This window comes from Pseudomonas sp. PSE1(2024), from assembly GCF_050990555.1.
Taxonomy (GTDB): Bacteria; Pseudomonadota; Gammaproteobacteria; order Pseudomonadales; family Pseudomonadaceae; genus Aquipseudomonas; species Aquipseudomonas aphyarum.
This window is the reverse complement of sequence record NZ_CP158967.1, coordinates 6,344,263-6,400,039: the sequence shown is the minus strand read 5'-3', so window position 1 is coordinate 6,400,039 and position 55,777 is coordinate 6,344,263. Positions and strand designations below refer to the sequence as shown.

The window sequence follows — 55,777 nt, the reverse complement described above, 5'->3', positions numbered from 1 at the left end:
CCCGAAAAAGGCTTCGAAAGCCGCTGCAATTTTGGCTACGAGTCGGCGTATCTGGTCGAAAACATTGAGGCCTTCGGTTCCCCTTTTTCCAAGGCAGTGAGTGCGCTGTTTCCCCTTGATTGGGAAGGCCGGCGATCCATCACGCCTGCATTCGTGCATGACATCGCGCCGGCAGGCGCCGCTAAAAGGTTTCTTCTTGCACGTCTGGGGCAGGAGAAACCTGCAGGCATCAGTGCCGATCTTTATCTGCTCGGTCGCTGCACTCCGGCTCCGATCGGCAACATGCGGATAAAAGAATCGGCCGAGGCTGTCGACGAGCGCAAGCCCATCGGTTTTCAGCGTCAGGAGGTCGTCAGTCGTGACCACCGGTTTCTTGAATATGCCTATGAAATGGGGGCTGCGATTGGTGGGGCGACAGGGGCCGGAGGTGAAGCGCCCAAGATTCTCCTGGCGGAGGATCGTGCCGGTCTTCTGTACCCCGATGCTGTGCTGGATGATGAAAACGTCCATCAGCACTGGTTTGTGAAGTTCGCCCGGAATAAAGGAAGTCAAACCGATCAAGACATCCTGCGCAGCGAATTCCACTACTACCAGGCGCTTCAGGCACTGGGTATCGAAACCGTCGCCGCAGAAGGTCTGGCATTAGAGGAAGCGAACAAACCCAGCTTGTGGATGCAGCGTTTTGATCGCCAGGTGACGAGCCGTGGGGTAGAGCGTTTTGCCGTGGAGTCGATTTATTCGCTGGCCGAAGTGACGACGCCGGGAAGTGCGATGAACCATATGGATGTCATTCGCATGCTCGCCGAACTCTGGCGCAATGCGGGGCAAGCGGATCAGATTCCGGCACTGGTGGCGGACTATTTACGTCGGGACCTGATCAACAAAATCCTTGGTAACTCGGATAACCACGGTCGCAATACCGCAATCATTCGTGATGTGGATTCGTATCGTCTGGCTCCCATTTATGATCTGGCCCCCATGGTCATGGATGACGAAGGGGTAACTCGCACGACCAAATGGCCAAAAGAGCTGGAGAGGGCGGGAGATGTCGATTGGCGAGGGGTTTGTCGCGCATTGGCGGATATTTCCGATCCGGATGATCCATTGGCAGGGTTGTCCGACGCGCCGGAGTCTTTCGAGCGCCTGCGTGAAGATGCGCAGTGCCTGGCCGAGTTGCCGGATATTTTGAGCGCCAGCGGTTTGCCTGACCGGACAATGAATCATCCGGGCGTCCACCTGAAAAACCTGGAGCAACGATTGAAAGAGTGGGATCTGAAATGAGCATGACCGTCGCCGAGCGCACCGTGCTCATCGAAAGCATTCAAGAAGCGCTGGCTGAAGGAACCGTAGAAATCGGTGAAGCCGTTCGCCGTTTACGCGTGGAGGTGACCGGGCTGCATCAGACCCAGTTCGCGAAGATGTGCAAGATTTCGGTACGCACGCTGGTGCACATCGAACACGGCGAGGGTAATCAGACACTGAAATCCCTGAATGCCGTGTTCCGCCCGTTCGGGTTGAAAATGGGCGTGGTACGGGTTCGGCGAAACAACAGCTGAACCCGCAACCCGCTTAGTGTCGATCGAGTTTCAAGCGCGGCACTCGGCTAAGCCTTTCACCTGCCCATCCGCCGTCTGATTCTCATCACTCAACCAGCGTTCGAACCCCGCCGCAATCGCCGGCCATTCCGAGTCCAGGATCGAGTACCACGCGGTGTCGCGGTTCTGGCCTTTGACCACCATGTGCTGGCGAAACACACCTTCGAAGCTGAAGCCCAACCGCTCGGCCGCATATTTGGAGCGGGCGTTGCCGTTGTTGCATTTCCATTCGAGGCGACGGTAGCCGAGGGCGAAGGATTCTTTGGCCAGCAGGTAGACCGCCTCAGTGCTTTTCGGCGAGCGCTGCATCGGGGCGCCGAAGGTGACGTGGCCGATTTCGATGCGGCCCTGAGCCGGGACGATCGACATCAGGCTGAGGATGCCTTGCACCTGACCGCTGGCGCGGTCGATGACGCTGAAGAAATACGGATCGTTGTGGGCGGCATGGTTGTTCAGCCAGTCATTGAAGGCGCTGCGCTCCGGAAACGGGCCGTAGGGCAAGTAATCCCAGAGTTTCGGGTCGGCGCCGGGGCCTTGCAGGGCGTTGAACAGGTCGTCGCCGTGGCGCGCCGGGTCGAGCTTTTCCAAGCGGATGAAGCGGCCTTCGATCAGGGTGGTGGAGGGTGGCGGCACGCCTTTCCAGTCAGCGAGAGAAATCGTCATGCGCGTGGCTCCTTAAATGGCTTTGCGAAACTGGATGAAACCCGGGCGCTCGGCGATGCGCTCGTAGAGCTGGATCGCCGTGGCATTGGTTTCGTGGGTCAGCCAGTGCACCTTGCAGCAACCGTCGGCCTTGGCCGTGGCGTACACGTGTTCGATCAGCAGGCGACCGACGCCGGTGCCACGGGTTTGCGGCTCCACCAGCAGGTCTTGCAGGTAGCAGGAGTTTTCGATGCTCCAGTTCGAACGATGGTAGATGAAATGCACCATGCCCACCGCTTTGCCGTCGGCCCAGGCGAGGGCGGCGTGGGTCGGTTCGTTCGGGTCGAGAAAACGCTGCCAGGTGCTTTGGCTGACGGCGTCCGGCAACTCGGTGTTGTAGAAGCGCAGGTAGGCCTGCCACAGCGGCAGCCAGGCCGCGTGATCGGCGGCGCTGACCGGGCGGATATCGATCTGACTCATGGTGATTTCCTTAACGCATCAAGTGAGCGAGGGTTTGATCGTTGATCTCGGGGCTGGCGGCCAGGCCGTCGCGCACGCCGGCGATATCTTCGGCGCTGCGGTTCTGGCTGAGCTTGCGCTTGCCTTCGAGCCGGTCAATCGGAATGGCAAACCCGACGATGGCCTTGAGCATGCCGTCGATGTAATCGGCCGGGGCATCGTCAACCGACCAGGGCTGGGCGCGGCCGGCCTCATGGCGATTGGTGAGGGTGCTGACGATGTCCAGCAGGCGACCACCGTCGCTGAAGGTTTCGGCGTGACCGTAGGCATGCACGGCAACGTAATTCCAGGTCGGCACGACTTTGCCGTGCTCGGCCTTGCTCGGGTAAAAGCCCGGGCTGACGTAGGCATCGGCACCGGGGAAGATCAGCATGGCCTCGGCGCCGTCGCGCAGGTCTTTCCATTGCGGATTGGCCTTGGCCAGGTGCCCGTACAGCGTGCCGTTCGGACCTTGTTCGCGATGCAGCAACACCGGCACATGACTGGCTTGCAAGCCTTGTTCACCGTGGGTCACCAGGATGGCGAGGCGGGTGGCGAGGATCAGTTCGTGCAGTTGGGACAGGTCGTCGATGGCAAAGGCGCGGGGCGTGTACATGGAGAAAATTTCCTTGGCGAATGGCTGCATCGTAGGCAGGCTATTGGTCTGTTGTAAGAGCCATTGATGACCAATTTCATAGGTCCATTGTCATGCCCGATTCGACCACGCTGTCGCTGCCGTTCAACCCTGCGGGTATCGAGCTCGACCGCCGCAAAGGCCTGAGCCGTCAGCTCTACCAGGCCTTGCGCCTGCGGGTGCTCGACGGACGTCTGGCCAGCGGCACGCGCCTGCCGGCCAGTCGCGATCTGGCGGCAGCGTTGGGGATTTCCCGCAACAGCGTGGTGCGCGCCTACGATCAGCTGTATGCCGAAGGTTTCATCGAAGGCCGGGTCGGGGACGGCACTTATGTGGCGCAGTTGCCGCAATCGGTAACGCCCGCGAAAAAATTATCCACAAAAGTATCCACAGGGTTTTCAACAGGCTTACCCACAGCCTTATCCACAATTTTGGCCAATTCCACTGGGAATTTATCCAGCAAAGTTATCCACAGCGGTGCATTGCAGCGGCTTGAGCAGAACCATTTACCGACGCCACCGAGCGGTCCGCCGCGAGCATTCCGGGTCGGTGTTCCGGCATTCGATCTGTTCCCGTTCGACGTCTGGGCCAAGCTGAACGCGGCGTTCTGGCGCAAACCCGATTTGCAGCAACTGTGCTACGGCGACCCGGCGGGCGATGCGCGCCTGCGCGGTCTGATTGCCGCTTATTTACGCAGTTCGCGCGGCATGCAGTGCTCGGCTGAGCAAATTGTGATCACCAGTGGCGCGCAACAGGGAATCAGCCTTTGTGCACAGTTGCTGGTGGAGCCGGGCGCCGGCGTGGGCATCGAGAATCCCGGCTATCGCGCAGCGGGTCATGCGTTCGCCTTGGCCGGCGGTCGATTGCGCGGCATTGCCGTGGACGAAGAGGGCATCGACTGCGCGGCACTGGCGGCCGCCGAAGATTGTCGGGTGGCTTATGTCACGCCGTCTCATCAATACCCGACCGGGGTGGTGATGAGCCTGGCGCGACGCCTCGAACTGCTGGCCTGGGCCGAGCGCACCGGCGGCTGGATCGTCGAGGACGACTACGACGGCGAGTATCGGTACACCGGCGCGCCCCTGGCTCCGCTGGCTGCGCTCGACCGCCAGGGTCGCGTGTTGTACGTCGGCACTTTCGGCAAAGTTGCGTTCCCGGCGCTGCGCCTGGGTTATCTGGTGTTGCCGCCGGGACTGGTGGAAGCCTTTGCCCAGCGGCGCGCGGTGGATGTCCGGCATTCCGAAGTGAGTACTCAAGCGGTGATGGCCGAATTCATGGCGGCCGGGCACTTCCAGCGGCACATCCGGCGGATGCGCCGGGCAGCCCTGAGCCGGCGTAACGCCCTGATCAACGGATGGCCACAAGGATTGGCGGGTGTGGGTGAACTGCCGGCGGTGTCGGCCGGACTGCATCTCACCGTGGCGGTCGACAGCGTGGCCCGTGAGCAGCAATTGATCGAACAGGCCGCCAGCTTGGAAGTGGAAGTCCACGGCTTGAGCAAGTATTGGCTGCCGGACTCAACGACCCCAATCGATCAGCGCGCCGGTCTGGTGCTGGGGTTTGCGGCGGTGCCGGAGCCGGCGATCGAGTCGGCTCTGGCCCGTTTGCGTGAGGTCTGGTGCCGTTAATGGTCTTTCGGTCGCTCCTCTGGCTCTGGTTTGAGGAACAGATCGCGCACCTGCGGATCGACGATGCGCCGTAGTGCATTGCCGACGGCATCGTAGGTGTTGAGTGTCTGCCGGGTCTTGTCATCAAGCGTCTGCAGATAGGCATCGGAAAATTTCAGGTGGGCGATGGTGTACAGCTCATCCGCATCCTTGAGCTGGTCATAGTGAAAGTGCGCCACCCACAGCGGCTTGTCGGCGTTGGTCTTGTCGAGAATCCGGTACTCCTGAAAAAAGTCCCCGCGATGTCGGGTGCGGATACGGCCGCGCGGATCCTTGATCACCTCGACCTGCGCATTGTCGTGCAGCCAGTGGAAATAGGTTTCCCGGGGTTTGCGTTGTTTCAGCATGGCCGCGTAGGTCTCGATTCCTTCAGCGCGGGTGCGGGTTGCGCCTTCGCGCAGATTGGCGCTGAGGGAGGCGACGGGCCATGGATCCTTCTTCGCGCTTTTTCTTCGGACAATCGCCTCGTCGACGTCGCTGGCCGCTTGCTTGAGTCGTTCGACTTGCTGCTCGAACATGTCGCGGATGTCTGCGGGAATGCGCCCTGGCCGCTTGGCGTCTTCGCGGGTCTTTCTGTTGAAGCTGTAAATGTTCGCTTCAAGTTGCATGGCCGATGAAAGGAGGTCCTCGTCATTCGTGGGCACCTTCGGTTCGGGCCGTTGCGTGGAAAGTTTGACGAATGCGGCCTCTGTGCCGGAGTCGCTGTCCGGTGCAGGGGCAGCCTGCTCATCCACCTCGGGGCGTGGACGGCTCTTGGAGACCTTCACTTTGGGCTGCGATGCAGAGGGCTGCGCCTGGGACCTGGCGGGTGCCGATCGTTCCTCCGGTTCAGGTAGCTCCGTGGTCAGGCGTTCGCGAGCTACCGCGTGGAATTCGCCGATCAGCTCGCGCACCCTGTCGAGCCGGGCCTGGACGAATTGGCCCGGATGGGCGGCAGGCAACTGTTCCACCTGTTCGCCGAGGCTGGCGAACAGGTCGTTCCACTGCGACAAACGCTCGATACGGGCCGGCTGTCCGTCGGCGGTCACCGCTGCTTTGCTCAGCTGAATCAGCTCATGACTGGCGTCGGCAGCCGTGGCCGTAATGATCCCGATAGCGACGCGAGCGGCATTCATGGCCGCCCCCGGCTGTTCCACGACACAGCGTTCGTAGGACATGCCGATTTCATTGGCCTTGAGATCGAGCGGGCTGAAGTCCGGCAGTAGCAACTCCAGCCGTGTGGCCACTTCTCTGGCCTTGGCGGAGTGGCTGTTCAGGATTTGCAGTGAGCGGTCCAGTGTCTGCAGGTTGGCAATCATCTCGTCGCTCAACGCCGTGGCAGCGGTGGCGATATCGATCTGGCGTTTGCGCGGTACCGGTGTCTGGTGAGTCGCGCTGTCGACGAATATCTGTGTGGCCTTCGCGTACATGCGCATTTTGACCCGCAGCCACGAGCCGAAGCAGCGGTGCTGACCCAGGGTCAGGCTCATCAGCTTGGCCTGGTGGACCGAGCCACCGCCCCCGGCCTCGCGCCAGATTTCCAGCTGGGCCAGAGCCTGGGTGTAGTCGTTGCCCAACTTTGTGGCCCGGTCCAGATAAGTGGCTGCGGAGACCTCGAATCCCGCTTCGCTGGTGTCTCGTGGAAGGGCTATCAGCGCTCGCAGCAGTTGTGTTTTCGCTTCGGTTTCCCGTGCTTCGAATTGCTCCAGCTTCGCCCAGGCGTCGTCCATGGCCTTTTTTTTGGAACGACGGAATGCCTCGATCCGGCTTTTCGGCATGCCGCCGCGCAAGCGCAGTTTCGGATCCCAGTGCCATTTTTCGGCAGTCTCGTCGTATTTCAGTGCCATGCCGATTCGTTGTGGATCGGCCGGATCGACGATGTGAACCGGCTCGTCTGCCGGGGCGAGCACTTGAAACCAGCGCGTGCCGACTTGAGCGCAGGTCTTGCCCTTGAGGGTGTACAGGTGAGTGACCGGTGAGGCTCGTTTGCCGCTCAAGTCAGGTGTGGCGATCTTGAAACGGTCGAGCATTGCAATGAACCGTGCGCTGGAGTCCGGTCGCAGCAACGTGTCAGGTGCCAGTTGAGTGAGATGCCCGACAGGCACGTCGCCGGTGGTGGTCAGCGGATCCAGTGTGACGGACGGTGGGACCTCGAGGGTGGATGGCGGGAAACCGGTTGACGCCTCGTTATCCGGCAGCCGTTCGCCAGCCTCGTACGGCTCGCTCAGGCGCGGCAGCCATGAACGTTTGCGTCGCGCCACGACGTGTTGGGTCAGGATAATGCCGAGCGTCAGCAGGACATCGGCGGTGGATTGCCAGGTCACCAGAGTGTCGTCGCGGTCCTGGGCATCGAGCGCCTGCTGGATCTGTGTGATGGTCTGCCAGACCCAGACGGCGGTGCCCGCCGCTCCGCTCATGAAGTTCGCGGCAACGCTGAAGATCGCCCAGCCGCTGTCCGCGAGAAGTGCCCAGCGTCGCTCACTGTTGGACTGCGACTGGCGGTTCGCGAGGTCCACCAATGCCTGGCTGTTTGCCGCGTATAACGCGGCGAGGATGTCGCCTTCGAGGGGCGCGTTCTCCAGTTCGAGCGGACCGGTCAGGTCCAGGTGCATGAACGGTTCGGTGGCCAGTTGCGTGACAATCCATGGCGAGGGCAGGCCGACCGGAAAGGCGTACTGCGAGTATTCGAAACTCAGTGCGGCGCTGCCCAGCCAGGCCAGTACCGAGTTACGCAATTCGCCGGCCTGATACAGCGCATACATCAGGTTCTGCAAAGAGGCGAACTGCGTCAGCGGCGTGTCCAGCAGTGGCCGGTACAACAGGCAGGGACCTTGAGTGTGGTCTCGCGGACAGATGATGAACATGTTGGCGACCGTGTCCGAACGCCGGCTCAAGCGGCGGCGAGGGACAAACGCCAGTGGCCGGATGGTCACCGGATGTTCGCCTGTGGGCAGTTTGCGGCTGATGGCATCCATCAGTTGGCAGACGTAGGCATAACCGCGTTCATCGACGCCGCCCCGGTGCTTGAGTTTGCACTCCAGCGCGAGCATCGGCAGGAGCGTCGGCAATTGGCTCAGGTAGTGGGTCTTGTGCGCAGCCGAGCGGATCGGGTCATCGATCAGAGCGCGTTTGATCAGTTGCGGGTAATGACTGCCGATATCGACCTTCTCCGCGATGGCGGTCAGGAAGTCCACGGTCAGCCAGGCCGGTACGGCTCGGCCATTGTCGAAAGCGATCGTGGCCTGATAGGGCGGGGCATTTTGCAGGGCGAATTCGCCCAGGGTCTCGGTTAACCGGTCAAATGGATTGGGCAGGGTGAAGCCACCGGTTTCGAAGCTGTTGGTCACGCTGATACGCAGGTGTTCCAACGGCAGGTCGGCAGCGCCCTCGGCACGTTTGTCGGCGATGATTGCTTCGCGCATGCGGCGTTCGGCGTAGGGCTTGAGCAGAGGGAAGTCGTCGTCCTTGAATACGCCGGTCTCGGCGTCGTTGCGCAAGTTTGCGAGCTCGGCAATGTAGCGACTGTAGTCTTGCTGGTCATGGACAGAGCCGTCTTGCAACCAGTCGGGAATGGCCTCCTCCAGCTGGTCGAGCCGGGCTCGTTCACGCGAACTGAAATGCCCGTGGCTTTGTCGCCCGGAACTGGCGTGCGCACTGATCGACTGGCTGGCGGGATCCAGTGCTTCGATGGCGCTGAGCTGGTTGCTGATCAGCGCCTGTGCGACGGCATCGAAGACGTTTCCTTCAGGCTCGATCAGGCGCCATTTCAAAGAGCGGTCGGACAACTCCGGGGCGATCCGCTGCGGGAGCGTTTCGCCCAGCCTGGTCAGCGATTCGAATGACTCATAGCCATCGGCAACGGTGTACATCAACACACGCTGCCGCTGTTTGACGGTGGCGGTCAGCACCAGCGCACCGGCAATGAGCAGGTGTGCGCTGTCCTCGTCTTCGACCAGGTCGATGTCCATCAGGCAGGCCTTGAGCCCGATGTAATCGCTATTCACGGTCGAGCGTTGTTTGCGGTCGGGATGCTGCGCGACAAATTGCGCCAATGCACATTCGTCGGCGTCCCAGCCGTTGGCCGACTGCACATTCGCAGCCGAACACAGCAGATCCGACAGCTCTTGCCAGCGTGGCTGGCGATTGGCGGATTCATTCCAGTAATCGAGTTGGCGCTGCTGATATTCGAGGAACAGAAACGGTGCGAGGTCGTTCACCAGCGAAGTGATGTCATCCATGCTTACCGGCAGCAGTATCGGCGGGATCGCTTCGGGTGTACGGGTCAGGAAGTGTTCGCCTTCGATGTAGTCGGCGGTGGTCTTGTGCAGGCAATGCTGGATAAAGGCGTGGGTCAGTGATTCGAAGGTAAAGACCCTGGCAGCGTTCCGGGCGGCGTCCGATTCACGCAGGGGCGTCGCGAGCTGGGTGCGATCCGGATCGAGGTGTTGCCCGGGATAGCTTTTGCTCAGCGCTTCGCGCAACAACGCCGAGGCGACTTGATGCATCGAGTAGCCCTGGCCGATCAGCTCGACCAGTCGACTCTGTTTCAGCAGGAGAGGGGAAACACTGGGTGCAGCAGTGGTGGCAGATTCAGTCATGGTCATGTCCACGGGGAAAACCCGGACACTAAAATCCCGGCCACGGCGCGATGCGGTACATAGATCTTGCAGGCAAAAAAAGACCCGCGAGTGCGGGTCTGTTCAGGTTGTCAGGTTTCAGGTACCGGACTTGATCTTGGTCCACGCCCGGGTCCGCGCCCGTTCCGCATCGCGCGGCAGCGGTTGCAGGGTGTAGAGCGTGTTCATCGCCGCATCGGTCGGGTACAGATTCGGGTTGTTGCGAATCGCCGGGTCGACCAGTTCGGTGGCGTCCTTGTTCGGGTTCGGGTAACCGACAAAATCGCTGACCGGCGCAATCACCTGCGGTTGCAGCAGGTAGTTGATGAAGGTGTAGGCGTCCTGCGGGTTCTTCGCGCCCTTCGGGATCGCAAGCATGTCGAACCAGATCGGCGCGCCTTCCTTCGGCAGGCGCATGTCGACCACCACGCCGTTCTTCGCTTCCTTGGCGCGGTTGGCGGCCTGCGAGAAGCTGCCCGAATAGCCGACCGCGACGCAGATGTCGCCGTTGGCGATATCGGCCATGTACTTGGACGAATGGAAGTAGGTCACGTACGGGCGAATCTTCATCAGCAGCGCTTCAGCCTTGGCGTAGTCAGCCGGGTTCTTGCTGTTGGGATCCAGGCCGAGGTGTTGCAGGGCCAGCGGCAGGATCTCCGACGGCGAGTCGAGCAGGGCCACCCCGCACTGCTTGAGCTTGCTGATGTTTTCTTCCTTGAAGATCAGGTCCCAGCTGTCCACCGGCGCATCGTCACCCAGTGCAGCCTTGACCTTGGCCGGGTTGAAGCCGATCAGGATGGTGCCGTACATGTACGGCACGGCGAACTGGTTGCCCGGATCGTTGGCTTCGATCAGCTTCATCAGTTTTGGGTCGAGGTGGTTCCAGTTCGGCAACTGGCTGCGATCCAGCGGCTGGAATACCCCGGCCTCGATCTGCTTGGCGAGGAACACGTTGGACGGCACCACCACGTCGTAGCCGGAGTTGCCGGTCAGCAGCTTGGCCTCCAGTGCTTCGTTGGTGTCGAAGATGTCGTAGACCAGTCTGGTCTGGCTGTTCTGCGCCTTGAAATCTTCCAGTGCCTTGGGGGTGATGTAGTCGAACCAGTTGTAGACGCGCAGGGTGCGTTCTTCGGCGTGTGCGGCGCCGCTCAGCAGCGCCGCGCACAACGCCGGCGCGATGAAGTGCTTGAGCCTGCTCATTGTTCGAAACCTTCAAGCACGTTCACCGCGTTGATGCCGATTTCTTCCACCGCGTAGCCACCTTCCATGACGAACAGGGTCGGTTTGCCGAGGGCCGCGATGCGTTTGCCCATGGCCAGGTAGTCCGGGCTGTCGAGCTTGAACTGCGAGATCGGATCGTCCTTGAAGGTGTCGACGCCCAGCGACACGACGATGATGTCGGCACCGTAGTTGTCGATCTCCTGGCAGGCCTGATCCAGCGCCGCGCTCCAGACATCCCAACCGGAACCGGCCGGCAGCGGATAGTTGAAGTTGAAGCCTTCGCCGGCACCTTCGCCGCGTTCGTCTTCGTAGCCGAGGAAGAACGGGAATTCCGCTTCCGGGTGGCCGTGGATCGAAGTGAACAGCACGTCGCTGCGCTCGTAGAAAATCGACTGGGTGCCGTTGCCGTGGTGGTAGTCGACGTCGAGGATCGCGACCTTCTTGTGACCCTGATCGAGGAACGCCTGCGCAGCGATGGCGGCGTTGTTGAGGTAGCAATAACCGCCCATCAAATCGCCGGCAGCGTGGTGTCCCGGTGGACGGCACAGAGCAAAAGCGCCACGGGCGCCACGCTGGATTTCCGCTTGTGCGGTCAGCGCCACTTGCGCCGCGCTGTACGCCGCTTGCCAGGTGCCGGCGGTGATCGGAGCGCCGCCGTCGAAGCTGTAATAGCCGAGCTGGCCGTGCAGGCTGGTCGGTTTGACCTGACGCAAGGTGCGCGCCGGCCAGGTGTAAGGCAGCAAGTCGCCGTCGGTGTTGAATTCGGTCCAGCGCGCCCAGGCGCCTTTGAAAAAGTCGAGGTAGTCGCGGCTGTGAATGCGCTCGATCGGCCCGAGGCCGAAATCCTTCGGCGCCTCGACCGGGCCGAGGTTTTGGTTTTTCACCCGTTGCAGCACGTGGTCGGCGCGCGACGGCATCTCGAAGCAAGGCTTGAGTTGCCCGTCTATCAATTCGCAGCGGCCATGGTGCAGGTGGTGATCGTCAGAGTAGATCGTCAGCATTTGTTGTTCTCCGCAGGGGCTGATTCGGTTGGCTCCAGTGTTGCGGCGCGGGGCGAATCGGAGAACGGCCAGAGAGGCCAAAAGGGGATCGATGTGGCCAAAAATACTGACCTGATATCGCCCCTCGACGGTTTAACCGTGTGGCCGGAACTGACTCGGTGCCACGCCGCTCCAGCGTACGAAGGCATGGCGGAAGCTCGCGGTCTCGCTGAAGCCGAGGGTTTCGGCGATGCGGTAGATCGGCAACTGATCCTCGCAAAGCATCTGCTTGGCCCGCTCGAAACGCAGTTCGTCGAGCAGCTCCTGATAACTGCAGCCCATGTCCTTCAGATGCCGGCGCAAGGTGCGCGGCGAGCAGTTCATCTGCTGCGCCAGACCTTCCAGCCCCGGTGCGGCATTGAGTTGCGCACTGAGCAACTGGCGGATCCGCCCCAGCCACGCCTGGCGACCGGTGAATTCGGTGTTCTGCTTGCGGCAGCGTTCGGCCATGGCCTGGTGGGTGATGATGTCGGCCAGCGGCAGCGGCTGGTCGAGCCAGCGCCGGTCGAAGGCGAAGGCGTTGTCCTTGGCGCCGAAGTGCAGCGGCGCCTTGAAGTGTTCGGCGTAGCTGTCGCGATAGTCTGGCGCGGTGTGTTCGAAGCGGGTGGCGAGCAGCGGTAGCGGATGGCCGAGCAGGTCATCGCAGATGACTTTCAGTGACACCAGACAGAACTCGGCATTGAACACCGCCATCGCCGGGCTCTCGCGATAATCGGCGGCAACGAACCAGACGCGCTCGCCGTCGTCTTCCAGGCTCAGTTCGAAAAGTGTTCCCAGCAGCGCCGGATAACGGATCGCCAGCCGCAAAGCGTCACCGAAGGTGGCACAGGTCAGCAGCGCGTAACCGAGGATGCCGTAGCAGGAAACGTGCATGCGCCGGCCCAGTTCCAGGCCAATGTCATGCTTGAGCGCAACCGCGTTGGCGCAGACCTGCATCTCCTGGTTGGTGGTTATGCGCGTATCGGCCCGGCTCAGATCCGCCGCGCTGATGCCGCTGCCGGCCAGCAGTGCTTCGCTGGACAGGCCCTGATCCCTGAAGGTGTTGAGCACCAGGGAGACGGCGTTGAGGGTGGTGAGGTGGGAGTGGAGCATTGGGAACGTCCAGTCTGGATGTGATGATTTTTTAGCAAGTTATGTGCCGTAAAATATTCAAGAAGGACTTTCGATAATATGAAATTTGAATAATAGAAGTGGGTTAGTTCGAGAATTCAGGCAGGCGCCTGAATAGAATAATGTTGATATTTTAAAGCCGCCACTGTCAGAAGTTGCAGGTTTTGACAGGAGAGTTAACCGTTGGTCGTGTTTTTGTATGTGAATAAAGTTATTTGGTTTTTTTAGGGTTTTTTCTTGACTCTGAGGCTGTTTTAGCTACTTTCGAATTGCTGGCGAATTCTAATTCACGAAAAAGGTGTTTGTCATGGAAAAGTCTGGTTTTGAAAAGTTGGTTCAAGAAAGCCTGAGTGTCGGAAATGGATCGAAGACGAATTTGACTGGCCGTTTGAAGGCTATGGCTGACGGCAGCCCAATTGATCTGCCTCTCTGGAAAATCATTAAGGGAGTGAGCTGGATCATTATGTTCGGAAGCGGAGATGATATTTTTGAAAGCGGTATTATTCTCGTTGTTGAAGAACGAAATTTTGGACAGGAATTGGGGCCTGACAGTGCATTGGTTAGTTATAAAGAAGAGGGGGGAGAAACATATTCGTGGGTAGAAGGGAAAATCAAGGTTTCGCACGATGCTGTAGGCAATAGATATTATGGTGGCGGCAATGCGAAAATGATGAGCGGTTCACCGGTTGTAAATATCGAAGATATTATTTTCGATTTTGTTTAATGCTGATCCAACCATAACCCATTAATGCCTAAGAGTGGGTTATGGTTTTCATGTATTTAAGAGTGGGATTAGACTTGCGTCAGTTCGCCGCACAGATCGAGTTCTATCAGACTACGGACTTCGTTTGTTTCCAGAGTTGTCCCTAATAAACCGTGCAACTTGCCGAACGCCGCCTCGCGGGTCATCCCTCCACCGGACAACACACCAACGCCACGCAAGCGGCTGCCGGCTTCATACACATCCAACTCGACACCGCCTTCATGGCACTGCGTGACTGCAACCACAACCACGCCGTTATCCCGCGCCCGGCCGAGGCTGGCGAGGAATTGCGGGTTGTCGCTCGGCCCGGTGCCGCTGCCGTAGCACTCCAGCACCAGACCCTGAATGCCGCTGTCGAGCAGGCCGTCGATGATCTCGGCGCCGATGCCCGGGAACAGTGGCAACACGGCCACTTTGGCCAGTTGCTTGGGTTGGTTGTAGTTCAGCGCTGCCGGCAGGGAAGTGGCTTTCACGCCGCCGCCCTGACGCTCCAGACGTTTGAACGGATGACGGCCGAAGCTGCGCACTTTCGCGCAACGGGTCGGCGCCAGCAATTCGCCGTGGAAATACAGATGCACGCCCGGCGCCAGACCTTGGCCGAGAGCGACCAGCGCACCGCTGAGGTTTTCCCAGGCGTCGCTGTCGGTGACGCCGGCCGGCAGCATCGAGCCGGTGAAGCACACGCGGGCATGCAGGCCGAGCAGCTGAAAGCTCATGGCGGCGGCGCTGTAGGCCAGGGTGTCGGTGCCGTGCAGGATCAGTACGCTGTCGCAGCCTTGCACATCGACCGCGTCGACCACCGCTTCACGCAGTTGCTGCCAGTAGGCCGGGGTCATGTTGGCGCTGTCGATCAGCGGCGACATCTCGCGAAAGCGCCACTGCGGTACCACCAGCTCAGGCTGGCTGTGCAGGTAATCGCGCATCCGCGCTTCGAAACCGGACGCCGGGGCCAGGCCATTGGCGCTGGCCTGCATGCCGATGGTGCCACCGGTGTACAGCACCATGACGTGCTGGGCGGCAGGGTAGGTCGAGGAATTCATGGGGAGTTCTCCTGAACGAGGACAGCATGCGGTCGAGCATGACGCCGACCGCTGCTTGTGTCACGCCGGGCGCAAGACCTGCGCCCGGTTTTTACCCGATCAGCGTTGCGCTGCGGGGATGCCTTGCGGCTGAGCGTCAGCCTGAGTGTCGGCCGGCGGATTGGCCGGCCAGGCTTTCAGGTCCAGGTCCAGATCGCTGAACTTGCTGGAGTCGAACACCGGCTGGCTGACGCCGGCGCGGCGTTGCGCGTCGTAGTCGCGCATCACGCGCATGCCGACCTTGAACAGCATGGCCAGGGCCACCAGGTTGACGAAGGCCAGGCAGGTCATGGTGATGTCGGCGAAGGCGAACACGGTCGACAGGTCCTGCATCGAACCCCAGACCACCAGCGCCAGCACCAGGCCGCGGAACGTCATCAGCGCAGCGCGGTTGCGGGTGAGGAACTGCAGGCTGTTTTCGCCCAGGTAGTAGTTGTAGAGGATGCAAGTGAAGACGAACAGCGACAGTGCGACGCTGACGAACATGCGGCCCCAGTCACCGACCACGGCGGCCAGCGAGTTCTGGGTCAGGACGATGCCGTCACCTTCGAAGCCCGGGGTGTAGAAGCCCGACAGCAGGATCAGCAGCGCGGTGCAGGTGCAGATCACGAAGGTGTCGAGGAACACGCTGAACGCCTGAACCACGCCTTGAGCGCCCGGGTGCTTCACGGCCGCCACGGCGGCGACGTTCGGCGCACTGCCCAGGCCCGCTTCGTTGGCGAACACGCCACGTTTCACGCCCATCACGATTGCGCTGCCGAGCAGGCCGCCGAAGGCCGGGTCGAGACCGAAGGCGCTCTTGAAGATGGTTTCCAGCATGGCTGGCACGTGTTCGATCTGGGTGCCGATCACGTACAGGGTCACGCCGATGTAGGCCAGGGTCTTGATCGGAACCAGCAGGTCGGACACCGAAGCGATGCGCTTGATGCCGCCGATGAAGGTAATGGCCAGCAGCACAGCCAGGACGATACCGGTGTGTTGCGGATCAAAGGCAAAGGCGTTCTGCAGCGAGTGGGTCACGGTGTAGGACTGCAGGCCGATGAAGGCGAAGCCGTAGGTGACCAGCAGCAGGATCGAGAACACCACCGCCATGCCTTTGAGTTTCAGGCCGTGCTGGATGTAGTAAGCCGGACCGCCACGGTACAGGCCGTCGCCATCGGCGCGCTTGTAGACCTGGGCCAGCGTACATTCGAAGAAGCTGCTGGACATGCCGACCAGTGCGGTCACCCACATCCAGAACACCGCACCCGGACCACCGAGGGTCACGGCGATGCCGACACCGGCGATGTTGCCTGCACCGACGCGGCCGGCGAGGCTGAGCATCAGGGCCTGGAACGAGCTGAGTTGACCGGCGCTGCCTTTGAGGCTGTCGCGGAACACCGCGAACATGTGGAAGAAATGGCGCAATTGAACGAAACGCGAGCGAATCGTGAAGTAGCTACCGAGCCCGACAATGAGCACGATCAGTACTTTCCCTGAGAGGAAGTCGTTGATGACTTCGAGCATGGATTTTTCCTCGCTGTTTATTGTGTAAGCAAATGCTGGATGGTCGGAAACATCGCGTTACACCGGTGTGCGCGCGGCACAACAGGCGAGGCGAGGGTTTCGTCCCGGATCCATATCGCGGGTTTGTTATTAGTTCGGGTTTCGCATGGGTTATGGCCTCGTTACCGACGACCGCTCACGCGAAGAGGGGCGGCACTATACCGATCAGTGCGGCGCCCGTCTGCACGGTTGTGGTGCGAGCGACGAAACGAAGCTTTGAAACACCCGACGTTACCGGCGTCGGGTTTGTGTGAAAGCTGATTTGCGGTCAGCTTCCATACATACGGTTCTCAGGTTCAAACAGTTAAAAAAAAGGGCTCGGGGAATCATCCCCAAGCCCTCAAAAGGTGAGAGGTGTCTAGTCCCTCGACCTGGTGAGCGGTGCTACAAGTAACGCGTCGGATCAGGCCTTCAGAGGCACCAGACGCGGAGCAATCATGTTTTCCGGGCGCAGGATGTCGGCGAGCATGGCTTCGTCGAGCAGACCTTCTTCGCGCACCAGTTCCAGCACGCCGCGGCCGCTTTCAAGGGCGATACGGGCGATGCGGGTGGCGTTTTTGTAGCCGATGTACGGGTTCAGTGCGGTGACCAGACCGATCGAGTGTTCGACCAGTTCGCGGCAGCGCGCTTCGTTGGCGGTGATGCCGACGATGCAGTGCTCGCGCAGCATGTCCATGGCGCGTTGCAGCAGACGGATCGAGTCGAGGATCTTGAAAGCGATCAGTGGCTCCATCACGTTCAGTTGCAGTTGGCCGCCTTCGGCTGCCATGGTCAGCGCCAGATCGTTACCGATGACCTGGAATGCCACCTGGTTCACGGCTTCCGGGATAACCGGGTTGACCTTGCCTGGCATGATCGAGCTGCCTGGCTGACGCGCCGGCAGGTTGATTTCGTTGATGCCGGTGCGCGGGCCGCTGGACAGCAGGCGCAGGTCGTTGCAGATCTTCGACAGCTTGACCGCGGTGCGCTTGAGCATGCCGGAGAACAGCACGAAGGCGCCCATGTCGGAGGTGGCTTCGATCAGGTCGGCGGCCGGAACCAGCGGTTGACCGCTGATCAGCGCCAGGCGCTGTACGGCCAGGGCCTGATAACGCGGGTCGGCGTTGATGCCGGTACCGATCGCGGTGCCGCCCAGGTTCACTTCGGTCAGCAGCTCCGGGGCCAGCGTCTTCAGACGGGCCAGGTCTTCGCCCATGGTGGTGGCGAAAGCGCGGAATTCTTGACCCAAAGTCATCGGTACGGCGTCTTGCAGCTGGGTACGGCCCATCTTCAGGACGTGGTTGAATTCTTCACCCTTGGCCGCGAACGCCTGAATCAGGCTGTCGAGGCTGGCCAGCAGCGCGTCGTGACCCAGCAGCAGACCCAGGCGGATCGCGGTCGGGTAGGCGTCGTTGGTCGACTGCGCCATGTTCACGTCGTCGTTCGGGTGCAGGTACTGGTACTCGCCTTTCTGGTGACCCATCGCTTCAAGAGCAATGTTGGCGATCACTTCGTTGGCGTTCATGTTGGTGGAGGTACCGGCGCCACCTTGAATCATGTCGACCACGAACTCTTCGTGGAAATCACCGCGGATCAGACGTGCACAGGCTTCGCTGATGGCAGCGTGCTTGGCTTCGCTCAGGTGACCCAGCTCGCGGTTGGCGTCAGCGGCGGCCTGTTTGACCATCGCCAGACCGACAACCAGCTTCGGGTAGTGCGAAATCGGAACGCCCGAGAGGCGGAAGTTGTTCACCGCTCGCAGGGTCTGGATGCCGTAATACGCTTGAGCAGGGACTTCGAGGGTGCCAAGCAGGTCGTTTTCTGTGCGGAATGATGCAGCGGAGGACATGATAGAAATCATCTCGATATGGACCCGGTCTGTGCCGGAACGCTGCGAATGCTAGGCTTGTGGGAATTTTTGGGCCAATGCTGTTAAACACTGCCCTATGCACATTCGGCATAATGCCCGTGTGACGCCGCGTGCGCGGCAGACGTGTGACCTGTTTTGGTGCGTGTCCGGGAGGACGTGATGAATCTGGAAAGCAAATGGCTCGAGGACTTCAGTGCTCTGGCCGCCACCCGCAGCTTCTCGCAGGCGGCCGAACGGCGCTTCGTGACCCAGCCGGCGTTCAGTCGGCGGATCCGCAGCCTGGAAGCGGCGCTCGGGCTGACGCTGGTCAACCGCTCGCGCACGCCGATCGAGCTGACGGCGGCGGGGCAACTGTTCCTGGTGACCGCGCGCACGGTGGTCGAACAGCTCGGTGAAGTGCTGCGCCATCTTCATCATCTGGAAGGCGGGCAGGGCGAAGTGATCCAGGTCGCGGCGGCGCACTCGCTGGCCCTCGGCTTTTTCCCACGCTGGATCGCGCAATTGCGCAACGAAGGCCTGAACATCGCCACCCGGCTGGTGGCGACCAACGTTGGCGACGCGGTGCACGCGCTGCGTGAGGGCGGTTGCGATCTGATGCTGGCGTTCTATGACCCGGACGCGGCCATGCAGATGGACCCGGAAATCTTTCCGTCGCTGCACCTGGGCCAGACTGAAATGCTTCCGGTATGTGCGGCGGATGCCAATGGCAAGCCGCTGTTCGATCTGGAAGGCGAGGGCAGTGTGCCGTTGCTGGCGTACAGCGCCGGGGCGTTTCTGGGGCGTTCGGTGAATGGCTTGCTGCGCCAGCGCCAGCTGCGCTTCACCACAATCTATGAAACGGCCATGGCCGACAGCCTGAAAAGCATGGCGCTGGAAGGCCTCGGCATTGCCTGGGTGCCGCAACTGAGCGTGCGGGCCGAACTGGCCCGGGGCGAGCTGGTAGTTTGTGGCGGCCCGCAATGGCATGTGCCGCTGGAGATTCGCCTGTACCGCTGCGCGCTGGTGCGCAAGGCCAATGTGCGGTTGTTGTGGCGCAAGCTGGAAGGCGGTGCGGCGCAAGGTCCGGCCGGTGCGTGAAACATGTCCCGGCCACTGACCTTCGAGTCAATAAAACCGGGCTTTTGCGGCAGATGACAGATGGTCGCAACGGGGGCTGTTTATTGCTTTCTTTGCGGTATACTGCGCGGCCTTCGGCCGGTTCGTCCGGCCATTTTTCCTACAACAAGCCACGCATCCTGCGTGGCTTGTTGTTTTTGACGCGCCTGCGGGCGCCCAGAGAGAAGAGGCGCGACGATGAGTGCACTGGTTGGCGTGATCATGGGCTCCAAGTCCGATTGGTCCACCCTTAGCCACACCGCCGATATGCTGGAAAAGCTCGGCATCCCTTACGAGGTCAAGGTGGTTTCCGCCCACCGCACCCCGGATCTGCTGTTCCAGTACGCCGAAGAGGCTGAAGGCCGCGGCATTGAGGTGATCATCGCCGGTGCCGGTGGCGCAGCCCACCTGCCAGGCATGTGTGCGGCCAAGACCCACCTGCCGGTGCTGGGCGTTCCGGTGCAGTCGGCGATGCTCTCGGGCGTCGACTCGCTGCTGTCGATCGTGCAGATGCCGGCCGGTATTCCGGTTGCCACCCTGGCCATCGGCAAGGCCGGTGCGATCAACGCAGCGCTGCTGTCGGCGAGCATCCTGGGCGCCAAGCATCCACAATTCCACGCGGTACTGAAAACCTTCCGTGCCGAGCAGACAGACAGCGTCCTGGACAATCCAGACCCACGTATTGCCTGAGGTTGTTGAGATGAAGATCGGTGTAATCGGTGGCGGCCAGTTGGGTCGCATGTTGGCCCTGGCGGGCACCCCGCTGGGCATGAACTTCGCTTTCCTCGACCCTGCGCCGGACGCTTGCGCCGCTGCGCTGGGCGAACACCTGCGGGCCGATTACGGCGATCAGGATCACCTGCGCCAGTTGGCCGATGAGGTCGATCTGGTAACCTTCGAGTTCGAAAGCGTTCCGGCTGAAACCGTGGCCTTCCTTTCGCAATTCGTGCCGGTCTACCCGAGCGCCGAAGCCCTGCGTATCGCTCGCGACCGCTGGTTCGAGAAGAGCATGTTCAAGGACCTGGGGATTCCGACCCCGGCGTTCGCCGACATCCAGTCGCAAGCCGACCTGGACGCCGCCGTCGCGTCGATCGGCCTGCCTGCCGTGCTGAAAACCCGTACCCTGGGTTACGACGGCAAGGGCCAGAAAGTCCTGCGCAAGCCGGAAGACGTGGTCGGTACGTTCGCCGAGCTGGGCAGCGTGGCCTGCCTGCTGGAAGGCTTCGTGCCGTTCACCGGTGAAGTGTCGCTGATCGCCGTGCGTGCCCGTGATGGCGAGACGAAGTTCTATCCATTGGTGCACAACACCCACGACAGCGGCATCCTCAAGCTGTCCGTTGCCAGCACCGATCACCCGTTGCAGGCCCTGGCCGAAGACTATTCCAGCCGTGTGCTCAAGCAATTGAACTACGTCGGCGTGATGGCGTTCGAGTTCTTTGAAGTCGACGGCGGCCTCAAGGCCAACGAAATCGCCCCGCGCGTGCACAACTCTGGGCACTGGACCACCGAAGGCGCCGAGTGCAGCCAGTTCGAAAACCACCTGCGGGCCGTTGCCGGTCTGCCGCTGGGTTCGACCGCCAAGGTCGGCGAGAGCGCGATGCTCAACTTCATCGGTGTGGTTCCGCCGGTCGAGAAGGTCATCGCCATCGACGATTGCCACCTGCATCACTACGGCAAGGCCTTCAAGGCCGGGCGCAAGGTCGGTCACGCCAACCTGCGCTGCAAGGACAAGGCGACCCTCGAGCAGCAGATCCTCAAGGTCGAAGCGCTGATCGCCGAGTAACGACAGTTTCATCTGGCAGCGGCGGAACCATTAAGGGGCCGCCGTTCTCTCATGGCAGGATGCGAAAGTCTGACTAGGCTTTCGCATATCTACTATTCAGAGGGAAATGCCATGGGAATTATCGGAACCATCTTTATCGGCCTCATCGTCGGCCTGCTGGCGCGGTTCCTGAAACCGGGCGATGACAGCATGGGCTGGATCATGACCATCCTGCTCGGTATCGGCGGTTCGCTGGCAGCCACTTATGGCGGCCAGGCCCTGGGCATTTATCAGGCGGGTCAGGGCGCAGGTTTCATCGGTGCGCTGGTTGGCGCCATCGTATTGCTGGTGATCTACGGCCTGATCAAAAAGAACTGATTCAAAGCGACAAAGTCCTCTCCGCCAATCCGGCGGGGAGGGCTAGAATGCTCGGCGATTCAGCGTCCCCTCCCTTTTCGAGCATCCTTTACCGAGCACCTTCATGCGCCGTCTTCTGTTGACTCTCCTTTTGCTGGGCAGCGGTCTGGCCCACGCCGGCGAACTGCCGGAAACCGACTGGTTGGAACTGATGCCCAAGTCGGATCAGAAAGCCCTCGAGGCAATGCCTGAAATCGACCACAACTCCCCGGAAGCCACCGGCACCTTCACCCAGAAAGGCGGGATGAAGCAGGCCAAAGGTTTGCCGGCGGTGATGTATTCGACCAAGACCGTGGCGTCGATGAACGACAAACACATCCGCATCGGTGGTTATCCAGTGCCGCTGGAGTCCGACGCCAAGGGCCGCAGCACGCTGTTCTTCCTCGTGCCGTACCCGGGCGCGTGCATCCACGTGCCGCCACCGCCGCCGAATCAACTGGTGCTGGTGCGTTATCCGAAAGGCTTGAAGCTGGATGACATCTACACGCCGCTGTGGGTGACCGGCACGCTGAAGATCGAGAAGGTCAGCAATGATCTGGCCGACGCGGCGTATGCGCTGGAGGCGGACAAGGTGCGGGTGGTGCAGGAATCGGATCTGTAATTCAGACCCGCAAAAAAAACGCAGCCTCAGGGCTGCGTTTTTTGTTTTCAGAGCGGCTTGCTGCCGACGCTGACACCCATGGTGTGGCTGGCATCCGGTGCCAGGTTCACCACGTCGTCCATCACATTCGCGGTTTCGATGCAGAGCATGCGCTGCCAGCCATCGTTGTCCATGTCGCTGAGCGCAGCGGCGCGGTCGATCCACGGGTTCCAGATCACCGCCGTACGTGAACCGCTGGCGGTCAGCACGATGCGCCGTTCCCAGGCCGGATCGACGATGTTCAGTTGCGGTGGAGCGTCGAGGTAGATACGGTCGGTCTCCCCGGCAAAACGAAGGTCGCCTTGCTGGGTGTGAGTCTTCCAGTCGTCCAGGGTCTCGATGTAATCCAGGCCATCGACGCCTTCGACGCGCACGTTGCGCACATCGCTGACCGCGAAATAGCTGTGCAGCGCCTGGCTGATGCTGACGGTGTCGGCACCACGGTTGTGGCTGGTCAGGCTGATGTGCAACTGATCGTCGAGGCGCAGGGTCAGGGTCAGGTCGACCTGATGCGGCCAGCCCGGAAAGCCACCTTCGGGGTAGGGCAGCTTGAACTCAACCTTGAGGCTTTCACCTTCGGTTTCGATGCCGCCCAGTTCCCAATCCATCGCCCGGACAAACCCGTGGGCGGCGGCCGGTTCTTCGCTGACGCGCATTGCCTGCACGCTCTGCGGGTTGCGGGCGAAGACGCCGAACCACGGCCAGCACACCGGCACGCCGGCGCGGATGCTCTTGCCGGTCTTGAACACGGCCTTGTCGTTCAGCCAGATCAGTGGCGGCTGGCCGTCCACCTGATAACTGAGGATGTGCGCGCCTTGCTGGGCCACCAGCACTTCGGCCTGACCGTGGCGGATGCGCCAGCAGTTCAGTTCATCCAGTTTCACGGCTTCAACGTTGGGCGTGTTCATGGGACAACTCTCGATCAGCAACTTGGACGACTATCGACCGTGAAACGGCCGCGAGGTTTAACGTGCGCGTGGCGGAACCGAACGGGTGCGGCCGCTGCCATCGATGGCGACGAACACGAACACCGCTTCGGTCACTTTACGCCACTCGCTGGACAGCGGATCGTCGCTCCACACCTCGACCATCATCTGGATCGAGCTGCGGCCGATTTCCAGGGTCTGGGTATAAAAGGACAATTGCGCGCCGACAGCCACCGGCACCAGAAACGCCATGCGATCAATGGCCACTGTCGCAACACGGCCACCGGCAACACGGCTGGCCATGGCAGTGCCGGCCAGGTCCATCTGCGCCACCAGCCAGCCGCCGAAAATATCGCCGAAGCCGTTGGTTTCGCGGGGAAGCGCGGTGATTTGCAGGGCCAGGTCGCCTTGCGGGATCGGATCTTCTTGTTCGAGCTCTATCATGCCGGGGGTGCCTCTGACCCGTGACTCTTCGTTGGGTATTGCTGGTGGTAGCCGTCTTCGGGAAAAACGATTCAGCACCGAACATACTACGTTCGTCACGTTTTCCATCAGGCGCCTAAGGAGAAACTCTGCGAAACCGGCTAATCCCGAGCAAGGGTCGGGCCAACGACGTTTTCGCACAGCAACCCCTTACAAACCGGAGCAAGGTTGCGAGTATATCGGTCGGTAGACTCCGCGACGACCGTCCGGTTCTGATTTCGACCGGCAAATACGCGCCTCTATGTGCTTTTTCGAACAATTTGCTATGGTGCCGAACCTGCCCGAGCCACAGCCAGCGTTGTTGTGGCGGCAGATCCGACTATAAGAGAAGACCTTGCCATGACCACAGCGCCCTCGAGCCTCGCGCAGCCCGACCAACCCGCACGACCGTTGACCCGCAATGACTACAAGACTCTGTCGCTTTCGGCCCTGGGGGGCGCGCTGGAGTTCTACGATTTCATCATCTTCGTGTTCTTCGCCACCGTGGTCGGCAAATTGTTCTTCCCGGCCGACATGCCCGAGTGGCTGCGTCTGATGCAGACCTTCGGCATCTTCGCCGCCGGCTACCTCGCACGGCCGCTGGGCGGGATCGTCATGGCGCACTTCGGCGACCTGCTGGGACGCAAGAAGATGTTCACCCTGAGCATTTTCATGATGGCCGTGCCGACCCTGATCATGGGCCTGCTGCCGACCTACGCGCAGATCGGCATGTGGGCGCCGATCCTGCTGCTGTTGATGCGCGTCATCCAGGGCGCAGCGATTGGCGGTGAGGTGCCGGGGGCTTGGGTCTTCGTTTCCGAACACGTACCCGGCAAGCACATCGGCTACGCCTGCGGCACCCTGACTAGCGGCCTGACGGCGGGCATCCTGCTCGGCTCGCTGGTCGCCACCGCGATCAACAGCATTTATACGCAAACGGAAGTTTCGGATTACGCCTGGCGGATTCCGTTCCTGCTCGGCGGCGTGTTCGGTCTGTTCTCGGTTTACCTGCGCCGCTGGCTGCACGAGACCCCGGTGTTCGCCGAACTGCAACAACGCAAGGCGCTGGCCGAAGAAGTGCCGCTGCGCGCGGTGCTGCGTGACCATCGCGGGGCGATTGCAGTCTCGATGCTGCTGACCTGGTTGCTGTCCGCCGGCATCGTCGTGGTGATCCTGATGACCCCGACCGTGCTGCAAACGGTCTATCACTTCTCGCCGACCACCGCGTTGCAATCCAATAGCCTGGCGATCGTGTTCCTGAGCTTCGGCTGCATCATTTCCGGCGCGCTGGCCGATCGCTTCGGTGCCGGTCGCGTGTTCGTGTTCGGTTGCCTGGGTTTGCTGGCCAGTTCCTGGACCTTCTATCACAGCCTCGCCGATCACCCGAACTGGCTGTTCCCGCTGTATGCGCTGACCGGTTTCCTGGTCGGCACCATCGGCGCGGTGCCTTATGTGATGGTCAAAGCGTTCCCGCCGGTGGTGCGCTTCAGCGGTCTGTCCTTCTCTTATAACGTTGCTTACGCCATCTTCGGCGGCCTGACCCCGATGGTGGTCAGCCTGCTGCTGAAAGAAAGCGCGATGGGGCCTGCCTACTATGTGGCGGTGCTGTGCGGGATGGGGATCCTGGTCGGCGCGTGGCTCTGGAGCAAAGGTCGCTAAACCACCTTCACACTTGCGGTTACAACTGAAAGGCCAGCCTTCCGACAGGGATGCTGGCCTTTCATCCAATTGTCATATTTCAGCCATAGAGTGTTCACACGGCCTGCTGATACTTGGCCCCGACTTAACACACCCTATCTGCTAGGAGTAAGGCATGAAACTGAAGCGTTTGATGGCGGCAATGACTTTTGTCGCTGCTGGCGTTGCGACTGCCAACGCGGTTGCCGCTGTTGACCCTGCTATCCCGAGCTACACCAAGACCACTGGTGTGTCGGGCAACCTGTCCAGCGTCGGCTCCGATACCCTGGCCAACCTCATGACCCTCTGGGCTGAGAACTACAAAAAAGAATACCCGAACGTAAACATCCAGATTCAGGCCGCTGGCTCCGCCACCGCGCCACCTGCGCTGACTGAAGGCACCTCCAACCTGGGCCCGATGAGCCGCAAGATGAAGGACACCGAACTGGCAGCCTTCGAACAGAAATACGGCTACAAGCCAACCGCCATCCCGGTTGCCGTGGACGCCCTGGCTGTCTTCGTACACAAGGACAACCCGATCCAGCACCTGACCATGGAACAGGTTGACGCGATCTTCTCGTCCACCCGTCTGTGCGGCGCCAAGACCGACGTGAAAACCTGGGGTGACCTGGGCGTGACCGGCGACCTGGCCAACAAGCCGGTTCAACTGTTCGGTCGCAACTCGGTATCCGGCACCTACGGCTACTTCAAGGAAGAAGCCCTGTGCAAAGGCGACTACAAGCCTAACGTCAACGAACAACCAGGCTCGGCTTCGGTCGTGCAGTCGATCAGCTCCTCGCTGAACGGCATCGGTTACTCGGGCATCGGCTACAAGACCGCCAGCGTGAAAACCGTTGCTCTGTCGAAGAAGGGCAGCACTGACTTCATCGAAGACACCGAAGAAAACGCCCTGAACGGCAAGTACCCGCTGTCGCGTTTCCTGTACGTGTACGTCAACAAAGCCCCGAACAAGCCTCTGGCCCCGCTGGAAGCCGAGTTCGTGAAACTGGTTCTGTCGAAACAGGGCCAGGAAGTGGTAGTGAAAGACGGCTACATCCCGCTGCCAGCCAAGGTTGCTGCAAAAGCACTGGCTGACCTGGGTCTGCAGGAAGGCGGCGCTGAAGTCGCAAAAAAGTAACAAACTGAGTCAGGGGTGAACCCCGCCTGACTCACGTGTGGGGCCCGGCCCGCAAGCGGCCCGGCCCCCACACTCCCCGAATTCTTCTATCCACTGCCAGTGCCCTGCTGGCGGCGGATTTGGTGCGTCACTGCATTGTCATCTTTCTGTCATACAGGATCGCTAGGGTGTGCGCATGAATGATCTGGCCAATTCCAAAATGACTACGAACCCTCCCAAGCGCATTGACTTCAATACGCCTGAGTTGCAACGCAAGCGCCGCATTCGCGCGCTCAAGGATCGCTTCACCCGCTGGTACGTCCTCGTCGGCGGTCTGGCGGTGCTGGCAGCCATCACCCTGATCTTCTTTTTCCTCGCCTACGTGGTCGCGCCGCTGTTCAAAGGTGCTGACCTGAGCGCGAAAGATGCAATCACCCCGGCCTGGATGCAGGACGCCGGCAAGCCGCTGATGATTTCGCTCGAAGAGCAGAATCAGGTGGCCATGCGCGTTTCCGACAAGGGCCAGGCGCTGTTCTTCGACATCGACAGTGGCGCTGAATTGAAGCGCGTCGATCTGCCTTTGCCGGCAGGCGCCAGTGTGACCTCCATCGGCGAAGACCAGCCGGGCCATCCGCTGGTGGCCGTGGGCCTGTCCAACGGTCAGGCGCTGGTGTTCCGTCACACTTATAAAGTCAGCTACCCGGATGGCAAGAAAACCATCACCCCGGCCATCGAGTATCCGTACGGCGATGCACCGATCGCGCTGAACGAAAGCGGCGGTGCGCTGGAGCACGTCAGCCTCAACGCCACCGATTCGACCCTGATGCTGGTCGGCTCCACCGGTTCGCAACTCAATGTGCTGTCGCTGACCAGCGAAGAAAACATGATGACCGGCGAAGTCACCAACGAGCAGAAGCGTATCGATCTGCCGCAGATGACCGAGCCGGTGAAAAACATCTTCGTCGACCCGCGTCAGCAGTGGCTGTACGTGGTCAACGGGCGTGCCCAGGCCGACGTGTTCAGCCTGCGTGACAAGAGCCTCAACGGTCGCTACAAACTGCTGGAAAACGCTGACGCTGAAGTCACTGCGACCACGCAACTGGTCGGTGGCATCTCGCTGATCGTCGGTGACTCCAAAGGTGGCCTGGCCCAGTGGTTCATGGCCCGCGATACCGACGGTGAGCTGCGCCTGAAGCAGATCCGCACCTTCCAGATGGGCACCACGCCGATCGTTGAAATTTCCGCCGAGGAACGTCGCAAGGGCTTCCTGGCCCTGGATGCCAGCGGCAAGCTCGGCGTGTTCCACAGCACGGCGCATCGCACCTTGCTGGTCGATCAAGTCGTCGAAGGCCAAGGACTGTTCGGCCTGTCGCCGCGCGCCAACCGCGTAATCGTCGAAGCCGGCGGCAAGCTGCAACCGCTGCTGCTCGACAACCCGCACCCGGAAGTCTCGTGGAGCGCGTTGTGGAGCAAGGTCTGGTACGAGAACTACGACGAGCCTAAATACGTCTGGCAATCGACTGCGGCCAACACCGATTTCGAACCGAAACTGAGCCTTTCGCCACTGACCTTCGGCACCCTGAAAGCCGCGTTCTACGCGATGCTGCTGGCTGCACCCCTGGCCGTCGCCGCTGCGATCTACACCGCGTACTTCATGGCCCCGGGCATGCGCCGCAAGGTCAAACCGGTGATCGAGCTGATGGAAGCGATGCCGACGGTGATCCTCGGTTTCTTCGCCGGCCTGTTCCTCGCGCCATACGTGGAAGGGCATCTGCCGGGCATCTTCAGCCTGCTGATGTTGCTGCCGATCGGCATCCTGATCGCCGGTTTCACCTTCAGCCGTCTGCCTGAATCGATCCGCCTGAAAGTCCCGGACGGCTGGGAAAGTGCACTGCTGATCCCGGTGATCCTGTTCGTGGGCTGGCTGTCGCTGTACATGAGCCCGTTCATGGAGAACTGGTTCTTTGGCGGTGACATGCGCATGTGGATCTCCCACGACCTGGGCATCACCTACGACCAGCGCAACGCTCTGGTGGTCGGTCTGGCCATGGGTTTTGCGGTGATCCCGAACATCTACTCGATCGCCGAAGACGCCGTGTTCAGTGTGCCGCGCGGCCTGACCCTGGGCTCGCTGGCCCTCGGTGCCACGCCGTGGCAGACCATGACTCGCGTGGTGATCCTGACCGCCAGCCCGGGCATCTTCTCGGCGCTGATGATCGGCATGGGCCGTGCGGTCGGCGAAACCATGATCGTGCTGATGGCCACCGGCAACACCCCGGTCATGGAAATGAACCTGTTCGAAGGCCTGCGCACCCTGGCTGCCAACGTCGCGGTGGAAATGCCGGAGTCGGAAGTCGGCGGCAGCCACTACCGCGTGCTGTTCCTCTCGGCGCTGGTGCTGCTGTTGTTCACCTTCGTCATGAACACCCTCGCGGAACTGATTCGTCAGCGTCTGCGCAAGAAATACTCGTCGCTTTAAGCAAAGGTAGAAGTCTGTGAAACAGAACTCCCTGAAAGGATGGTTCAAGAGCGGCGCCCCGGGCGTCTGGATCAGCGGTGGCGCGGTGTCCATCGCGGTCATCATGACCATTGGCCTGCTGGCGGTAATCGCCGTGCGCGGTCTGGGTCACTTCTGGCCGGCGGATCTGATCCACGCCAGCTATGACGTACCGGGCCAGGGCCAGCATCTGGTCGTGGGCGAAGTGGTGCAGAAAGAAGAAGTGCCGCGCGCCCGTCTGAAGAGCGCCGGCCTGCCGGTGCCGGACGAAGGTCCGGAATTCATGACCCGCGAGTTGATCAAGGTCGGCAACCGTGACCTGAACGGCAACGACTTCACCTGGATCGTCGGCGAGTGGCTGACCAACCAGACCACGCCGGTGGAACTGATGGCGCTGGAGCGTCGTGAGTGGGGCAACTTCTACGGCTACCTGGTCAACGTCAAACAGGACGGCAAGGTGATCGCCGAAGGCGAAGCCGCCTGGCCTGAGCTGCAAGCGCGGATCAACCGTGTGAACGGCCTCGCCTCGCAGCTCAAGTCGCTGGAAAAAACCGACATCGGCGCGATCAACGCCGGCCTCGAGCGCATCCGTCTGCACGGTCGCAAGCTGGAACTGGAAGGCAAACTCGACCCGGCTGCCCAGGCGGACATGGACGCCGAGCGCGCCGAGCTGAACGCTCGCTATCAGGACATCGAAGCCCGTCTGGCCGACCTGCACGCGCAGTTCAACCGTGACGCCTTGACCGCTCGTGATGCGAACGGCAAGGAAATCGAAATCGGCCTGGGCAAAGTGGTTCACGCCTACCAGCCGAACGCGATGGGTACGTTCACCAAGATCGGTTTCTACTTCAGCAAGGTCTGGGAATTCCTGTCCGACGACCCGCGTGAAGCGAACACCGAAGGCGGGATTTTCCCGGCGATCTTCGGCACCGTGATGATGACCCTGATCATGGCGATGATCGTGACCCCGTTCGGCGTGCTGGCGGCGGTGTACCTGCGTGAATACGCCAAGCAGAACACCCTGACCCGGGTTATCCGGATCGCGGTGAACAACCTGGCGGGTGTTCCGGCGATTGTTTACGGCGTGTTCGGTCTGGGCTTCTTCGTCTACGTGCTGGGTGGCTCGCTCGACCGTCTGTTCTTCCCGGAAGCGCTGCCGGCACCGACCTTCGGTACGCCAGGTCTGCTCTGGGCGTCGTTGACTCTGGCGCTGCTGGCGGTGCCGGTGGTGATCGTGGCAACTGAAGAAGGTCTGGCGCGTATTCCTCGCACCGTGCGTGAGGGCTCGCTGGCTCTGGGCGCGACCAAGGCTGAAACCCTGTGGAAGATCGTTCTGCCGATGGCCAGCCCGGCCATGATGACCGGCATGATCCTCGCCGTGGCTCGCGCCGCCGGTGAAGTGGCGCCGCTGATGCTCGTGGGTGTGGTGAAACTGGCGCCGTCGCTGCCGGTGGACGGCAACTACCCGTACCTGCACCTGGATCAGAAGATCATGCACCTGGGCTTCCACATCTACGACGTCGGCTTCCAGAGCCCGAACGTCGAGGCCGCGCGGCCGCTGGTGTACGCCACGGCGCTGTTGCTGGTGCTGGTAATCGCCACCCTGAACCTGTCGGCGGTGTACATCCGTAACCACCTGCGCGAGAAGTACAAGTCGCTGGACAGCTGATCGCCGTCACAAGAATTGAAGGGCTGCCGGCCTGTATCCCGACAGCCAACCGAACCGAATTTGTTAGCACAGGGGATCTCCCATGCAGCACGAAACACATACCCACGGCATCAACATGTCTGCCCTGGGCCGCGACAAGCAGAGCCTGAACCTCGAGCAGGAAACCGTGGCCATCGAAGTGCCGGGCCTGAGCCTCTACTACGGCGAGAAACAAGCGCTGTTCGATGTCAGCATGAACATTCCGAAACAGCGCGTGACCGCCTTCATCGGCCCGTCCGGCTGCGGCAAGTCCACGCTGCTGCGGACCTTCAACCGCATGAACGACCTGGTGGACGGCTGCCGCGTCGAAGGCGCGATCAACCTGTACGGCAACAACATCTACCGCAAGGGCGAAGACGTGGCCGAGCTGCGTCGCCGGGTCGGCATGGTGTTCCAGAAGCCTAACCCGTTCCCGAAGACCATCTACGAAAACGTGGTCTACGGCCTGCGCATCCAGGGCATCAACAAGAAGCGCATCCTCGACGAAGCCGTCGAGTGGGCGTTGAAAGGCGCGGCCCTGTGGGACGAAGTGAAAGACCGTCTGCATGACTCGGCCCTCGGTCTGTCCGGTGGTCAGCAACAGCGTCTGGTGATCGCCCGTACCATCGCCGTGGAACCGGAAGTGCTACTGCTCGACGAACCGTGCTCGGCCCTCGACCCGATCTCGACCCTGAAAGTCGAAGAGCTGATCTACGAGCTCAAATCCAAGTTCACCATCGTCATCGTGACCCACAACATGCAGCAGGCGGCGCGGGTGTCCGACTACACGGCGTTCATGTACATGGGCAAACTGGTGGAATTCGGCGACACCGATACCCTGTTCACCAATCCGGCCAAGAAGCAGACCGAAGACTACATCACCGGTCGTTACGGCTGACAGTTGCGGGTTATTCACAGAATTGACGCTGCGGCCCGCCGCACCTTACCGGACGCTCCAAGGACGCCAACATGATTAGTAAAGAAGGCCTTACCCATCACATTTCCGCGCAGTTCAACGCCGAACTGGAAGAAGTGCGCAGCCACCTGCTGGCCATGGGCGGGCTGGTCGAGAAGCAGGTCAACGACGCGGTCACCGCGCTGATCGAGGCCGACTCGGGCCTGGCCCAGCAAGTGCGCGAGATCGACGACCAGATCAACCAGATGGAACGCAACATCGACGAAGAATGCCTGCGCATTCTGGCCCGTCGTCAGCCGGCGGCCTCCGACCTGCGTCTGATCATCAGCATCTCCAAGTCGGTGATCGACCTGGAGCGCATCGGTGACGAAGCGACCAAGATCGCCCGCCGTGCAATCCAGTTGTGCGAAGAAGGCGAAGCGCCGCGCGGTTATGTCGAAGTGCGTCACATCGGCGACCAGGTGCGCAACATGGTCCGCGATGCGCTGGACGCCTTTGCCCGTTTCGACGCCGATCTGGCGCTGTCGGTGGCGCAGTACGACAAGATCATCGACCGCGAATACAAGACCGCCCTGCGTGAGCTGGCGACTTACATGATGGAAGACCCGCGCTCTATCTCGCGGGTCTTGAGCATTATCTGGGTGCTGCGTTCGCTGGAGCGGATCGGCGACCACGCGCGCAACATCTCGGAGCTTGTGATTTACCTGGTGCGCGGCACCGATGTGCGCCACATGGGCCTCAAGCGCATGAAGGAAGAAGTTGAAGGGACAAGTGGCGAAACCGCTAATGTTCCGGGCGATGCTGACGATAAGTAAGATTGCCTGAGAAAAGCGCCCGGCCCTTTGGCCGGGCGTTTTTGTTTCTGCTTTTCATGGGCAGAAGCGAATTAAAAAGCAGCACCCGCGAACGAAAAGTCCCGGCGTGACTGAAGAGTTTTGGCAATGTGCCATCAGCCAGCGTTATGCTTGCCGGGATTTTAATAGGGGTGTTGGATGAGCAAGATCAGTGTGTTGGTCGTGGACGATGCATCGTTCATTCGTGACCTGGTGAAAAAGTGCCTGCGTAATTACTTCCCGGGGATCCGCACCGAGGACGCCATCAACGGCAAGAAGGCCCAGGCCATGCTGGCCAAGGAAGCTTTCGACCTGGTGCTGTGCGACTGGGAAATGCCGGAAATGTCCGGCCTCGAACTGCTGACCTGGTGCCGTGAGCAGGACAACCTCAAGACCATGCCGTTCATCATGGTCACCAGCCGGGGCGACAAGGAAAACGTCGTGCAGGCGATCCAGGCCGGTGTCACCGGTTACGTCAGCAAGCCGTTCACCAACGAGCAACTGCTGACCAAGGTCAAGCAGGCCCTGAACAAGGTCGGCAAGCTCGACACCCTGATGAACAGCGCCCCGACCAAGATGAACTCGGCATTCGGTAACGACTCCCTGAGTGCGTTGACCGGCGGCAAGGCTGCCGTGGTCGGTTCCGCACCGACCGCTGCGGCTGTGAATCCGTTTGCCAAGCCTGCCGCTGCGGCCCCGGCACCTGCCGCCGCGCCACAGCGTGGCCTGCTCAACAGCCCGCCGGTGAAAGCTCCGGCAGCCTCCAGCGCTCCGGCCGGCGGTCGTGGCCAGGGTCAGCTGCGCCTGCCGAGCGGCACCCAGCAATGCGTGATCAAGGCCCTGAGCATCAAGGAAGCGCTGTTGGTGGTGAAACGCACCGACACCCTGCCGCAGATCCTCGACAGCGCCGTGCTCGATCTGGAGCAGGGCGACAACGCCGAAATCGCCCGCCTCAACGGCTACCTGCACGCCGTCGTCGCCCACGAGCCGAAACCCGACAGCGACTGGCTGCAACTGACCTTCCGCTTCGTCGACCAGGACGCGCAGAAGCTCGACTACATCTCCCGCCTGATCGCCCGCGGCACGGCGCAGAAGCACTTCGTTCCGGGCGCGTAATCTTCGTCGCCTGACCGTCCGCCATCGCCAGCAGGCGGGCTCCCACAGGGTTCACACCGAACTTGTGGGAGCCAGCCTGCTGGCGATGGGGCATCAAAAGCACCATCCATCTCTCGCGTTGCCCAATTTGAAACATCTGTCGACTAGCCTGGTCTGCTTCAGCTGCTAGGCTCATTCCAGGCCTTACTCGACAGAACTTTTGCCCATGCCCCTGCGCCTGCTGTTTTTCTGTGGTCTGTTCATGGCCTCCACCTCGACTGTGGCCATGACGATCTACAAATCCACCGATGCCAACGGAGTGGTTTCGTACAGCGACCGTCCGAGCAAAGGCTCCCAGGTGTTCGTGTTTCAGGACCGGATGGTCGAGCGCCTGGAGCGCCAGGTCTATCTCGACATCAAGAAGCAGAAGGGCGCGGACGTGGTGTTCGTGCGCAACGACCTGTACGCGCCGGTCGAGGTGGCGCTGGCGTTTACCGGGATGAGCAACGTGCGTGGCGCGCCGGCGCAAACGATCCGCCGGGTGCTGCCGGCGCGCAGCAATACGCGGCTGGCGCTGCTGACGGCGGTGTCCGGTGGCAAGCCGCTGGTGTACACGCCCATGTTCCAGTATTCCCTCGGTGACCCCGCTGGCGCCGCACAGGGCTATCGCTATCCGTTTCCGTGGCGTGGCGGGCCGTTCCGCCTCAGCCAGGGCGCCAATGGCGATTACAGCCACTTCGGGCCGAAGAACAAATACGCGATGGACATTGCCATGCCGGTCGGTACGCCGATCATTGCGGCGCGAGCCGGGGTGGTAGTGAAGACCGAGAATTCCCAGAACGGGCGTGGCACCGATCCCTCCGGTAACTTCGTGCGGATACTGCACGACGACGGCACGATGGGCGTGTACCTGCATCTCAAGCAAGGATCGGTGAGTGTGCGCGAAGGGCAGCGAGTGGCGGTGGGCAGTCCGCTGGCGCTGTCCGGCAACACCGGCAACAGCAGCGGCCCGCACCTGCACTTTGTGGTGCAGCGCAACACCGGGATGGGGCTGGTGTCGATTCCGTATCAGTTCAACCAGCCGCTGGGGGCGTTGCCCAACTTTGCGTTGGGCAAGCAGTAAACCCCGTCAGTCGAGCATCAGCACCTTGGCCAGAATGATCTTCGGACCTTTCATCTTCTTGATGATGATCCGCAGGCCTTCGACCTCCAGCACTTCTTCCTCTTCCGGTACCCGTTTCAGGGTTTCGTAGATCAGCCCGGCGAGGGTTTCGGCTTCGATGTGGTCCAGGTCGATACCCAGCAGGCGCTCGACCTTGAACAGCGGCGTATCGCCCCGTACCAGCAACTTGCCCGGCTGGTAGGCGAGGATGCCGCGTTCGGCCTTGCGGTGTTCGTCCTGGATATCGCCGACCAGCACTTCCAGCACGTCTTCCATGGTCAGGTAGCCGATGATGTTGCCATCGGCCTCTTCGACCACGGCGAAGTGCGAGCCGCCCTTGCGGAACTGTTCCAGCAGCTGCGACAGCGGCATGTGCCGGGAGACGCGCTCCAGAGGACGGGTCAGTTCGGCGAGGTTGAACGACTCGGGAATGTGATCCAGCGCTGCCAGTTCAAGCAGCAGGTCCTTGATGTGCAGCAGGCCGACGAATTCCTTGCGCTCGCTGTCGTACACCGGATAACGGCTGAACTTGTGGCGACGGAACATCGCCAGGATTTCTTTCAGCGGGGCGTTGAATTCGAGGGTGATCAGGTCTTCCCGGGAGTTGGCCCAGTCGACCACTTCCAGCTCGCCCATTTCCACCGCCGAGGCCAGCACGCGCATGCCCTGGTCGCTCGGGTCCTGGCCACGGCTGGAGTGCAGGATCAGTTTCAGTTCTTCACGGCTGTAATGGTGCTCGTGATGCGGGCCGGGTTCACCTTGCCCCGCAATGCGCAGGATGGTGTTGGCGCTGGCGTTGAGCAGGTAGATCGCCGGGTACATGGCCCAGTAGAACAAGTACAGCGGCACCGCCGTCCACAGCGACAGCAGCTCGGGTTTGCGGATCGCCCAGGATTTGGGTGCGAGTTCGCCGACCACGATGTGCAGGTACGAAATGATGAAGAACGCGGTGAAGAACGAGATGCCTTTGACGACTTCGGCCGACTGCACGCCGACCGCGCTCAGCAGCGGTTCGAGAATGTGCGCGAACGCCGGCTCGCCGACCCAGCCAAGGCCCAGGGAGGCGAGGGTGATACCGAGCTGGCACGCCGAGAGGTAAGCATCGAGCTGACTGTGCACCGTGCGCAGGATGTGCCCGCGCCAGCCGTGCTGCTCAGCGATGGCTTCGACCCGGGTCGAGCGCAGTTTGACCATGGCGAATTCCGCCGCAACGAAGAAGCCGTTGAGCAAAACCAGGATCAGAGCGAAAAGAATCATGCCGAAATCGGCGAATATTGTTGCGAGGGACAAGCCAGGGGAAGGGTCCATGATGGAGTTTTGCGGGTTCCGTGTGATTCGAAAGAAAGAAAAATCCGCACCTGAAAGGCAGGCGCAAGTCAGCCAATGTAGCGGCTGACCTGGCGATTGCCTAGTCCGGCATTACTCAGCGGCGCTGATGACCCGTGCCTGAGCGACCTGCGCCGGGGCGAAATGGCAGGTGAACGTGCTGCCATGACCGGGCACACTGCTGATCTCCATCCGTGCGCGATGGCGCAGCAGCACGTGTTTGACGATGGCCAGACCCAGGCCCGTGCCGCCGGTGTTGGAGTTGCGGCTGGAGTCGACGCGGTAGAAGCGTTCGGTCAGGCGCGGCAGGTGTTTGCTGTCGATGCCGATCCCGGAATCCTGCACGCTCAAGTGTGCGCCCTGATCGTCGCCCCACCAGCGGATGCGGATATTGCCTTCGGCCGGGGTGTATTTGACCGCGTTGAACACCAGGTTGGAAAACGCACTGCGCAGTTCCGCCTCGCTGCCCTTGAGCAGAATGCTGGTGTCGGCTTCCAGGGTGATGCGCTGATTTTTCGAACCGGACAACTGCTGCGCATCGCTCTTGATTGACTGCAACAAAGTGTCGATGTGCACCGGCTGGTTGTCCGACGGGTAATCGGTGGCTTCCAGCTTGGCCAGTAGCAGCAAGTCGTTGAGCAGGGTCTGCATGCGTCCGCCCTGTTGCTGCATCTGCTGCAGGGCACGGCTCCAGCGCGGGTTCACTTCCTCGACGTTGTCGAGCAGGGTTTCCAGGTAGCCGCAGATCACCGTCAGCGGGGTGCGCAGCTCATGGGAGACGTTGGCGATGAAGTCTTTGCGCATCTGTTCCAGTTGATGGATGCGCGTGACGTCGCGCACCAGCATCAAGTGTTCGTTGTTGCCGTAGCGCGTGAGGTACAGCTGGATGCGTACGCGATCGTTGGTCGGCGAGGGAATTTCCAGCGGTTCGGCGTAGCTTTCCTGCTCGAAGTATTCCTTGAAGCGCGGATGGCGGACCAGGTTGGTCACCGGTTGGCCGCTGTCCTGCGGGGTCTTGAGGCCGAGCAGGGTTTCGGCGGCGCGGTTCCACCATTCCAGGTTGCCGTCGCTGTCGAGCATGATCACCGCGTCTTTCAGCGCGGCGGTGGACTCCTGAACGCGGTCGATCACCGCTTGCAGGCGTCCGCGTACCCGTTGGTCGCGGCGTTGCAGGTGGTAGATGCTGTCGAACACCTCACCCCACAGGCCGTAGCCGTCGGGCGGTGCTTCATCGGGTTGGTGCAGGCGCAGCCATTCGTGCAGGCGCAGCAGTTGCTTGAGCGTCCAGGCCAGGTACAGGCCCAGTCCCGCCGCCAGACTCCAGCCGTAGTAGCCGGTGATCAGGCCGATCACCAGGCAGCCGGTGACCAGCAACAGCATGTGGCGAATCAGGGTGCCATGCCAGTTTTGGTTCACGGAAAATGCGGTCCTTGTCTACGGGGCTGGCGCTCGGCTCAGGCTTTGGTGGAGAACCGGTAGCCGGTGCCGCGCACGGTTTGTACCAGATTTTCGTAGGCATCGCCGAGGGCCTTGCGCAGGCGCCGGATGTGCACGTCGACGGTGCGCTCTTCAACATAGACGTTGCCACCCCAGACCTGGTCCAGCAATTGGCCACGGGTGTAGGCGCGCTCCTGGTGGGTCATGAAGAATTGCAGCAGACGGTATTCGGTCGGGCCCATCTCGGCAGGTTTGCCGTCGATGGTCACGCGGTGGCTGATCGGGTCGAGCAGCAGGCCGCCGACTTCGATCGGCGCTTCGCCATCGGTCGGGCCGGCGCGACGCAGCACAGCCTTGAGGCGTGCCACCAGTTCGCGTGGGGAAAACGGTTTGGTGATGTAGTCGTCGGCGCCGACTTCCAGACCCTGGATCTTGTTGTCCTCTTCGCCCTTGGCGGTGAGCATGATGATCGGGATGTCCCCGGTCAGCTCGTCACGCTTGAGGCGGCGGGCCAGCTCGATGCCGGAGGTGCCGGGCAGCATCCAGTCGAGCAGGATCAGGTCCGGCTTGCGGTCGACGATGATGGCGTGGGCCTGCTGCGAGTTCTCTGCCTCGAGGCAGTCATAGCCGGCCATTTCCAACGCAACGGCGATCATTTCGCGAATGGGCGCTTCGTCGTCGACGATCAGAATGCTCCTGCCAACCATGCCTTAATCCTCTTGTCATTTAACTGTCTTGCGCCGCATTAGATAACGGAATTATTGCAGTCGTGTGACAGTATTTTAGTCCGGCGGCGATTGTACAAATCCTGAACTAAGCTCTAAGTCCGAATCCTGACAACCACAAGAGAAGGTTTCCATGACACAAATGACTGCTTCCTTTAAGGCTTTGCTGATGGCTGCCGCCCTGACTCTGCCTGGACTGGCGATGGCGGCCGAGCCGGCCATGATGAAAGACGGAATGATGGTCGACCACAAGGGCATGACGCTTTACACGTTCGACAAGGACAGTGGCGGCAAGTCGATGTGCAACGGCGATTGCGCCAAGAACTGGCCGCCGTTGATGGCGCCGGCAGATGCCAAGGCTGAAGGTAAATGGACGGTCATCAAACGTGATGACGGCATGATGCAGTACGCCTACGACGGCAAACCGCTGTACACCTTCGTGAAAGATGCCAAGCCGGGCGATATGACCGGCGACAAGATGAAGGACGTGTGGCACGTGGTTCACGAGCACAAATAAACGCAAATCCCTTGTGGGAGCGAGCTTGCTCGCGAACGCGTCTTTTCAGTCAGCCTATGTGGCAACTGACCCAACGCTTTCGCGAGCAAGCTCGCTCCCACAGGTTTTGTGAGTCAGCGCAACGCGTAATCCAGCACGATCCCGACGAAAATCGCCAGCCCGGCCCAGTGGTTGTGCAGGAACGCCTTGAAGCAACGCATCCGGTCGCGGTCGCGGGTGTACCAGAATTCCCAGGCGTAGCACCCGGCCGCCACCAGCAGGCCGAGGTGGAACCAGATCCCCAGCTCGAATTTCGACCCCGCCAGCACCAGGCAGCCCAGCGACAGTAGCTGCAAGGTCAGGATGATCACCCGGTCCGCTTCGCCGAACAGGATCGCCGTGGATTTCACGCCGATCTTCAGGTCATCGTCGCGGTCGGTCATCGCGTAATAGGTGTCGTAGCCCACCGTCCACAACAGATTGGCGATCCACAGCAGCCAGGCGGTGGCCGGCAACTCACCGGTTTCGGCGGTGAACGCCATCGGCATCCCCCAGGAGAACGCCGCGCCCAGTACCACTTGCGGGTAGTAGGTGTAGCGCTTCATGAACGGATAGGTGAACGCCAGCGCCAGACCGCCCAGCGACAGCCAGATCGTCGCCGCATTGGTGCACAGCACCAGCAGGAAACTCACGCCCATCAGCAGCGCGAAGAACACCAGCGCCTCTTTCGAACTGATCTTGCCGGCAGCGATAGGTCGCTGCGCAGTGCGTTTGACGTGGCCGTCGACCTTGCGGTCGGCCCAGTCGTTGATCACGCAGCCGCCGGCACGGGTCAGCACCACGCCGAGGACGAAAATCACGATATTGGCCAGCGATGGCGAGCCTTTACCGGCAATCCACAGGGCCCAGAGCGTCGGCCACAGCAGCAGGTAAATGCCGATCGGCTTGTCCATCCGGGTCAGCTGGATGAAGTCCCAGGCACGCGGGTTCAAGCGATTCAGGGATTTGAGCAGGCTTTGGTACATCAGCAGTTCTCCGGACGGGCGCGGACGGCTTCCCACAGCGTAGGCAGGAAAATCTCCGCCACCAGTACGCTCAATGCGCCACGGTCGAAACGCGAACGCCGCCCCCACAGGCCAGGAGCCCGGGAATCTTCGGGCAGCCAATGTTCCGGGTAATGGCAGACTTCGATGGCGCGGCGCTGGAAGGCGTGATCGCAGAACAGCAGTTCGCCCAGCGAGCGGCTGCCCAGTTCATCCATGTGCAAGCCGTCGCCCTGCAAGGCACTGCGCGACGCCACGCTGCGGGCGAACACCCAGGCCTCGCCATGCCCGCGCAAATACACCTCACGCACCCAGCCTTCGCTGCCTTCGGCCAGGTCCAGCGCGGCGCATTCGTCGTCGCGCAGGGTCTGCCAGCCTTCGAACAGCGGCGTCACGCTGAAGCCGTCATCGGACAGGCGCGTCAGTCGGCGGGTCAGGGAGCCTTCGTCGAACAGCCAGTCGAGCGTGGATGTGTCGGGGAGGGGTGTCGGTTCGCTTTGCGGGCGCCACAGCGGAGCGTTTGTGTGTTGCACAATGAGTCATTATTGGCAGCAAATGAGGCGGCGAGCTTACCATGGCGAGCCGCGAGTTTGATTGATCCGGGTCGCCGCTGCGCCGAACAGGCTTGCATCTGCCCGGCCCGATCAGTACAAAACGCCCTGAGCCGGACGGCAGCGCTGCACCATCGACCGTCCGCGCCGGCTAAAGCCTGAATCCTGAGGAAGTACCTGAATGAAAAAGTGGCAATGTGTGGTCTGCGGCCTGATTTACAACGAAGCCGACGGCTGGCCGGATGACGGCATTGCGCCGGGCACCCTGTGGCAGGACGTGCCGGAAGACTGGCTGTGCCCGGACTGCGGCGTCGGCAAGATGGACTTCGAAATGATCGAAATCAACTGAGAAAACACTGAGGAGTAGGGCATGAGCGCACCTGTCGTAATCATTGGCACCGGGCTGGCGGGTTACAACCTGGCCCGCGAGTTTCGCAAACTCGATGGCGAAACCCCGTTGCTGCTGATTACCGCCGATGACGGTCGCTCCTACTCCAAGCCGATGCTGTCCACCGGCTTCGGCAAGAACAAGGACGCCGACGGCCTGAGCATGGCGGAGCCGGGCGCGATGGCCGAGCAGTTGAAGGCCGAAATCCGCACCCACACCCGCATCAGCGGCATTGATCCGGGCCACAAGCGGTTGTGGATCGGTGAGGAAGCAGTGAGCTATCGCGACCTGATCCTCGCCTGGGGCGCCGAAACCGTACGCGTGCCGATCGAAGGTGATGGCGGGGACCTGGTGTTCCCGATCAACGATCTCGAAGATTACGCGCGCTTTCGCGCCGCCGCGGCCGGCAAGCGTCGAGTGTTGCTGCTCGGCGCTGGGCTGATCGGCTGCGAGTTCGCCAATGACTTGATTCTGGGCGGCTACGAGGTGCAACTGGTTGCACCCTGCGAGCAGGTGATGCCGACCCTGCTGCACCCGGCCGCTGCTGCTGCGGTGCAGGCCGGGCTGGAAAGCCTCGGTGCGCGATTCCACCTCGGCCCGGTGCTGACCCGTCTGCAAAAAGTCGTGGATGGGCTGGAAGCGCACCTGTCCGACGGCCAGGTCGTCCCGTGCGATGTGGTGGTCTCGGCCATCGGCCTGCGCCCGCGGATCGATCTGGCGGCGGCAGCCGGCATCCAGACCAATCGCGGCGTAGTGGTCGACCGTCATCTGCAAACTTCTCACGCCAACATTTACGCCCTGGGCGACTGCGCCGAGGTCGACGGGCTGAATCTTCTGTACGTCATGCCCCTCATGAGTTGTGCGCGAGCGCTGGCACAAACCCTGGCCGGCAACCCGACCGTGGTGAACTACGGTCCGATGCCGATCACCGTGAAAACCCCGGTCTGCCCGCTGGTGGTTTCCCCGCTGCCACGGGGCCGCGAGGGTGTCTGGACGGTCGAAGGGCAGGGCGCGGACATCAAGGTGCTGTGCCACGACGCAGACGGGCAATTGCTCGGTTACGCCCTGACCGGCGCGGCGGTGATGGAAAAACTCGCGCTGAACAAACAGCTTCCGGCCTTGCTGGCGTAAATACCGGTCGTTCTGTCGGAATCACCCCGCTTTTGCCCCCACAAAGGTCGCGGGGAGACTGGCGCCGCCCTTATCCGCGTGCCATCCTCACTCCCGTCTGCCGCAGAGTAGAGCCTGCGGCGCCTTGGGCGCTGTTCCAACGAGAACAGCACGGACATAACAACAAAAAACCGTCAAAGGGGCTTCACTAATGCGTAAACCAGAACTCGCCGCTGCAATCGCTGAAAAAGCGGATCTGACCAAAGAGCAGGCCAACCGCGTTCTCAACGCCGTTCTCGAAGAAATCACCGGCGCCCTGCACCGCAAGGACAGCGTCACGCTGGTGGGCTTCGGCACCTTCCTGCAACGCCACCGCGGTGCCCGCACCGGCAAAAACCCGCAAACCGGTGAACCGGTGAAGATCAAGGCCAGCAACACCGTTGCGTTCAAGCCAGGCAAATCGTTGAAAGACAGCGTCAATCCATAATTGCGGTGCACTCCCTGAATAGCGGGGAGAGCCGTAGTGAAAAAATGGGCACTCCGATTGCGGTCGGGTGCCCATTTTTTGTGTCTGTAGGGTTCCCGGCTACCTCGGAGTTGTTTCTGTGCCTTTCATGATTTTCTGAATGTTTTTTGTCTTGATATTTATACCTTATCGGCCATTCTTCTATTTATTGTCTATTTATCTGGGCGTTAATCTGTCTGCATGTGTGATGAGTACTGCTGCGAGCTAATGCCTTCAAATTGAGACGTAAAGGACGATTTTTGTATTAATGCCCAGATTTCCATACGCAGTGATGGCATTGGATGTGGCTCAGGTCGATTTTTCCGCATGGCCTGGTATTGAATACACACACTTCGTCATTTGCACATTCGCTTCAGGGATTTAGACACTATGCGCCTCCAAGCAATGACCGACGATGCGATTGCCAGCGCCATTGGTGCCCGGCTCCAGGAATTGCGCCTGAAGAAGAATCTCAGCCAGGAGCATGTCGCCAGGGAAGCCGGCATCAGCCGCCAGACCTTGATCAATCTTCTCCATGGCAAAGGCACCCTGGTGAATCTGCTGGCCGTCCTGCGTGTCATTGGCGAGCTGGAAAGAGCGGCCTTACTGGTTGAGCCCGTTCGACCGAGCCCATTGCAAGTGATCAAGATGGCCGGAACGCAGCGCGTTCGGGCAACCGGCACACGAGCGGTGGGCAAGGCGTCGGCAGGGAGCGCAGGCGATTCTGTGTCCGGCAGCGAAGTCAAAAAGGAGGTTGATTGGTGATTACTGCAAAGGTGTATCTGTTCGACCGGTTTGTCGGGGGGCTGCTCTGGGATGAGGGCAGCCAGCTGGGTTTGTTCGAATACGATCCTGAATTCGTCAAAACCGGTATCGAAATCTCGCCTATCCATATGCCCTTGGCTGCGAATCAGACTTACGCCTTTCCCGGCCTGAATCGGGAAACCTACAAAGGCCTTCCGGCTATCCTGGCTGACTCTCTGCCGGATGATTTCGGTAACGCACTGATCGACGCCTGGCTCGCTAAAGAGGGCCGTGACAAAACGACATTCACTCCCGTTGAGCGAATCCTGTATCAGGGTGCACGCGGGATGGGTGGGCTCGAGTATCGGCCCGCCCTCACTGGCTCTGTAAACGCCAGTGAAAGTGTCCAGATTGATGCGCTGGTAGAGCTTGCCAGCGAAGTGCTCTCGCAACGGGAAAGCTTGGCTGATCGCCTCGCAAAACACGATTCCGATGTCGATGACGAGGCACTTCAGCGCTTGATTCAGGTCGGCACCAGCGCTGGCGGGGCGCGGGCCAAAGCCGTTATCGCGATGAACGCGGCTGGCGAGATCCGTTCAGGGCAAGTCAAGGCGCCAATGGGGTTTTCCTACTGGCTGCTGAAGTTCGACGTTGCTAAAAACACTGACTTCCTGGCCGATTCGCAGGGTTTTGGACGTGTGGAGTACGCATATTCGCTCATGGCCAAAGCCGCCGGCATCACTATGAGCCCGTGCGAATTATTGGAAGAGGGCGGGCGTGCTCACTTTCTGACCAAGCGCTTTGATCGGACCGATGACGGGGAAAAGATCCACATGGCGACCCTGTGTGCCATGGATCATGCCGACTATAAGCAGCCGGGCGGCTACTCCTATGAGCAGGCATTCGGGGTGATGCGAATGCTCGGACTCTCGCGCAGCGACGCAATAGAGTACTTTCGGCGCATGGTTTTCAATGTGGTCGGGCGTAATCAGGATGACCACACCAAGAACACCAGTTTCCTGATGGATCGAGCCGGCACCTGGTCTCTTTCCCCGGCCTATGATGTTTCGTGGTCGTATCAGCCTGGCAGTTTCTGGGTCGCGACCCACCAGATGACTATCAATGGCAAGCGCGACAGGTTTGAGCTCGCGGACCTCGAAGCCGTTGCCCGACAGATCCGGGGCATCGACGCCCCGGCCATAATTCAAGAGGTTTGCGCTGCCGTTAAGCGTTGGCGCGAGATTGCCGGATCAGTAGGCGTTGCACCGCGATTGATCGATGAGATCGAGAAGACACACCGACTCTATCTTGGTGAAGCAATCGCCTGATCAAGCCGAGAAGAAGTACCGGGTGAGGTGAAAGAAGATCGGCGCGGCGAAACAGATCGAATCCATCCGGTCGAGCATCCCGCCGTGGCCCTTGATCATCGTGCCCCAGTCCTTGGCGCTCAGGCTGCGTTTGATCGCCGACATGACCAGCCCGCCAAGGAAACCCATCACCACGATGACCAGCGACATCAGCAGCGACTGCCAGAAGCTGAACGGTGTCATCCAGAACATGCAGCCACCGATAAGCGTGGCGGACAACCCGCCGCCAACCAGCCCTTCCACGGTTTTCGATGGGCTCACCAGCGGCGCGACCTTGCGTTTGCCGAAGAGCTTGCCGAACACGTACTGCAGCACATCGCTCATCTGCACCACGAATACCAGGTAGAACAGCAGCAGGGCGTTCTGACCCTGGAAACCCTGCAGGTCCAGCAACAGCAGCGCCGGCGCATGGCTGATGCAGTAGATACAGATCATCACGCCCCACTGAATCTTCGCCGTGCGCTCCAGAAAGCCCTCGGTGTCCTGGCTCAGCACGGCAATCGCCGGCAGCAGCAGGAACGCATACACCGGCACCAGCAGGGTGAACATCGAATACCAATGGGTGCCGATCAGCAGGTATTGCAGCGGGATCAGGATGAAAAACGCCGAAAACAGCGCGTTATGGTCACCGCGTGCGGTGGGTGTCAGGGTGATGAACTCGCGCAGCGCAAACAGCGAAATGAAGCCGAACAACACTACCGTCGCGTTTGGGCCGAGCAGCCAGGACACGAAGAAAATAATGACCATCCCCCACCACGCGTTCACGCGCTGGTTGAGGTTTTCGATGGTCGCGATCGAGCTTTCGCTCTTTGCGCGTCTGGCCAGTACGCCGCCAATCAGCGAAGCCACCGCCAGCAGTGCAGCGATTGCCGCGAAGAACCACAGGAACTTGGTTTCCAGACTCATTTCGACAACCTCACGATGGCGTCACGCGCGCGATCCAGAAACGCCTGTTTCTCCTCACCGGCAATTCTCTGCAGCGGGTCGCCGATGCGGATCGTGCAGATGATCGGCAGCGGCACATGTTTGCCCTTGGGCATCGAACGATGCAGGTTTTCCAGGTAGATCGGCACCAGATCGACATCGGGAAAGGTTTCGGCCAGACGGAAGATCCCGGACTTGAACTCCCCCGGCAGCGGCTGAGTGGAGCGCGTCCCTTCAGGAAAAATGATGATCGAATGACCGGCTCGCACCACATCGAAGATCGGCTCCAGCACATTGGTACCCGGTGCCGGATTGCGCTCGATCAGCACCGCATTCAGGCCTTTCTGCGAGATGTACGACAGAAAACGGTTCTTGCCCCAGTAGTCCGCGGCCGCCACCGGTTTCACGTTCAATCGGGCTTCCGGCGGCAGTGCAGCGATGATCGCCAGGGTATCCATATGACTGGTGTGGTTGGCGTAGTAGATGCGCTGGCGCGAGAGGTCCGGCGGGCTTTCCCAGCGGGCGGTCACGCCGATCAAGAAACGCAGCACCGAAATCAGCGCATTACTGATCCACATGAGCATTCCCCTTCAGTTGTCTGGCGATGGCCAGGGTGCGCGTGACGCAGGTGGCAACGGAGCCAAGAGCGATGATCACCAGCGCGATCAGCAAAGCGTAGTGGGTCGCGTAGTAAATGGTTTCGAACGCGTTCAACAGCAGCGCCACGGTCATCACCGCCATCCGGTGCTGCTTGGCCATCGGCCCCATGAAACTCTGGGTGAGCCCTAGAGCGCCGCCGAACACCCGGACATACGCCGTCAGCGCAGCGGCCAATGCGGCAAACCAGCCGAGATCGGACTGGCCGATGGCAAAACCCAGCCCGACGATCAGCAGGCTGTCGGCAACCCGGTCCGGAAACTCGTTGTACAGACTGCCAACGGCCGACTGCTTGCCGCCTTCGATTGCCATCATCCCGTCGAACAGATTGCACAGCAGCCGCAGTTGAATGCCGACGATGCACAAGATTGAACCGGCCACGCCGTTGTCGATGTTCAGGGTCACCGCGCCGAACAGCGCGAAGAGCATGCTGATGACGGAGATCTGGTTGGGGGAGATGTCCCGCTTGACCAGTTCATCCGTGAAGCGTCTCGCCCAGCCCGCCGAGCGGGTCTTGATGGGCCGTCTGTTTTCATCCATTTGCCAATGTCCGTATCAGTGGTAAGCCGTCAATTGATGACTGAGGCTGGCAATATAAAGGCACGTTCGCAGCATGAAATATATTGATGTAAGAACAGTCCGCGACATTTGTCAGAACAATCCACATCGAAAGTGTGTGCTTAAGCAGGGCGAAGGCTTGATGGATTGACGGCGACTTGCGTGAAGTCCTGCAATTGTGCGGGTAAAGAAGTCTTGTGAAGTATGCGAAGTGTGTAATGACATCAAATTGATGGCACTTTTATTGTTACCTGTTGTCCTCCGGGATTTGTTTAAAGATGCCTATGTGTTTTCGGAAGATTCCTACTTTATTTTCTTTCCAGTGTTGTCATGCTTTCGTCCGTATTTTGGAACGCGCGTTCAAGGAGGTGTCGGCGGGTTTCAGGCAGCCGCTCTGGGACGCAGGTTACGCCGGGGTTTGAAAGGCACGGTTGATATAAGCCGATATCAGGGAAACCCCTGACACATATAGGGCGATCTCCTACAGCGCCCAATGAACAGTTCGTCTTGTTGTTTAATCAGATGCTTGCTAGTGGCCATCATAGTGATTACGATGCGCCCACTTGAAAGAGCACACACTCAATTGGATGAGTCTTCTCACTGCTCTTCGATACTGTCCCCGCGCCGCTGCAACTCCAATAGGCGCACGACCGTAATCCAAACAAAGGCCATGGATGTCCTACTCAAGCAAACTTTCCGCCCATTACCTCGAACTCGCTAAAGTCTCTGTTTCCAAAGAGAATTTTGCGGGCGAAGACGTTCGTTTCTCGAGCGAATTCGAGGCCTTGGAAAGCGAGCTGGCCAAAGCCTCTTCGATGCACGAAAGCGGGCAGATCGACTGGCTGAAAATTCGCGAAAACAGCGAAAACCTCCTGCGTACCCAATCCAAGGATTTACGTGTCGGCGCCTGGCTGACCTGGTCGCTGTACCAGCGTGAATCCTTCCCCGGCCTGCTGGCCGGCCTCGGTTTGCTGCACCACTTGTCGGAAAACAACTGGGCCGAGGTTCACCCGCTCAAACCCCGCACCCGGGCCGCCGCCATTGGCTGGCTGGTGCCGCGTCTTGAGCAGGTGATCACCGAGAACATCGCGATCAAGGAACAGCTGCCGATGTTCCGGCAACTGTCCGAGCACCTGTCCGGTCTCGACGCCGCCTGCACCGAGCATCTGGGCGATGATGCGCCGCTGCTGTTGCCGCTCTCCCGCCGCCTGAAAACCATGATCCAGCGCGCCGCCGATAACCAGCCGGCACCCGGCGTGGTGGGCGCGGCGGTGGCGCAGGTCAAGCAGGCCGCCAGCCAGTTGCTGGCGCCCGGCGCGCCGATCGACAACGAGAAAGAAGCCCACAAGGCCCTGCGCGCGCAGCAGGAAAGCGCCCGCCCGTTGTGCGCCTGGTGGCTCAAGCAGAAAGCCACCGACCTGCGCGCGCTGCGCCTCAACCGCACCTTGCTGTGGATGACGATCGATGCGGTGCCCGAACGCAACGCCGAGCAGATCACCGTGCTGCGCGGGTTGCCGGTCGACAAGCTCAAGCAGTATCAGGACCGTTTCGATCAGGGCAAATACGCCGACCTGCTGGTGGAACTGGAGGCGAGCCTGGCGAAGGCGCCGTTCTGGTTCGATGGCCAGAGGATGGTCTGGGAATGTCTCCAGAACCTCAACGCCGAGCTGGCCATGCGCGAAGTGGAAATCCACTTCGCGCTTTTGATTCAGCGCCTGCCCGGCATCATCGAGCTGCGTTTCCATGACGGTGCGCCGTTCGCCGATCCGTCCACCCGGGCGTGGATCGCCGGCAACGTCATGCCGCACCTGCAAAGCGCCAGCGCGCCGCGCAAGGTCGAGACCGAGAACGTCGAAACCCAGCCAGCCTGGGAAAAGGCCTTGGAAGAAGTCCAGCCGATCCTGCGCAAGGAAGGCCTCAAACCGGCGGTGCAGATCCTCAAGCAGGGCCTGCAATCGGCGCACGGCGGGCGCGAACGCTTCTTCTGGCAGTTCGCCCTCGCGCGGCTGTGCTTCCTGGCCAAGAAATACGAACTCGCCAAGAACCAGCTCGAAACCCTCGATCAGACATTACAGGACTCAGGCCTGCACGCCTGGGAGCCCGATCTTGCATTGGAAGTGCTGCACCTGCTGCACAGTTGCTGCGAGTTGTTACCGCAGAACCATGCCGTACGTGAACGCAAGGAAGAGATTTATCGCAGGCTGTGCCACCTCGATCTCGAAGTGGTACTCGAATAGGCCCCAGGGCCACAACCGCAAGGAGAAAAGCCATGGCCAAAGAAGGCTCGGTAGCCCCCAAGGAACGCATCAACGTCACCTTCAAACCCGCCACCGGCGGTGCTCAGGAAGAGATTGAACTGCCGCTGAAGCTGCTGGCAATCGGTGACTACACCCACCGCAAGGACGATCGCAAGATCGAGGATCGCAAGCCGATCAGCATCGACAAGATGACCTTCGACGAAGTGCTGGCCAAGCAAGAGCTGGGTCTGACGCTGAGCGTGCCGAACCGTCTGCAGGAAGATGGCGAGGCCGACGAGCTGGCTGTGCAACTGCGCGTCAACTCCATGAAGGACTTCAACCCGGCCAGCCTGGTCGAGCAAGTGCCTGAGCTGAAAAAACTGATGGAACTGCGCGACGCGCTGGTGGCCCTCAAAGGCCCGCTGGGTAACGCACCTGCGTTCCGTAAAGCCATCGAAGGCGTGCTCGCCGACGACGAATCCCGCGGTCGCGTACTCGGTGAGCTGGGCCTGAATGCCGCAGCCCCGGACGCTTGAGACTCCAGCAGCCAAGGAAGCCAACACAATGAGCACTAGCGCAGCACAACAGAACGCCGCAGAAAACGGCGAGTACAGCATCCTCGACAGCATCATCGCCGAAACCCGCCTGACGCCGGACGACGAAGCCTACGACATCGCCAAGCGCGGTGTGTCGGCGTTCATCGAAGAGCTGCTCAAGCCGCAGAACAACGGTGAGCCGGTCAAGAAAGCCATGGTTGACCGCATGATCGCCGAGATCGATGCCAAGCTCAGCCGCCAGATGGACGAAATCCTGCACCACCCGGACTTCCAGGCGCTGGAATCGTCGTGGCGTGGCCTGCAACTGCTGGTCGACCGCACCAACTTCCGCGAAAACATCAAGATCGAAATCCTCAACGTCTCCAAGGACGACCTGCTGGACGACTTCGAAGATTCGCCGGAAGTGATGCAGTCGGGCCTTTACAAGCACATCTACACCGCTGAATACGGCCAGTTCGGTGGTCAGCCGGTTGGCGCGATCATCGCCAACTACTACCTGTCCCCAAGCTCGCCGGACGTGAAACTGATGCAGTACGTGTCCAGCGTAGCCTGCATGTCCCACGCGCCGTTCATCGCCGCTGCCGGCCCGAAATTCTTCGGCCTGGAAAGCTTCACCGGTCTGCCGGACCTGAAGGATCTGAAAGATCACTTCGAAGGCCCGCAATTCACCAAATGGCAGAGCTTCCGTACCTCGGAAGACTCCCGCTACGTTGGCCTGACCGTTCCGCGTTTCCTGCTGCGTAACCCGTACGACCCGGAAGAAAACCCGGTCAAATCGTTCGTGTACAAGGAAAACGTTGCCAACAGCCACGAGCACTACCTGTGGGGCAACACCGCTTACGCGTTCGGCACCAAGCTGACCGACAGCTTCGCCAAATTCCGCTGGTGCCCGAACATCATCGGCCCGCAGAGCGGCGGCGCGGTTGAAGACCTGCCTCTGCACCACTTCGAAAGCATGGGCGAAATCGAAACCAAGATTCCTACCGAAGTTCTGGTTTCCGACCGTCGTGAATACGAATTGGCCGAGGAAGGCTTCATCTCCCTGACCATGCGTAAAGGCTCCGACAACGCAGCGTTCTTCTCCGCCAGCTCGGTGCAGAAGCCGAAGTTCTTCGGCATCAGCGCAGAAGGCAAGGCTGCAGAGCTGAACTACAAGCTCGGCACCCAACTGCCGTACATGATGATCGTCAACCGCCTGGCTCACTACCTGAAAGTGCTGCAGCGCGAGCAACTCGGTTCGTGGAAAGAGCGTACCGACCTCGAGCTGGAACTGAACAAGTGGATCCGCCAGTACGTGGCCGACCAGGAAAACCCGAGCGCCGAAGTACGTGGCCGTCGTCCGCTGCGCGCTGCGCAAGTGATCGTCAGCGACGTTGAAGGCGAGCCGGGTTGGTACCGCGTTAGCCTGAACGTGCGCCCGCACTTCAAGTACATGGGTGCCGATTTCACCCTGTCGCTGGTTGGCAAGCTGGACAAAGAGTAAGAGCGACTCATGGACGGATACGGCAGCCTTTTCGAACGCCTCAACGGCGACGCGGAACTACGCAAGGGCAGGAGCCTCGAGGCTTCGGCCATGGCGTCGGTGGCTGCCCATCTGGCCAAAATGCTCAGCACCCGGGCCGGCAGCGTGCAAACGCTGTCCGACTACGGGTTGCCCGATCTCAATGACATGCGCCTGAGCCTGCACGACTCCCTGAGTCAGGCCCGCCTGGCCATCGAAAGCTTCATCGAAGCCTACGAACCGCGCCTGAGCAACGTGCGTGTCATTTCCCTGCCGCGTGACCACGATCAGCTTCGCCTGGCCTTCAGCATCGAAGGCCTGCTGGAAGTCGAGGGTTTCAAGCGTCAGGTCAGTTTCGCCGCGCGCCTGGATGGCAGCGGTCAAGTGAAGGTCAACTAAGGAGAACCCCGATGTCTGGCAAACCTGCAGCACGCGTATCCGACCCCACCGCTTGCCCGCTCCCCGGCCACGGCACCAACCCGATCGCCGCCGGTTCTGGCGACGTGTTCTTCGACGGCCTCGCGGCCGCCCGCGAAGGCGATGCCTCCGCGTGTGGTGGTGCGATGGTCGGCGATCTGGCGACCACGGTTCTGATCAACGGCAAGCCGGCCGCCACGGTCGGTTCGGTTGGATCTCATGGCAATAAAGTAACGGCTGGATCCGGGACGGTGATTATCGGCAATTCGCATTCGCCGGCGCCGTTTGTGCCGCCGTTGCCGGTGGAAATTCAGTGGCCCTTTACCGAACATTTTGTTGTGACGGACCCAGAAACGGGTGAGCCAATCGCGAATCGCGGATACACCATCCGAACTGACTCAGGAAAAGAAATAACAGGTGTTACGGATAGTGCAGGCAAAACTTCGATGATTGGTTCCTCAATTTCTGAAGGAATTACTTTGCTTTTAGAGCCTCAAGACTCAATCGCTATTTGCTGAGGTTAACTCCATGCCCGCACCGGTTAATGCCCCCCTGACCCCAGCTGAAAATAAAGAGGGTCAAAAAGTTCAAGCGAAGGTATTTCAGCTGTCTTCAATTCCAAAAGTCATGGATAAGCTGGGCTGGACGGTAGCGGCTCGCGTCATGCGAAAATGGTTCGCGGGTGCGCCTTATGAGTTGTCAAAATCTGTTAAGCAGGGTGATGTTTCTGCGAGTACGCTGACTGCGGAAAAGCTTATAACGGACATACCTTTTGAATGGTTGTTTAGCGGGTCTGATCGTGTAAAGCCGAAAGTTGATGAGTATATCGCTGGGCTCTCGGTGACCTCAGAGTTTAACGGAAGTGTCGGTAGGGTAAAGGGTTCGTTTGATGAACTTTCGAAAGGACTGATTGTATTGATGACGCGTCTCCAGCGACTCGGTTTGCTGGATGTAAAATCCAAGAGGTTGAAAAGCGCATATTTGGATTTTAGTGATAAAACCGCCATGGAGCTGGAGGATATATCGCAATTCAATTTGATTAGGTTTGGTGCCTCCGATTGGGAAAAGGCTACGGATGCGTTAGATGATGTATACGGTGCTTTAGGGACTTTTGTTGTAAAAGTTGCAGCGACCAGGTTTCGTACAATCCAAAACGATCATGGATTTCCAGCGATCGAGATTGAACAGGTTGGACTTTACGTCCGAGATACCTACGATTTTCTCAATGCAGGAGACGATCAGTTGTTGGGTTACTGGTCACCTGAGGGGGTAATCCGACCTGGCCCCATAGACTACTTTACTGAGCCGGCGGTGATTGAGAAAGGTGGAGTCGATTATTATAAAGTGACAAATGGGCACTTTAATAAGTATCGGCAGTTACACGGAAAGGGTGGAGATATGATGATTTATACGACGGTTAAATTTTATGATGTGTCGTTTATGATCCATCTCGGGCCTATCGATTTTGATGAGTACCAAAGCCGCTCTAGGTCTAAGTGAGTATGAAAAAAATATCGTTTATGCCATTGCTGGTGTTGATTGCGTTGGGAGTTCCTCTGTGCGCTTGGTTTTACATCAAGCAGGGAGCTGCTGCTGCGGCGGAAGTTTATTCCACAACCTGGAATGAATCAAAAACTTGCTATATCAATTCATATGTTCCCAAGTATGCAGATTTTGGTGTGCCTGGAAAGTTTGTTAAGCTGTTTACGAGTGAAGCGTTTTTTAGAGTCTATAACGTTAAGGGCGAGTTGCTTAAGTCGTCTGAGTGGTTGCTGTGGCAAAGCGAATTTACAACAGATGAACGGTCGCAGTGGGTTAATGGTCACGCGATTTATCCAACTTCGACTGGCTATGAAGGTTGGAATATTTTGGAGTGTTCCCCGTCAGTGGACAGCTAAAAATAAACAAAAGAAGTTGTAGGTGATAGGCAAGTGTTTGATATGGCGCCAGAAGGCGTTTTTTGAGCGCTGCCGAGATTGCCGGGTTTGATGGCGAAGGGTTTACGCACCAGCAAGGCTGAAGAGAGTGAGAGCGGTGACCATGGATGTAATGGATTTTCAGAGTTATCTGGTGCTCGTCGCTGACAGTGATCTGTTTGGCTGCCTGGCCTTGTTGAGCTTGTTATTGCTCCTGACTGCCTCACATCGGGCGACTCGAAATTCACGTCTTCACCGCGCACTAACGCTCTCGGTTTTGGCTGCTGTTGTAGCTATCCATGGCCTTGGATCGTGGTACGGAAATCTGAGACCAGCATGAGCAACTACTACCGTATCGCCATGTGCCTGTTTGTCCATGCCTTCGGATGTGTGGCCTACGTGTTTTTGAATAATGCAGTAGTACATGCCTACAAGCATCTGAACGGTGGGTTCACCACCCGTGGGGTCGCCATCGGTATTGCCAGCTACGCGATGTTTTACATTTTTCTCGGTGTCAATTTTATTGCTGCGCTGATTCCAAGCCTCGTTGCCAAACTGGTGATTCTGAGCCTTATGGTGGGCTTCATCCTGCTTTGGATGCTCCCCGACAACCCATTGAGAGCCTTGTTTTATGGAGTGGCTCAAGGTTGCGTCACCTTGCTGGCAATCCTCGCTTCTCAAGTCATCGAATTGCGCTGGGTATCAAGAAACATCGCTGGACGCATCCAGCCGAACCAGCCTGAGAGTGCCATCCAATGATCAGGTCAGGCATCGAGCGTAATCCGCAGGACAGTTATTCCATGAGTTCCACTACCAGGCAGGTAACCCGTGTCCTTTAACCACTACTACCAAAGCGAACTCACCGCACTGCGCCAACTGGGCCGCCGTTTCGCCGAGCGTAGTCCGGCGCTGGCGCCGTTCCTGGGGCAGGCCGGGCGGGATCCGGATGTGGAGCGGTTGCTGGAAGGCTTTGCGTTTCTGACCGGACGGCTGCGCCAGAAGCTCGATGACGAGCTGCCGGAGCTCAGCCATTCCCTGATGCAGCTGCTGTGGCCGAACTACATGCGCCCGCTGCCGGCGTTCAGCATTCTGCAGTTCGATCCGCTCAAGCGTTCCGGGCCGGCGCTGAAGGTCGAGCGTGATACGCCGATTGAGAGCGTTCCGATCGAAGACGTGCGTTGCCGTTTCCGCACCTGCTACCCGACCGAAGTCATGGCGCTGGATCTGGCCGCGCTGAACTACTCGGTGAAGGGTGACGGCTCGCTGCTCAGCCTGCGCCTGGAGATGAGTGCCGACGGTCACCTCGGCGAGCTGGAATTGAGCAAGCTGCGCCTGCACTTTGCCGGCGAGCGCTACATCAGCCAGATGCTCTACCTGAGCCTGCTGCGCAACCTCGACGGCATCGAACTGATCCCGCTCGACGGCGCTGGCAAGCCTATCGATGGCGTGAGCGGCAAGCCGATGGCGTTCAAGATTCCGGGCGATCGCGTGAAGCCAGTGGGCTTTGCCGAAGAAGAAGCGTTGATCCCGTATCCGCTGAACACCTTCCGCGGCTATCGCTACCTGCAGGAATACTTCGCCTTCCAAGACAAATTCCTGTTCGTCGATGTCCACGGTCTGGACATTCTCAAGGCGCTGCCGGAAGACACGCTCAAGCAGATGCGCGGCCTGGAATTGCGCTTCGATATCCGCAAGAGCGGCATCATGCGCATGCGTCCGACGACGGATAACGTGAAGCTGTTCTGCACGCCGATCGTCAACCTGTTCAAGCACGACGCACTGCCGATTCGCCTCGACGGCAAACAGGACGAATACCTGCTGCTGCCGGCGGAATTCGATCTGGAAAACTGCGGCGTGTTCTCGGTGGAAACCGTGACTGGCTGGAAGCCCGGCGGCCTCGGTTATCAGGAGTACGTGCCGTTCGAATCCTTCGAGCACGACCCGAGTTTCGACGTGCCCAACAGCCGTCCGCATTACAGCATCCGCCAGCGTTCGTCGCTGCTGCACGACGGCCTCGACACCTACCTGAGCTTCGGTATCCGCCACACCGAAGCCCACGAAACCCTGTCGATCGAACTGGTCTGCACCAACCAGAATCTGCCGCGCAAACTCAAGCTCGGGCAGATCTGCATGGCCTGCGAAGAAACCCCGGAGTTCCTGAGTTTCCGCAACATCACCCCGGCCACTTCGAGTTTTGCGCCGCCGCTGAACCGTGACTTCCTGTGGAAGCTGATCAGCAACATGTCGCTCAACTATCTGTCGCTGGCCGACGTCAATGCACTGAAGGTGATTCTCGAAACCTACGACCTGCCGCGCTACTACGACCAGCACGCGGAGAAGGTCAGCAAACGCCTGCTCGGCGGACTGAAACTGATCAAGCATCACCACGTGGACCGGTTGCACCGTGGTCTGCCGGTGCGCGGTTTGCGCACCGAACTGACCATCGACCCGGAAGGGTATATCGGTGAGGGCGACCTGTTCGTCTTCGCCTCGGTTCTCAACGAGTTTTTCGCGCTTTACGCCAGTCTCAATTCATTCCACGAGCTGCGGGTAAAAAGCACACAGGGAGAGGTGTACCAATGGACACCACGTATGGGCCTGCAGCCCCTGCTTTAAGCGGGCTGACGAAGGTAATACGCGAGTACTCGCTGTTTCAGGCCGTGCTGCTGGTGATCGACCGGCTGCGCGATGCGCACCCGTACCTGAGCGAAGACGACCTGTACGACCAGCTGGAATTCCAGGCCAACCCGAGCCTCGGTTTTCCGCGCAGCGATGTCGATCGTGTCGAGTTTTT

General features: G+C 60.2%; 53 protein-coding genes (2 of these 53 running past the window's edge). 33 read left to right on the top strand and 20 right to left on the bottom strand.

From position 1 onward, the window contains the following. Both ABTV87_RS29270 and ABTV87_RS29265 read left to right on the top strand, forming a co-directional pair. A protein-coding gene (locus ABTV87_RS29270; RefSeq protein WP_433898762.1) for a HipA domain-containing protein crosses the window boundary here: on the top strand, positions 1–1,281 show its 3' portion. 72 nt of this gene lie to the left of the window's left edge; the window shows 1,281 of its 1,353 coding nt (coding positions 73–1,353); the start codon falls outside the window, past its left edge; its stop codon occupies positions 1,279–1,281. Then, positions 1,278–1,556, top strand: a complete 279-nt coding sequence (locus tag ABTV87_RS29265) for a helix-turn-helix domain-containing protein (RefSeq protein ID WP_064379753.1) — start codon at positions 1,278–1,280, stop codon at positions 1,554–1,556. The genes ABTV87_RS29270 and ABTV87_RS29265 overlap by 4 nt, the downstream gene beginning before the upstream one ends. 30 nt (positions 1,557–1,586) lie before the next feature. Here ABTV87_RS29265 and ABTV87_RS29260 read toward each other — a convergent pair whose 3' ends face one another. From ABTV87_RS29260 to ABTV87_RS29250, 3 genes are read right to left on the bottom strand one after another with little or no spacing between them, the layout of a single operon-like run. Further along, positions 1,587–2,258: a GNAT family N-acetyltransferase gene (locus ABTV87_RS29260; protein ID WP_433898761.1), complete on the bottom strand. Its 672-nt coding sequence runs from the start codon at positions 2,256–2,258 to the stop codon at positions 1,587–1,589. 12 nt (positions 2,259–2,270) lie between these two features. Continuing rightward, positions 2,271–2,717 carry a GNAT family N-acetyltransferase gene (locus ABTV87_RS29255; RefSeq protein WP_011336633.1) on the bottom strand — a complete coding sequence of 149 codons (447 nt, stop codon included), beginning with the start codon at positions 2,715–2,717 and terminating at the stop codon, positions 2,271–2,273. Positions 2,718–2,727: 10 nt separating this feature from the next. Then, entirely contained in the window at positions 2,728–3,351 is a 624-nt protein-coding gene (locus ABTV87_RS29250) for an FMN-binding negative transcriptional regulator (RefSeq protein ID WP_433898760.1), read from the bottom strand. A 92-nt stretch (positions 3,352–3,443) separates the two neighbouring features. Here ABTV87_RS29250 and ABTV87_RS29245 point away from each other — a divergent pair, with 92 nt between their 5' ends. Next, positions 3,444–4,997, top strand: a complete 1,554-nt coding sequence (locus tag ABTV87_RS29245) for a PLP-dependent aminotransferase family protein (protein WP_433898759.1) — start codon at positions 3,444–3,446, stop codon at positions 4,995–4,997. Here ABTV87_RS29245 and ABTV87_RS29240 read toward each other — a convergent pair. The 4 genes from ABTV87_RS29240 to ABTV87_RS29225 form a co-directional block, all read right to left on the bottom strand. Further along, positions 4,994–9,613 (bottom strand): hypothetical protein, encoded by a 4,620-nt coding sequence (locus tag ABTV87_RS29240; protein ID WP_433898758.1) that lies wholly within the window; start codon positions 9,611–9,613, stop codon positions 4,994–4,996. The two genes, ABTV87_RS29245 and ABTV87_RS29240, sit on opposite strands and share 4 nt — an antisense overlap. A gap of 117 nt (positions 9,614–9,730) precedes the next feature. Continuing rightward, positions 9,731–10,831 carry a polyamine ABC transporter substrate-binding protein gene (locus ABTV87_RS29235; protein WP_085606219.1) on the bottom strand — a complete coding sequence of 367 codons (1,101 nt, stop codon included), beginning with the start codon at positions 10,829–10,831 and terminating at the stop codon, positions 9,731–9,733. Further along, the gene (locus tag ABTV87_RS29230) at positions 10,828–11,853 is read right to left on the bottom strand and encodes a histone deacetylase family protein (protein WP_007954279.1); all 1,026 of its coding nucleotides are present in this window, start codon (positions 11,851–11,853) and stop codon (positions 10,828–10,830) included. The genes ABTV87_RS29235 and ABTV87_RS29230 overlap by 4 nt, the downstream gene beginning before the upstream one ends. 132 nt (positions 11,854–11,985) lie before the next feature. Continuing rightward, positions 11,986–12,984, bottom strand: coding sequence for an AraC family transcriptional regulator (locus tag ABTV87_RS29225; RefSeq protein ID WP_085606215.1), 999 nt, complete (start codon positions 12,982–12,984; stop codon positions 11,986–11,988). Positions 12,985–13,309: 325 nt separating this feature from the next. On the opposite strand from ABTV87_RS29225, the gene ABTV87_RS29220 reads away from it, so the two are divergent. Further along, entirely contained in the window at positions 13,310–13,726 is a 417-nt protein-coding gene (locus tag ABTV87_RS29220; RefSeq protein ID WP_221534013.1) for a hypothetical protein, read from the top strand. Between the two features lie 68 nt (positions 13,727–13,794). On the opposite strand, the gene ABTV87_RS29215 is transcribed toward ABTV87_RS29220, so the two are convergent. From ABTV87_RS29215 to aspA, 3 genes are all read right to left on the bottom strand, one after another. Then, the gene (locus ABTV87_RS29215) at positions 13,795–14,805 is read right to left on the bottom strand and encodes an asparaginase (RefSeq protein WP_433898757.1); all 1,011 of its coding nucleotides are present in this window, start codon (positions 14,803–14,805) and stop codon (positions 13,795–13,797) included. Between the two features lie 99 nt (positions 14,806–14,904). Further along, positions 14,905–16,350 (bottom strand): alanine/glycine:cation symporter family protein, encoded by a 1,446-nt coding sequence (locus tag ABTV87_RS29210; RefSeq protein ID WP_085606209.1) that lies wholly within the window; start codon positions 16,348–16,350, stop codon positions 14,905–14,907. Positions 16,351–16,792: 442 nt separating this feature from the next. Further along, on the bottom strand, positions 16,793–18,217 hold the full coding sequence (gene aspA, locus ABTV87_RS29205; protein WP_039765095.1) for an aspartate ammonia-lyase: 1,425 nt from the start codon (positions 18,215–18,217) through the stop codon (positions 16,793–16,795). A 180-nt stretch (positions 18,218–18,397) separates the two neighbouring features. Between aspA and ABTV87_RS29200 the strand changes: the two genes are divergently transcribed. The 5 genes from ABTV87_RS29200 (at position 18,398) to ABTV87_RS29180 (ending at position 22,113) form a co-directional block, all read left to right on the top strand. Continuing rightward, positions 18,398–19,315 carry a LysR substrate-binding domain-containing protein gene (locus ABTV87_RS29200; protein ID WP_007954288.1) on the top strand — a complete coding sequence of 306 codons (918 nt, stop codon included), beginning with the start codon at positions 18,398–18,400 and terminating at the stop codon, positions 19,313–19,315. A 216-nt stretch (positions 19,316–19,531) separates the two neighbouring features. After that, on the top strand, positions 19,532–20,023 hold the full coding sequence (purE, locus tag ABTV87_RS29195; protein ID WP_007954291.1) for a 5-(carboxyamino)imidazole ribonucleotide mutase: 492 nt from the start codon (positions 19,532–19,534) through the stop codon (positions 20,021–20,023). A gap of 10 nt (positions 20,024–20,033) precedes the next feature. Continuing rightward, positions 20,034–21,116, top strand: a complete 1,083-nt coding sequence (locus ABTV87_RS29190; RefSeq protein ID WP_007954299.1) for a 5-(carboxyamino)imidazole ribonucleotide synthase — start codon at positions 20,034–20,036, stop codon at positions 21,114–21,116. A 111-nt stretch (positions 21,117–21,227) separates the two neighbouring features. Continuing rightward, positions 21,228–21,473, top strand: a complete 246-nt coding sequence (locus ABTV87_RS29185; protein WP_003229635.1) for a GlsB/YeaQ/YmgE family stress response membrane protein — start codon at positions 21,228–21,230, stop codon at positions 21,471–21,473. Between the two features lie 103 nt (positions 21,474–21,576). Further along, positions 21,577–22,113 carry a DUF3299 domain-containing protein gene (locus ABTV87_RS29180; protein ID WP_064379774.1) on the top strand — a complete coding sequence of 179 codons (537 nt, stop codon included), beginning with the start codon at positions 21,577–21,579 and terminating at the stop codon, positions 22,111–22,113. A 47-nt stretch (positions 22,114–22,160) separates the two neighbouring features. On the opposite strand, the gene ABTV87_RS29175 is transcribed toward ABTV87_RS29180, so the two are convergent. Both ABTV87_RS29175 and ABTV87_RS29170 read right to left on the bottom strand, forming a co-directional pair. Continuing rightward, the gene (locus ABTV87_RS29175; RefSeq protein ID WP_433898756.1) at positions 22,161–23,060 is read right to left on the bottom strand and encodes a D-hexose-6-phosphate mutarotase; all 900 of its coding nucleotides are present in this window, start codon (positions 23,058–23,060) and stop codon (positions 22,161–22,163) included. Positions 23,061–23,117: 57 nt separating this feature from the next. Next, positions 23,118–23,522 carry an acyl-CoA thioesterase gene (locus ABTV87_RS29170; RefSeq protein WP_003229628.1) on the bottom strand — a complete coding sequence of 135 codons (405 nt, stop codon included), beginning with the start codon at positions 23,520–23,522 and terminating at the stop codon, positions 23,118–23,120. 378 nt (positions 23,523–23,900) lie between these two features. On the opposite strand from ABTV87_RS29170, the gene ABTV87_RS29165 reads away from it, so the two are divergent. From ABTV87_RS29165 to ABTV87_RS29130, 8 genes are all read left to right on the top strand, one after another. Then, positions 23,901–25,199 carry an MFS transporter gene (locus ABTV87_RS29165; RefSeq protein WP_085606203.1) on the top strand — a complete coding sequence of 433 codons (1,299 nt, stop codon included), beginning with the start codon at positions 23,901–23,903 and terminating at the stop codon, positions 25,197–25,199. A gap of 154 nt (positions 25,200–25,353) precedes the next feature. Further along, entirely contained in the window at positions 25,354–26,355 is a 1,002-nt protein-coding gene (locus tag ABTV87_RS29160) for a phosphate ABC transporter substrate-binding protein PstS (protein ID WP_007954316.1), read from the top strand. Positions 26,356–26,779: 424 nt separating this feature from the next. Next, positions 26,780–28,813 carry an ABC transporter permease subunit gene (locus ABTV87_RS29155; RefSeq protein ID WP_207986163.1) on the top strand — a complete coding sequence of 678 codons (2,034 nt, stop codon included), beginning with the start codon at positions 26,780–26,782 and terminating at the stop codon, positions 28,811–28,813. A 16-nt stretch (positions 28,814–28,829) separates the two neighbouring features. Further along, positions 28,830–30,500, top strand: a complete 1,671-nt coding sequence (gene pstA, locus ABTV87_RS29150) for a phosphate ABC transporter permease PstA (RefSeq protein ID WP_433898755.1) — start codon at positions 28,830–28,832, stop codon at positions 30,498–30,500. Positions 30,501–30,582: 82 nt separating this feature from the next. Beyond that, positions 30,583–31,416 carry a phosphate ABC transporter ATP-binding protein PstB gene (pstB, locus tag ABTV87_RS29145; RefSeq protein WP_007954333.1) on the top strand — a complete coding sequence of 278 codons (834 nt, stop codon included), beginning with the start codon at positions 30,583–30,585 and terminating at the stop codon, positions 31,414–31,416. A 71-nt stretch (positions 31,417–31,487) separates the two neighbouring features. Next, positions 31,488–32,249, top strand: a complete 762-nt coding sequence (gene phoU / locus ABTV87_RS29140) for a phosphate signaling complex protein PhoU (RefSeq protein WP_007954334.1) — start codon at positions 31,488–31,490, stop codon at positions 32,247–32,249. Positions 32,250–32,426: 177 nt separating this feature from the next. Next, on the top strand, positions 32,427–33,383 hold the full coding sequence (locus ABTV87_RS29135; RefSeq protein WP_064379783.1) for a response regulator: 957 nt from the start codon (positions 32,427–32,429) through the stop codon (positions 33,381–33,383). Between the two features lie 205 nt (positions 33,384–33,588). After that, positions 33,589–34,485 (top strand): peptidoglycan DD-metalloendopeptidase family protein, encoded by an 897-nt coding sequence (locus tag ABTV87_RS29130; RefSeq protein WP_007954336.1) that lies wholly within the window; start codon positions 33,589–33,591, stop codon positions 34,483–34,485. 6 nt (positions 34,486–34,491) lie between these two features. On the opposite strand, the gene ABTV87_RS29125 is transcribed toward ABTV87_RS29130, so the two are convergent. The 3 genes from ABTV87_RS29125 to phoB form a co-directional block, all read right to left on the bottom strand. After that, positions 34,492–35,832: a hemolysin family protein gene (locus ABTV87_RS29125; protein WP_007954342.1), complete on the bottom strand. Its 1,341-nt coding sequence runs from the start codon at positions 35,830–35,832 to the stop codon at positions 34,492–34,494. 111 nt (positions 35,833–35,943) lie between these two features. After that, positions 35,944–37,230: a phosphate regulon sensor histidine kinase PhoR gene (gene phoR / locus ABTV87_RS29120; protein WP_218887987.1), complete on the bottom strand. Its 1,287-nt coding sequence runs from the start codon at positions 37,228–37,230 to the stop codon at positions 35,944–35,946. A gap of 74 nt (positions 37,231–37,304) precedes the next feature. Continuing rightward, positions 37,305–37,994 carry a phosphate regulon transcriptional regulator PhoB gene (gene phoB, locus ABTV87_RS29115; protein WP_007896474.1) on the bottom strand — a complete coding sequence of 230 codons (690 nt, stop codon included), beginning with the start codon at positions 37,992–37,994 and terminating at the stop codon, positions 37,305–37,307. Between the two features lie 151 nt (positions 37,995–38,145). On the opposite strand from phoB, the gene ABTV87_RS29110 reads away from it, so the two are divergent. After that, positions 38,146–38,529, top strand: coding sequence for a COG4315 family predicted lipoprotein (locus ABTV87_RS29110; protein WP_007954346.1), 384 nt, complete (start codon positions 38,146–38,148; stop codon positions 38,527–38,529). Positions 38,530–38,642: 113 nt separating this feature from the next. Here ABTV87_RS29110 and ubiA read toward each other — a convergent pair whose 3' ends face one another. Together ubiA and ABTV87_RS29100 are read right to left on the bottom strand one after the other, a co-directional pair. Continuing rightward, positions 38,643–39,533: a 4-hydroxybenzoate octaprenyltransferase gene (gene ubiA / locus ABTV87_RS29105; RefSeq protein WP_085606194.1), complete on the bottom strand. Its 891-nt coding sequence runs from the start codon at positions 39,531–39,533 to the stop codon at positions 38,643–38,645. Next, on the bottom strand, positions 39,533–40,084 hold the full coding sequence (locus ABTV87_RS29100; RefSeq protein WP_085606192.1) for a chorismate--pyruvate lyase family protein: 552 nt from the start codon (positions 40,082–40,084) through the stop codon (positions 39,533–39,535). The genes ubiA and ABTV87_RS29100 overlap by 1 nt, the downstream gene beginning before the upstream one ends. A gap of 199 nt (positions 40,085–40,283) precedes the next feature. Between ABTV87_RS29100 and ABTV87_RS29095 the strand changes: the two genes are divergently transcribed. The 5 genes from ABTV87_RS29095 (at position 40,284) to ABTV87_RS29075 (ending at position 44,177) form a co-directional block, all read left to right on the top strand. Next, positions 40,284–40,451, top strand: a complete 168-nt coding sequence (locus ABTV87_RS29095) for a rubredoxin (protein ID WP_007954349.1) — start codon at positions 40,284–40,286, stop codon at positions 40,449–40,451. 21 nt (positions 40,452–40,472) lie between these two features. Continuing rightward, positions 40,473–41,621, top strand: coding sequence for an NAD(P)/FAD-dependent oxidoreductase (locus ABTV87_RS29090; protein WP_085606190.1), 1,149 nt, complete (start codon positions 40,473–40,475; stop codon positions 41,619–41,621). Positions 41,622–41,811: 190 nt separating this feature from the next. Continuing rightward, positions 41,812–42,087: an HU family DNA-binding protein gene (locus tag ABTV87_RS29085; RefSeq protein WP_003213368.1), complete on the top strand. Its 276-nt coding sequence runs from the start codon at positions 41,812–41,814 to the stop codon at positions 42,085–42,087. Positions 42,088–42,495: 408 nt separating this feature from the next. Then, entirely contained in the window at positions 42,496–42,870 is a 375-nt protein-coding gene (locus ABTV87_RS29080) for a helix-turn-helix transcriptional regulator (protein WP_085606188.1), read from the top strand. Continuing rightward, positions 42,870–44,177, top strand: coding sequence for a type II toxin-antitoxin system HipA family toxin (locus tag ABTV87_RS29075; RefSeq protein ID WP_085606465.1), 1,308 nt, complete (start codon positions 42,870–42,872; stop codon positions 44,175–44,177). The genes ABTV87_RS29080 and ABTV87_RS29075 overlap by 1 nt, the downstream gene beginning before the upstream one ends. On the opposite strand, the gene ABTV87_RS29070 is transcribed toward ABTV87_RS29075, so the two are convergent. From ABTV87_RS29070 to ABTV87_RS29060, 3 genes are read right to left on the bottom strand one after another with little or no spacing between them, the layout of a single operon-like run. Beyond that, positions 44,178–45,122 carry a phosphatidate cytidylyltransferase gene (locus ABTV87_RS29070; protein ID WP_085606186.1) on the bottom strand — a complete coding sequence of 315 codons (945 nt, stop codon included), beginning with the start codon at positions 45,120–45,122 and terminating at the stop codon, positions 44,178–44,180. Then, positions 45,119–45,718 (bottom strand): lysophospholipid acyltransferase family protein, encoded by a 600-nt coding sequence (locus tag ABTV87_RS29065; RefSeq protein ID WP_085606183.1) that lies wholly within the window; start codon positions 45,716–45,718, stop codon positions 45,119–45,121. The genes ABTV87_RS29070 and ABTV87_RS29065 overlap by 4 nt, the downstream gene beginning before the upstream one ends. Next, the gene (locus ABTV87_RS29060) at positions 45,705–46,337 is read right to left on the bottom strand and encodes a CDP-alcohol phosphatidyltransferase family protein (protein ID WP_085606181.1); all 633 of its coding nucleotides are present in this window, start codon (positions 46,335–46,337) and stop codon (positions 45,705–45,707) included. The genes ABTV87_RS29065 and ABTV87_RS29060 overlap by 14 nt, the downstream gene beginning before the upstream one ends. 692 nt (positions 46,338–47,029) lie before the next feature. Between ABTV87_RS29060 and tssA the strand changes: the two genes are divergently transcribed. The 10 genes from tssA to tssG form a co-directional block, all read left to right on the top strand. Then, the gene (gene tssA, locus ABTV87_RS29055; protein WP_007954369.1) at positions 47,030–48,592 is read left to right on the top strand and encodes a type VI secretion system protein TssA; all 1,563 of its coding nucleotides are present in this window, start codon (positions 47,030–47,032) and stop codon (positions 48,590–48,592) included. Between the two features lie 32 nt (positions 48,593–48,624). Beyond that, positions 48,625–49,128 carry a type VI secretion system contractile sheath small subunit gene (gene tssB / locus ABTV87_RS29050; RefSeq protein ID WP_003229587.1) on the top strand — a complete coding sequence of 168 codons (504 nt, stop codon included), beginning with the start codon at positions 48,625–48,627 and terminating at the stop codon, positions 49,126–49,128. A 28-nt stretch (positions 49,129–49,156) separates the two neighbouring features. After that, positions 49,157–50,632, top strand: coding sequence for a type VI secretion system contractile sheath large subunit (tssC, locus tag ABTV87_RS29045; RefSeq protein ID WP_007954371.1), 1,476 nt, complete (start codon positions 49,157–49,159; stop codon positions 50,630–50,632). 9 nt (positions 50,633–50,641) lie between these two features. Further along, complete coding sequence (tssE, locus tag ABTV87_RS29040; RefSeq protein ID WP_007954373.1) at positions 50,642–51,049, top strand: type VI secretion system baseplate subunit TssE; 408 nt, start codon at positions 50,642–50,644, stop codon at positions 51,047–51,049. 11 nt (positions 51,050–51,060) lie between these two features. After that, positions 51,061–51,585 (top strand): PAAR domain-containing protein, encoded by a 525-nt coding sequence (locus ABTV87_RS29035; RefSeq protein ID WP_221534022.1) that lies wholly within the window; start codon positions 51,061–51,063, stop codon positions 51,583–51,585. A gap of 10 nt (positions 51,586–51,595) precedes the next feature. After that, positions 51,596–52,567 (top strand): DUF6402 family protein, encoded by a 972-nt coding sequence (locus ABTV87_RS29030; RefSeq protein WP_139834481.1) that lies wholly within the window; start codon positions 51,596–51,598, stop codon positions 52,565–52,567. Positions 52,568–52,587: 20 nt separating this feature from the next. Then, entirely contained in the window at positions 52,588–52,965 is a 378-nt protein-coding gene (locus tag ABTV87_RS29025) for a hypothetical protein (RefSeq protein WP_256579547.1), read from the top strand. Between the two features lie 354 nt (positions 52,966–53,319). After that, a complete protein-coding gene (locus ABTV87_RS29020) occupies positions 53,320–53,742 on the top strand; it encodes a hypothetical protein (protein ID WP_085606169.1) in 423 nt (140 codons plus the stop codon). Positions 53,743–53,811: 69 nt separating this feature from the next. Beyond that, positions 53,812–55,599: a type VI secretion system baseplate subunit TssF gene (tssF, locus tag ABTV87_RS29015; RefSeq protein WP_007954380.1), complete on the top strand. Its 1,788-nt coding sequence runs from the start codon at positions 53,812–53,814 to the stop codon at positions 55,597–55,599. Next, positions 55,563–55,777, top strand: the 5' portion of a protein-coding gene (tssG, locus tag ABTV87_RS29010) for a type VI secretion system baseplate subunit TssG (RefSeq protein ID WP_007954381.1). Its footprint extends 793 nt past the window's final position; only the first 215 of its 1,008 coding nucleotides appear in the window; its start codon is at positions 55,563–55,565; the stop codon falls past the right edge of the window. Before tssF ends, tssG begins: the two co-directional genes overlap by 37 nt.

Bases quoted from the DNA above. Each gene is read 5' to 3' on its own strand.
- ABTV87_RS29265 (WP_064379753.1), top strand. From the start codon at position 1,278: ATGAGCATGACCGTCGCCGAGCGCACCGTGCTCATCGAAAGCATTCAA.
- ABTV87_RS29260 (WP_433898761.1), bottom strand. From the start codon at position 2,258: ATGACGATTTCTCTCGCTGACTGGAAAGGCGTGCCGCCACCCTCCACC.
- ABTV87_RS29255 (WP_011336633.1), bottom strand. From the start codon at position 2,717: ATGAGTCAGATCGATATCCGCCCGGTCAGCGCCGCCGATCACGCGGCC.
- ABTV87_RS29250 (WP_433898760.1), bottom strand. From the start codon at position 3,351: ATGTACACGCCCCGCGCCTTTGCCATCGACGACCTGTCCCAACTGCAC.
- ABTV87_RS29245 (WP_433898759.1), top strand. From the start codon at position 3,444: ATGCCCGATTCGACCACGCTGTCGCTGCCGTTCAACCCTGCGGGTATC.
- ABTV87_RS29240 (WP_433898758.1), bottom strand. From the start codon at position 9,613: ATGACTGAATCTGCCACCACTGCTGCACCCAGTGTTTCCCCTCTCCTG.
- ABTV87_RS29235 (WP_085606219.1), bottom strand. From the start codon at position 10,831: ATGAGCAGGCTCAAGCACTTCATCGCGCCGGCGTTGTGCGCGGCGCTG.
- ABTV87_RS29230 (WP_007954279.1), bottom strand. From the start codon at position 11,853: ATGCTGACGATCTACTCTGACGATCACCACCTGCACCATGGCCGCTGC.
- ABTV87_RS29225 (WP_085606215.1), bottom strand. From the start codon at position 12,984: ATGCTCCACTCCCACCTCACCACCCTCAACGCCGTCTCCCTGGTGCTC.
- ABTV87_RS29220 (WP_221534013.1), top strand. From the start codon at position 13,310: ATGGAAAAGTCTGGTTTTGAAAAGTTGGTTCAAGAAAGCCTGAGTGTC.
- ABTV87_RS29215 (WP_433898757.1), bottom strand. From the start codon at position 14,805: ATGAATTCCTCGACCTACCCTGCCGCCCAGCACGTCATGGTGCTGTAC.
- ABTV87_RS29210 (WP_085606209.1), bottom strand. From the start codon at position 16,350: ATGCTCGAAGTCATCAACGACTTCCTCTCAGGGAAAGTACTGATCGTG.
- aspA (WP_039765095.1), bottom strand. From the start codon at position 18,217: ATGTCCTCCGCTGCATCATTCCGCACAGAAAACGACCTGCTTGGCACC.
- ABTV87_RS29200 (WP_007954288.1), top strand. From the start codon at position 18,398: ATGAATCTGGAAAGCAAATGGCTCGAGGACTTCAGTGCTCTGGCCGCC.
- purE (WP_007954291.1), top strand. From the start codon at position 19,532: ATGAGTGCACTGGTTGGCGTGATCATGGGCTCCAAGTCCGATTGGTCC.
- ABTV87_RS29190 (WP_007954299.1), top strand. From the start codon at position 20,034: ATGAAGATCGGTGTAATCGGTGGCGGCCAGTTGGGTCGCATGTTGGCC.
- ABTV87_RS29185 (WP_003229635.1), top strand. From the start codon at position 21,228: ATGGGAATTATCGGAACCATCTTTATCGGCCTCATCGTCGGCCTGCTG.
- ABTV87_RS29180 (WP_064379774.1), top strand. From the start codon at position 21,577: ATGCGCCGTCTTCTGTTGACTCTCCTTTTGCTGGGCAGCGGTCTGGCC.
- ABTV87_RS29175 (WP_433898756.1), bottom strand. From the start codon at position 23,060: ATGAACACGCCCAACGTTGAAGCCGTGAAACTGGATGAACTGAACTGC.
- ABTV87_RS29170 (WP_003229628.1), bottom strand. From the start codon at position 23,522: ATGATAGAGCTCGAACAAGAAGATCCGATCCCGCAAGGCGACCTGGCC.
- ABTV87_RS29165 (WP_085606203.1), top strand. From the start codon at position 23,901: ATGACCACAGCGCCCTCGAGCCTCGCGCAGCCCGACCAACCCGCACGA.
- ABTV87_RS29160 (WP_007954316.1), top strand. From the start codon at position 25,354: ATGAAACTGAAGCGTTTGATGGCGGCAATGACTTTTGTCGCTGCTGGC.
- ABTV87_RS29155 (WP_207986163.1), top strand. From the start codon at position 26,780: ATGCAGGACGCCGGCAAGCCGCTGATGATTTCGCTCGAAGAGCAGAAT.
- pstB (WP_007954333.1), top strand. From the start codon at position 30,583: ATGCAGCACGAAACACATACCCACGGCATCAACATGTCTGCCCTGGGC.
- phoU (WP_007954334.1), top strand. From the start codon at position 31,488: ATGATTAGTAAAGAAGGCCTTACCCATCACATTTCCGCGCAGTTCAAC.
- ABTV87_RS29135 (WP_064379783.1), top strand. From the start codon at position 32,427: ATGAGCAAGATCAGTGTGTTGGTCGTGGACGATGCATCGTTCATTCGT.
- ABTV87_RS29130 (WP_007954336.1), top strand. From the start codon at position 33,589: ATGCCCCTGCGCCTGCTGTTTTTCTGTGGTCTGTTCATGGCCTCCACC.
- ABTV87_RS29125 (WP_007954342.1), bottom strand. From the start codon at position 35,832: ATGGACCCTTCCCCTGGCTTGTCCCTCGCAACAATATTCGCCGATTTC.
- phoR (WP_218887987.1), bottom strand. From the start codon at position 37,230: ATGCTGTTGCTGGTCACCGGCTGCCTGGTGATCGGCCTGATCACCGGC.
- phoB (WP_007896474.1), bottom strand. From the start codon at position 37,994: ATGGTTGGCAGGAGCATTCTGATCGTCGACGACGAAGCGCCCATTCGC.
- ABTV87_RS29110 (WP_007954346.1), top strand. From the start codon at position 38,146: ATGACACAAATGACTGCTTCCTTTAAGGCTTTGCTGATGGCTGCCGCC.
- ubiA (WP_085606194.1), bottom strand. From the start codon at position 39,533: ATGTACCAAAGCCTGCTCAAATCCCTGAATCGCTTGAACCCGCGTGCC.
- ABTV87_RS29095 (WP_007954349.1), top strand. From the start codon at position 40,284: ATGAAAAAGTGGCAATGTGTGGTCTGCGGCCTGATTTACAACGAAGCC.
- ABTV87_RS29090 (WP_085606190.1), top strand. From the start codon at position 40,473: ATGAGCGCACCTGTCGTAATCATTGGCACCGGGCTGGCGGGTTACAAC.
- ABTV87_RS29085 (WP_003213368.1), top strand. From the start codon at position 41,812: ATGCGTAAACCAGAACTCGCCGCTGCAATCGCTGAAAAAGCGGATCTG.
- ABTV87_RS29080 (WP_085606188.1), top strand. From the start codon at position 42,496: ATGCGCCTCCAAGCAATGACCGACGATGCGATTGCCAGCGCCATTGGT.
- ABTV87_RS29070 (WP_085606186.1), bottom strand. From the start codon at position 45,122: ATGAGTCTGGAAACCAAGTTCCTGTGGTTCTTCGCGGCAATCGCTGCA.
- ABTV87_RS29065 (WP_085606183.1), bottom strand. From the start codon at position 45,718: ATGTGGATCAGTAATGCGCTGATTTCGGTGCTGCGTTTCTTGATCGGC.
- ABTV87_RS29060 (WP_085606181.1), bottom strand. From the start codon at position 46,337: ATGGATGAAAACAGACGGCCCATCAAGACCCGCTCGGCGGGCTGGGCG.
- tssA (WP_007954369.1), top strand. From the start codon at position 47,030: ATGTCCTACTCAAGCAAACTTTCCGCCCATTACCTCGAACTCGCTAAA.
- tssB (WP_003229587.1), top strand. From the start codon at position 48,625: ATGGCCAAAGAAGGCTCGGTAGCCCCCAAGGAACGCATCAACGTCACC.
- tssC (WP_007954371.1), top strand. From the start codon at position 49,157: ATGAGCACTAGCGCAGCACAACAGAACGCCGCAGAAAACGGCGAGTAC.
- tssE (WP_007954373.1), top strand. From the start codon at position 50,642: ATGGACGGATACGGCAGCCTTTTCGAACGCCTCAACGGCGACGCGGAA.
- ABTV87_RS29035 (WP_221534022.1), top strand. From the start codon at position 51,061: ATGTCTGGCAAACCTGCAGCACGCGTATCCGACCCCACCGCTTGCCCG.
- ABTV87_RS29030 (WP_139834481.1), top strand. From the start codon at position 51,596: ATGCCCGCACCGGTTAATGCCCCCCTGACCCCAGCTGAAAATAAAGAG.
- ABTV87_RS29025 (WP_256579547.1), top strand. From the start codon at position 52,588: ATGCCATTGCTGGTGTTGATTGCGTTGGGAGTTCCTCTGTGCGCTTGG.
- ABTV87_RS29020 (WP_085606169.1), top strand. From the start codon at position 53,320: ATGAGCAACTACTACCGTATCGCCATGTGCCTGTTTGTCCATGCCTTC.